This is a genomic window from Nocardioides humi (assembly GCF_006494775.1).
Lineage (GTDB): Bacteria > Actinomycetota > Actinomycetes > Propionibacteriales > Nocardioidaceae > Nocardioides > Nocardioides humi.
The window spans coordinates 1232391-1288928 of the sequence record NZ_CP041146.1 but is presented as its reverse complement, the minus strand read 5'-3'; the positions used below and the strand labels follow the sequence as shown (position 1 = coordinate 1288928).

The window sequence follows — 56538 nt, the reverse complement described above, 5'->3', positions numbered from 1 at the left end:
CTGGCCCGCGACCTGGCCGACCTGGCGTCGTACCGGCCGGTGCGGGGACGGCTGCTCGACATGTTCCCGCAGACGCCCCACGCGGAGGTGCTGGTGCTGCTGGAGCGCGACGCTCAGCGCAGGGAGTACGTCGCCAGCGAGACGCCGACGTAGTGCGTGGCGAACGCGGCGATGGTGAAGCCGTGGAAGATCTCGTGGAACCCGAACACCCGCGGTGACGGGTTGGGCCACTTGAAGCCGTAGACCAGGCCGCCGACGGTGTACAGCGCGCCGCCCACGGCGATCAGCACGAAGATCGCGATCCCGATGCCGAGCCCGAGGGCGGTGGCGCCGTGGAAGAACGCCGGGATGAAGAAGATCGCGGCCCAGCCGAGGGCGATGTAGATCGGCGCCGACAGCCAGCGCGGGGCAGTGGGCCAGAACAGCTTGAACCCGATGCCGAGCAGCGCGCCCGTCCACACGACGGAGAGCATCACGACCCGCGAGGCGCCGTCGAGCAGGATCAGCGCGAACGGTGTGTAGGAGCCGGCGATGAACAGGAAGATGTTGGAGTGGTCGAACCGGTTGAGCACCTGCCAGACCTTCGGTGACCAGGTCCCGCGGTGGTAGAGCGCGGAGATGCCGAAGAGCAGCAGCGCGGAGCCGGCGTACAGTGCCGAGCCCACCTTCGTCGTGGCGGTCGGGGACAGGGCGATGAGGACGACGCCTGCGGCCAGGACGAGTGGGGTCGACACGAGATGGATCCAGCCGCGGAGCTTGGGCTTGATCTCCGCGACCTTCTCGCTGATCTGCTCCCCGAGGTCGTCCAGCCGGGCGCGGACCTTGTCGTTCGCGTGGTGGAGGGCCTGGTTCATGGGGCCGAGGATACCGTCCCGGTGTCAGCCCGCGGTCGGGATCCGGGGTCCCTCGGAGGGCTGCACGATCACGAAGCCGGCTCCCTGGAACGCGACCTGGAAGGCCTCCCCGGAGCCGCGGCCGATCAGGGCGCCCGCGGAGACCGTGGAGCGGATCGAGGTCTGCAGGTGCACCGACCACGCGACCAGCGCGTCGGAGTCGGCGAAGGTCGCCGCCTCCGCGGGGTTGAGGACGACCGGCTCGCCGTGGGTGGTGATCGCCACCCAGCCGGTGCCGCGCAGCGTGGTGTTGAACAGGCCGCCGGCCGCGATGCTGCCGCCCTTGACCCGCTCGATGTTCCAGTCCAGCGCGGCGGAGAACGCCAGCACGTTCTTGCCGTTGACGGAGATCCCGCTGTTGTTGAGGTGGAGCACGTGGACGTGGTGGGCCTCGTCGGCGAGGAACACGTCGCCCTGGCCCTCGACCCGCATCAGCGACAGGCCCTCGCCGGTGAACGCCTTCTTCAGGAACTTCGCCGCGCCGCCCCCCTGGTAGGCGAAGTTCACATTGCCCTGGTACGCCACCATCGCGCCCTGCCGCGCCATGAACGGCTCGGCGATCCGGACCCGCAGCAGCCGGCTGTTCTGCAGGCTCGCGCCCACGCCGTCCTTCTCGCTGAAGCGGCCGTCGATGAGATCGCCGGTGATGCCCGCGAAGGCGTTGGCGGGGACCTGCTGGTCGCCGTACGCCGCCATCGGCTGGGCGGCGGGCTGGGGCTGGGCCTGAGCGGGGGCCTGGGGCGGGTACGCCGGCGCCGGGGTCCACGGCTGGGCCGGCTGCTGCTCGGGAGCCTGCTCCATCGGCTGCTCGGGTGCCGGCTGGCTGGCCGGCTCCGCCGCCCGCGGCGCGACCGCCGTCACGGCGTCGAAGGAGAACGCCGGCTCCGGGTCGGCCTCGCCCGACTGCCCGCCCGACTCCGCCGACTCCGCAGGCCCGGCCGCCTCGGCCTCGGCGGCCTGCTCGGCCTCCTGGCTGCCCACCCACGCGTCGCCGGACGCCCCGCTGTCGGCGGCCCCGGCGCCCGCGTCGGCCGCGGGATAGAGCGGGGAGGTCGACTGGACGCCCTGGTCGGACACGTGGTCGGTCCACTGGGCGCCGTCCCAGTAGCGGAGCTCGTGGCGGCCGGTCGGGTCCGGGTGCCAGGCGGCTGCAGTCATGGTCGTCCTATCTGTCTGGTCTCGGGGGAGAGGCCGGGGGTACGTGCAGGTGCCCATCGTGTCAGTCGGGTGGGTAGGCCGGAACCCCGGCTACGATCACTCTGTGGCGGACTGGAAGCGCGGTGTGCGCAGGGTGCTCTACCCCGCCTACGAGGCACGCATGCTTCGCAGGATGCCCGGCAACCTGCCCAAGCACATCGGCGTGATGCTCGACGGCAACCGGCGCTGGGCGAAGGCGGTCGGCCGTGACACTGCTCACGGGCACCGGGCCGGCGCGGCCAACATCGAGCCGCTGCTCGGCTGGTGCGACGACGTCGGGATCGAGGTCGTCACCCTGTGGCTGCTCTCCACCGACAACCTCAACCGCCCGGCCGGCGAGCTGGAGCCGCTGCTGGAGATCATCGCCGACGCCGTCGACTCCCTCGCCGACCAGCGCCGCTGGCGGCTGCATCCCGTGGGCGCGCTCGACCTGCTGCCCGCCGCGACCGCGAAGCGGCTCAAGGCCGCGGCCGAGGCGACCGCCGACGTCGACGGGATGATCGTCAACGTGGCGGTGGCCTACGGCGGCCGCCGCGAGATCGCCGACGCCGTCCGGTCGCTGCTCACCGAGCACGCCGCCCGCGGCACCTCGCTCGAGGAGCTCGCCCAGCAGATCGACATCGAGCACATCGAGGAGCACCTCTACACCAAGGGTCAGCCCGATCCCGACCTGGTGATCCGGACGTCGGGGGAGCAGCGGCTCGGCGGGTTCCTGCTGTGGCAGAGCGCGAAGTCGGAGTTCTACTTCTGCGAGGCCTACTGGCCGGACTTCCGTCGCGTCGACTTCCTGCGCGCGATCCGCGCCTACGCCCAGCGCGAGCGCCGCTTCGGCGCGTAGATATCCTGGGGCACCGTGAGCCCCACCCGCCTGTTCCGCACCGTCGCGATCGCCGAGGCCGTCACCTGGACCGGGCTGCTGCTCGGGATGTTCCTCAAGTACGTCACCGAGACCACCGAGGCCGGCGTCCGGGTCTTCGGGATGCTGCACGGCGTGGTGTTCGTCGCGTACGTCGTCACGACCGCCGTCGTGTGGGTGGACCGGCGCTGGTCGGCCGGCCGCGGCGTGCTCGCCCTCGCGGCGGCGATCCCGCCGCTGGCGACGCTGCCCCTGGAGTGGTGGGCGGTCCGCCGGGGCTGGCTGGGCGACGCGTGGCGGCTGCCGGCCGGCGCGACCCGGTCGCTCCCCGACCGCGTCGTCGGCTGGCTGCTGGCCAACCCGCTGCGCGGGCTCGGCGTCGGCCTCGTCGCCGTCGCCGCGCTGACCGGTCTCGCGCTCGTCGTCGGGCCCCCGACCTCCTGAGCCTCGATCCGTGGATAGCCACCTACTACGCGGCCCCGGAGCGGCGCGCTGGCGGCGTTGCGGACGCTCGACGGTGCAACCAGACCGCCCTCGCGGCCGCGCCTTGCCATCACACCCCTCCGGTGCCGCTCGCTACGGCGCCTAACCACGGATCGAGGCTGAGATCGACCGCGGGCAGGGCTCGAGGGAACCCGCCGGGGACGGAGCGCGTCGTACGGCCATGACCCCTCTCGCCCGTCGTACCGCCCTCCAGCTCGGCCTCGCCGCTCTCGCCGTCGGCACGGTGAGCGGCTGCGGCGACGACGTGATCGTCGACCCGGAGCCGGCCGGACCCGACGGCGAGATCGAGCTCGTGTCCTCCGACGTCCCGCGCGCCGCCGGCGACGTCACGGTGCTGCCGGACGTGGTGGCGGGACTCCGGACCCTGGCGAGCGGCCTCTACGACGGCGTCGCCGCCCAGCCGGGCAATGTGGTGCTCTCGCCCTACTCCGTCCTGGTCGCCCTCGGCATGACGCTCGTCGGCGCCGCCGGGACCACCGCCGACGAGATGAGGGGCGTGCTCGGCGTGGGCGACCTCGGCGACCGCTGGCACAAGGGCGTCAACGCGCTGACGTCGTACGTCGAGGGGCTGGCCGGCTCCCAGCAGCGGGCCGACGGCTCGGCCGCCACCCTGGTGCTGACCACCGCCAACCAGCTCTTCGGCCAGCGCGAGGTCGGCTGGTCGGCGGACTTCCTCGACCTGCTCGCCAAGGAGTACGGCGCCCCGATCCGGGCGGTCGACTTCGCGGGCGCGACCGAGGACGCGCGCGTCCTGATCAACGACTGGGTCGAGCAGCAGACCAACGACCGGATCGTCGACCTGATCCCCGAGGGCGTGCTCGACACGCTGACCCGGCTCGTGCTGGTCAACGCGATCTACCTCAAGGCGCCCTGGGAGCAGCCGTTCGAGAAGGACCTGACCGCGCCGGGCACCTTCCACCGCGCCGACGGCACGGACGTCGAGGTCGACCTGATGCGCCGCCCCGACCTCGCCGCCCGGCTCGCGCGTGGCGAGGGATGGCGCGCGGTCGTCGTGCCGTACGCCGGACAGCGGCTCGCCATGACGGTCGTGGTCCCCGACGAGGGCGCCTTCGCGCAGGTCGAGTCCGCGGTGGCCGGCGACGGTCTCGCCGGCATCCTGCAGGCGGCGGAGCCGGCCGCGGTCGACCTGAGCCTGCCGAAGTGGAGGTTCCGCACCCAGGCGCCGCTCGGGGACCTGCTCGCCGCGCTGGGCATGCCCACCGCCTTCGACGACCGCCGTGCCGACTTCTCCCCGATGACCGACGAGGACCTCTTGCTCTACATCGCGGCGGTCCTGCACCAGGGCTTCATCGCGGTCGACGAGGAGGGCACCGAGGCAGCGGCGGCGACCGCGGTCGTCATGCGCACCGAGAGCGCCGTGGTCGCCGAGGAGGTCGTGGTCGACCGCCCGTACCTCTTCGTGATCCACGACGTCGAGCACGGCACGCCGCTCTTCGTCGGCCGCGTGAGCGACCCCACCGCCTGACCCTCGCCGGCTGATTTCAGCCAAGTCAGCCCGGCCGTTCCCCGTCCGTTCACCGTCGTCACCCCGATTGGTCGCGGACCGCCGTCACCGTTCGGTGTGGCTGCGCGGCTCCGCGCTGCCGCGAGACGGCCCTGCTCGGGTGGCCACGACCGAGGACGACGTGTGACCAGCCTGCCCCTAGCCGATCCGAGCGCGCCCGAGGCGCGGCCGCGACGGATCTCCCGTCGAGCCGTGGGCGCCGACGCGGTCTTCGTGAACGTGTCCCGGGCGATCGGCGCGTCGGTGCTGGTGATCACCGGCGGCGTCGGCCTCTTCCTCGGCTGGCAGGCGTTCCCGACCCTGCAGCGCTACGGATGGCGGTTCTTCACCGAGTCCGACTGGCTGCCGGAGGCCGACGTCCTCGGCATCGCGGCGGTGCTCGCGGGCACGGTGCAGATCGCGCTCGTGGCCATGGTCATCGCGTTCCCCCTCGCGCTGCTGACCGCGCTCTACATCGCCGAGTACGCGCCCGCGTCGCTGCGCCCGGCCCTGGTGTCCCTCGTCGACCTGATGGCCGCGATCCCGTCCATCGTGTACGGGCTGTGGGGCTTCTTCCTGGTGATGCCGCACGCCGCGTCGTTCGCGACCTTCCTCCAGCGTCACCTCGGCTGGATCCCGATCTTCGAGGTGAAGGACACCGACCCCGACGCCGCGATCTGGGACGCCAGCAGGTACACCGCCAGCGCCTTCTGTGCCGGCATCGCCGTGGCGATGATGGTGCTGCCGATGGCCTGCGCGGTCATGCGCCAGGTGTTCAGCCAGACCCCTCCGGGCGAGAAGGAGGCGGCCCTGGCGCTCGGCGCGACCCGCTGGGGCATGATCCGGACCGTCGTCCTGCCGTTCGGCCGCGGCGGCATCATCGGCGGCACCATGCTCGCGCTCGGGCGCGCGTTGGGCGAGACGATCGCGGTGCTGCTGATCATCTCGCCGGCGTTCGACCTGAAGTTCCGTCCGCTCGAGATCGGCACCAACAGCGTCAGCGCCCTCATCGCCGGCCGGTTCGGCGACGCCAGCGCGAGCCAGCTGTCCGCTCTCCTGGCGGCCGGCTTCGTGCTCTTCGTCATCACGCTCGGCGTGAACACCCTCGCGGCCGTGGTCGTGAACCGGAGCCGCTCGGGCGCCGGGACGGAGGCCTGAGGTGACCAGCGCACCGATCAGGGAGCGCGGCACGACCGTGCTGCCGTCGTACGACGACGACGCGCCGCCCGCGCTGCCCCGCCCGGCCCTGGGCCGGCCCAGCCTCGACGAGCAGTTCGTGCGCTGGGGCGCCTGGGCCTCGGCCCTGGGGCTGGCCTGGCTCGTCACCCAGCGGCTGCTGCCGCTCCCCGGCCTCGCGTGGTTCCTCGTCGTCTGGTTCGTCCTCGGGATCGTCGTGACCGCGGTCCTGTCCGCGCTGACCGTGACGATGGTGGAGGTCCGGGACCGGGTGGCGGCGGCCGTCGTCACCGGAGGCGCCCTCGTCGTCGGAGCGGCCCTGGTGAGCACCCTGGTGTTCATCGTCCTGCGGGGCTGGCGCCCGCTGCTCCACAGCAACTTCTTCCTCGACGACATGGCGGGCGTCGGGCCGAAGGACCCGTTCGACATGGGCGGCATCGCCCACGCCGCCGTCGGCTCGATCATCGAGATCGGCATCGCCCTGGTGATCGTGCTGCCGCTGGGCATCGGCACGGCCATCTTCATGACCGAGGTGGGCGGGCGGTTCGCGGTGCTGGTGCGCACCATCGTCGAGGCGATGACCGCGCTCCCGTCGGTGGTCGCGGGTCTGTTCGTCTACACCACCGTCATCGTGGTCGCCGGCTGGCCGCGGTCGGGCCTGGCCGCCGCGCTCGCGCTCGCGGTGATGATGCTGCCGATCGTGGCCCGGGCCGCGGACGTCGTGCTCCGGGTCGTCCCGGACGGCCTGCGTGAGGCGGGCCTCGCCCTCGGCGCCAGCCGGTGGCGGACGGTGTGGCACGTCGTCCTTCCCACGGCGCGTCCCGGCCTCGCCACGGCCGTCATCCTCGGCGTCGCCCGCGGCGTGGGGGAGACCTCGCCCGTGCTGCTCACCTCGGGCGCGGCCGCGTTCATGGTGGTCGGCCCCACGGACGGCGTCATGAACTCGCTGCCGCTCTACATCTACACGACCGTCCGCAGCGGTGAGCCCCAGGCGATCACCCGGGCGTTCGCCGCCGCCACCGTGCTGCTGGCCCTCGTGCTGTTCCTGTTCGTCGTCGCGCGGCTCGTGGCCCGCCCCAAGAAGGCCCGGAAGATCCGGAGCCGCCCCGTGAAGGAGAGCTCGTGAAGCGCCGAGGACGCACCCTCGCGTCTGCCCTGCTGGCCCTCGTCTGCGGTGTCAGCCTGCCCCTGGCGGCCTATGGGGCCGTTCCCTACGCCCAGATCGAGGGCACCGGGTCGACCTGGTCCGAGCTCATCGTGCAGCAGTGGATCGCCGACGTGAACGCCAACGGCATGAAGGTCGTCTACACCGGCGGCGGGTCGACCAAGGGCCGCAAGGACTTCGCCAACAACAGCGTCGACTTCGCGATCTCCGAGATCCCCTACCAGGGCACCGACGAGCAGGGCCAGGCCGACACCAGCCAGGGCCGCCAGTACGCCTACCTGCCGATCGTCGCGGGCGGCACGGCGTTCACCTACCAGCTCAAGATCGGCAAGCAGCAGGTCAAGAACCTGCGGCTCTCCGGCGAGACGATCGCCAAGATCTTCACCAACCAGATCACGAACTGGAACGACCCGGCGATCGCCAAGGACAACAACGGCCGCAAGCTCCCGTCGCTGCCGATCATCCCGGTCGTCCGCTCCGACGGATCGGGTACGACGGCGCAGTTCACCACCTGGATGGACAAGCAGTACCCCAGCATCTGGCGTGCCTACTTCGGCCGGTCCGGCCTGACGTCGTACTACCCGAAGAAGTCGGGGAGCCGGATGGTCAGCCAGGCGGGCTCCGACCAGGTCATGAACACGATCAAGGGGTTCTCGGGCAACGGGATGATCGGCTACGTCGAGTACTCCTACGCGATCAACGCCGACTACCCCGTGGTGAAGGTGAAGAACACGGCCGGCTACTTCGTCGAGCCGACGCAGTACAACACCGCGGTGGCGCTGACGCAGGCCAAGATCAACATGGACACGACGTCCCAGCTCTACCTGACGCAGAACCTCGACAGCGTCTACACGCACAAGGACCCGCGGGCGTACCCGATCTCGTCGTACTCCTACATGCTGCTGCCCGTCGGCGCGAGCGACCAGCGGATGTCGACGGCGAAGCGCCAGACGCTGGCCGACTTCATGTACTACTCGCTGTGCACGGGGCAGACCAAGGCCGGCGCCTACGGCTACTCGTCGCTGCCGCTCAACCTGGTCCAGGCCGGCTTCGACCAGATCGCCAAGCTGAAGGCCGCGGATCCCGCGGTCGAGCTCACCGACCGCGACGTCAAGAGCTGCAACAACCCGACCTTCGACGGCAAGAACCTCAAGCGGAACCTGCTCGCCGAGAAGGCGCCGAAGCCCCCTGAGTGCGACAAGGAGGGCGCCGGACCGTGCGGCTCCGAGACCGGCACCGGCGAGCCGGCCACCGCGGACACCGCCGCGGGGCCGGGGACGCGCCCGCCGCCGAGGCGCCGGCGGCGGAGGTCGACCCCGTGACCGGGCAGGACGTCCCGGTCGCGGAGAGCGGCGCCGTGCCGGTCTCCGGCGGCACCCAGGACGTCTACGCCTCGCCCGACACCCTGTCGGCCGACCGGGCCGGCGACCGCCGGCCGTTCGGCTGGCTCGTGGTCCTCGAGCTGCTCGCGCTGGTGCTGTTGCCCGGCCTGCTCGCGGCGGGACTGCGGCGCAGGATGGCGGCCCGGGGGGCAGCCCGATGAGGCGCGGCCTGCGCCTCGGCCTCGTCGGCCTCGTCGTCGCGGCGAGCGCGAGCACCGGCCTGACGGCGCCCGCCGTCGCCGACCGGCCGCAGCCGGTGACCCCCGCGCCGCCGTGGCCGGTGACGCGTGGAGCCAGACCAAGTCGATGCAGCGCGAGTTCGTCGCCGCGGACGGTACGACGACCGCGATCTCCGACCCGAGCACCGGCAGCGCCTGGCAGGTCGCCGTCAGCGCCGACCACACCCAGAGCCTGCGCGGCCGCGAGCGGGTCGGCATCGCCTGGAGCGGCGCCCAGCCCAGCGGTGGCCGGGCCAACGACCCCTTCGGGCCGGGCGGCATGAACCAGGAGTACCCCGTCGTCGTCCTGCAGTGCCGCGGCGCCGGCGACGCGGTGCGGCCCGAGACCTGCTGGACCTCCTCGTTCGCCCAGCGCTCGCAGGTCTCGAAGTCGGAGAGCGACGCCACCTGGACCGAGGACCTGCACGCACCCGCGGCGGCGACGGAGAAGGTGACCAGCAGCAGCGGCGACGTACCGGGTGCCGACGTCTGCCCCACGGTGGACCGGAGCGGCCTGTTCTACACCCGGCTGGTCCCGTTCGTGAGCGCCAAGGGGCAGGTCTACCCCGCCTGCGACGCCAAGACCATGCCGCCCGAGGCGGCGGCCGAGGCGGCACTGCCGGCCAACGAGATCGCCGCCTTCACCGACGGCAACGGCAGCGGCTCGGTCCAGTTCGAGGTCCGCACCGACGTCGAGAACGAGTCCCTGGGCTGCAACAAGCAGGTGGCGTGCTCGATCGTGGTCATCCCGATCGTCGGGATCAGCTGCGACCGGGCCTCCACCCAGGTGCCGCAGCAGATGACGGTCGCCGAGAAGTCCTGCCGCCGGACCGGCCAGTTCGCGCCCGGCTCCAACAACATCACGAGCCTCGGCGGCGACCAGGCGGTGTCGCCGGCGCTGTGGTGGTCGGAGTCGAACTGGCGCAACCGCTTCGTGATCCCGGTGACCTTCGGCGACCCGCCGGACACCTGCGACATCCTCGACCCGCGCGCGCCGACGGGCTTCTACGGCTCGGAGCTGCTGGCGCAGGCGGCGCTGCAGTGGGCGCCGGCGTACTGCCTGAACAAGAAGCGGTTCAAGTTCCAGCACAACCAGATGCCCGACAAGGCCGGCTTCTCGCTGATGGCCTCCGGCGGCGGTGCGGCCGCGCTGGTGTCGTCGAAGTACGAGGCCCAGGGCGACCCGATCGGCTACGCGCCGGTGGCCCTGACCGGCTTCGGGATCGGCTACATCATCGATCGGCCCGGGAACGCCGGCGAGTACACCAGCCTGCGGCTCAACGGCCGGCTGCTGGCGAAGCTGATCACCCAGTCCTACACCGGGTCGAGCTTCGGCGCCGCGCACCCGGGGATGGAGCAGAACCCCTGGTCCATCACCCGCGACCCCGAGTTCGTCGCGCTCAACCCCGGCCTGACCGACGACGCGCTGGAGGCCGGTGCCACGCTGCTGTCGCTGTCGAACTCCTCGGACGTCGTGCGCCAGGTCACCGAGTACATCGCCAGCGACAAGGCGGCGATGGAGTTCGTCAAGGGCAAGCGGGATCCGTGGGGCATGCGGGTCAACCCGTCGTACAAGAAGATCGAGCTGCCCCGCGACGAGTGGCCGCTGCTCGACGACTTCATCCCCCAGGGCGGCACCGACTGCAAGGTGAACAACCCGTCGACGTACTTCAACGACCTCGCCGCGCCGGTCTCCACGCTGCGCAAGATCGCCGAGGCCCTGCTCGACGCCTGGCCGAACGTGCAGACCCGCTGCGACACCGACCTCAGCGTGACGCCGCCGATCTACAAGGTCGGCCGGGTCGCGCGCCAGCACTACGGCGAGCGGTTCATGCTCGGCATCGTCAGCCTGGGCGACGCGCAGCGCTACGGCCTGCGCACCGCCGGCCTGGAGACCCGCAAGGGCCGATATGTCACGCCCACCACGGAGTCGCTCACGGCCGCCGTACGGCTGGCGAAGCAGAAGGGCAAGCGCGGGCCGTTCGCGCTGGACATGGCGAAGCTCCGCAAGGCGGGCGGCGCCTACCCGGGGACGATGCTCGTCTACACGGCGGCGCGGCTGCAGAACCTGGACAAGAAGGACGCCGCCAAGGTCGCGCAGTTCATCCGGATCGCCACCAGTGAGGGGCAGCGCGCCGGCAGCGGCAACGGGCAGCTGCCCGGCGGTTTCGTGCCGATCCGCAAGTCCGGTCCGACCAAGGCCCTGCACGCGGCGGCCCAGCGGGTGGCGACCGCCATCGAGAAGCAGCACGTGCCGGCCGCACCGGCGGAGGCGGAGCCGGAGAGCGTGGTGCCCGGTCCGCCCGAGGCCGCCGCGCCCGCCGAGGAGCCCGACGCCGCGGCCGCACCGGTGGCGGCCGAGGAGAAGGCCGAGGTGGTGGCGATGCCGCCCACCCAGGCGGTCTCCTCGGAGTGGGGCGGGCGCCTGCTGCCGATGCTGATCCTGCTCGGCCTCGTCTTCTCGGTGGTCAGCGCCGTGTCCCGGGTCGTGGTGCTGCGGAGTCGCCGGTGACCACGCTCGACGCCCCCCAGGTCGCGCAGGACGAGATGCCTGCGGTGCAGGGGGTCCGCTCCCGGTTGCGGCGGCGCCCGCCGCAGCGCCGCGCGCCACGACCGCCACGGCCGGCCGGACCACCCGGCCGGGTCGAGACGACCGGCTCGGTGGTGAGCACGGCCACCACCATGGTCGCGCTGGTCGCGTCCTGGATGGTCCTCCAGCTGCTCGTCCTCGGGGCGTCGCCCAGGAGCGCAGCCAGTCCCTGCTGTACGACGAGTTCCGCGCCCAGGTCGCCGCCGCCACGGCGACCGTCGGGCCGGTGACCGAGCCCGGAGCGCCGGTCGCGCTGCTCGAGATCCCGCGGCTCGGGCTGCAGCAGGTCGTGATCGAGGGCACCGCCTCCGGCGACCTGCTCGCCGGGCCGGGGCACCTCCGCAACACGGTGCTGCCGGGGCAGGCCGGCACCTCCGTGGTGTTCGGCCGCGCGGCGACGTACGGCGGGCCTTTCGGCGACCTCGACCAGCTCGAGCGGGGCGACCGGATCGAGGTCCAGGTCGGTCAGGGCCGCGTGGTGTTCACGGTCTCCGGCCTCCGGCGCACCGGCGACCCGCTGCCCCAGCCGCTGGAGAGCGGGAGGTCCCGGCTGACGCTGGTCACCGCCGAGGGCCAGGGCCGGCTGCGCGCGATCGCGCCCGGCGAGGTCGTGTACGTCGATGCCGAGGCCGCCTCGGCGTTCCCCGCACCGTCCGGCCTGCCGCCGACGGTCCCCGAATCGGAGAAGCCGATGGGCACCGACGCAGGGGTGCTGCCCCTGCTCGCCCTCGACCTCGCGCTGCTCCTGGCGCTGACCCTCGGGGTCATCGCCGCTCGTCAGAGATGGTCGCTGGTGCACGTGTGGGTGGTTGCGACCCCCCTCGCGCTCGCCCTGGCGTGGGCAACGACCGACGGAGTGATGCGGCTCCTGCCCAACCTGCTCTGATCGCCGCCACCCGGCGGCGTCGTCACAACCGCGGCTGCACCGGCAGCCGTACGCCACTCACAGAAAGTCGACAACGCAATGTCCGTACGCAAGACCCTCACGGCCGCCTTCGCGGCCGCGGTGGCCACGTCGGCGGTGACGCTGATCGCCTCTCCGGCGCACGCCGTCTACAACCCGCACCCCGAGGACAGCAAGGCCACTCCCGTTGCCGCCGACCTGATCGGCGGCGGCTCCGACACCACCATGCTCTCGCTCTTCAACGCCGCCAAGCTGTGGAACGACGGCGCCAAGGCCGACTACGGCCAGACCTTCGACGTCGCGAGCTTCGCCGCCGTCCCCCAGCCGGCCGGCGGCACCATCACGCTCCCGACCAACGGCGCCCAGAACCGCCCGAACGGCTCGAGCGACGGCAAGGACAAGCTCCGGGCCGACGCCAACTACACCGACCTCGACTTCGCGCGGTCCTCCGACGCCCTCAAGGCGGGTGCCGAGGCGGAGTCGCTCGTGGCGATCCCGTTCGCGCTCGACACCGTCGTCATGGCGGTCTCCAACAGCACCGCGTCCCACGCTCCGGCGACGCTCACCCTCGACCAGCTCAAGAGCATCTACACCTGCACGGTCACCAACTGGAGCGCGCTCGGCGGCACCGCCGGCACGATCAAGCCCTACGTGCCGCAGAGCGGGTCGGGCACCGAGAAGTTCTTCAAGTCCAAGGTCATCACCTCGGGCGACTACGGCGCCTGCGTGAAGGACAACGTGAGCGGGACCCCGATCCAGGAGCACACCGACGGGCCGGTGAAGAACGACCCGGACGCCATCGTGCCGATCTCCGAGGGGCGCGCCGGACTGATCCCCGGGAGCACGCTGCGGCTCATCGGCGGTGAGGTGGCGTTCAAGCGCGCCGTCTACAACGTGGTCCGCAACGGCGACGTCAGCCGTACCGACATCCAGAGGTTCTTCGGCTCCGACGGCTTCCTGTGCTCCGACGGCGCGACCCTGGCCATCGCGCAGGGCGGCCTCACCCAGCTGGCCACGCCGGCCGACGGCGGTGCCTGCGGCACCAACGTCGAGAGCACCACGAACTTCGCGACCAACGACCTGGTCGAGACCACCACCACGCTGGCGGGCACCAGCACCGCGACGGGCATCAGCCTCTCCGCCAAGGTCTCGGGCTCCTCGCAGCCGACCGGCTCGGTCTCCTTCTACGAGGGGAGACCCTGCTGAAGGGCGACGTGGCGCTCGTCTCCGGCCAGGCCACCTTCCTGGTGCCGTCGCCGAGCGCGGGCCCGCACACCTACAAGGCGGTCTTCGCGCCCAGCAACACGAAGTACCTGGTCTCCGAGGGCACCGCCACGCTGACCTGGACCGCTCCCTCGACCGGCCCGTCGGCGGCCCTCGTCGCGGCGCAGGCCCAGCTCGACAAGGCCCAGGCCAAGGTGAGCAAGCTGAAGAAGAAGGTCAAGAAGGCCACGGGCGCCAAGAAGGTCAAGGCCAAGAAGAAGCTGAAGAAGGCCAAGAAGGCGGTCAAGACCGCCAAGGCCGCGGTCGCCGCCGCGTCCTGACCGGCATCTCCCAGGCACCTGCACCACCGTTGCCGGGCGGCCCTCGGGCCGCCCGGCAACGGCCGATGAGAAGAGAACCGATGGACTCCAACGCCGACCACACGACCGTCATCCCGGAGGTCCGCGCCGACGTACCCCGGCTCGATCCCGCCGTGCCGGTCGATCCCGCCCCGGGCGTGGGCCTGGCCGAGCTGGAGGCGCACGACATCACCGCGTGGTTCGGCGACCACAAGGTCCTCGACCGAGTCTCGCTGACCATGGACGCCGGCCGGATCACGGCCCTCATCGGCCCCTCGGGCTGCGGCAAGTCGACCTTCCTGCGCATCCTCAACCGGATGCACGAGCTGGTGCCGTCGGCGCAGCTCGCCGGCGAGGTGCGGCTCGACGGTGAGGACATCTACGACCCGGCCAAGCGGCTCATCGACGCCCGCCGGGCGATCGGCATGGTCTTCCAGAAGCCCAACCCGTTCCCCGCGATGTCGATCCAGGAGAACGTGCTCGCCGGCCTCAAGCTCACCGGCACCCGGATGAAGAGGTCCGACAAGGACGACCTCGTCGAGTCCTGCCTCGTCAAGGGCGGGCTCTGGAACGAGGTCAAGGACCGCCTCGACGCCCCCGGCGGCGGCCTGTCGGGAGGCCAGCAGCAGCGCCTGTGCATCGCCCGGTCGCTGGCGATCCGGCCGCGGGTGCTGCTCATGGACGAGCCCTGCTCCGCCCTCGACCCGACGTCCACCCGGGTCATCGAGGAGACCATGCTCGAGCTCGCCCGCGAGGTGACGATCGTGATCGTCACCCACAACATGCAGCAGGCCGCGCGGGTCTCCGACCAGTGCGCCTTCTTCCTCGCCTCCCAGGGCCAGCCCGGCGTCATCGTGGAGCACGGCGACACCGAGGCGATGTTCCAGAGCCCGCAGGACTCCCGGACCTACGACTACGTCAACGGCCGGTTCGGCTGAGCCTTCAGGCTGGGGCGTCGGAGGCACGCCGTAGGCTGGTGCCGCACCCCCGGTCCTTCTCGACCGGGGGCGCTCGTGCTGTCCCTCGACCGGAAGTGAACGCCCGTGAGCCTCGCCGGCCTCGCCGACGCCGTCCTCGCCGACCCGACCCTGTCCGCCGCGCTCGCGGCCGCGGCCGGCGACGCCCAGCCGACCGGTGAGCTGACCGGTCCGGAGGCGTTGCGGCCCTTCCTCGCGGCCGGGCTCGCCCGGAGCGGGCGGCCGGTGCTGGTGGTCACCGCGACCACCCGGGAGGCGGAGCAGCTGGTCGCCGAGCTGGGCGATCTCCTCGACCCGGCCGGGGTGGCCTACTACCCGAGCTGGGAGACCCTGCCCCACGAGCGGCTCAGCCCGCGCAGCGACACGGTCGGCCGGCGGCTGGCCGTGCTGCGCCGGCTCCGCCACCCGGGCGGCGACGCCGCGACCGGGCCGGTCCAGGTCGTCGTCGCGCCGGTGCGCAGCATGCTGCAGCCGCAGGTGAAGGGCCTCGGCGACCTCACCCCGGTCGAGCTCGCCGTGGGGGAGACGGCCGAGATCGAGGACGTCGTCGCGGGGCTCGTCGGTGCGGCGTACTCCCGGGTCGACCTGGTCGAGAAGCGCGGCGAGTTCGCCGTCCGCGGCGGCATCGTCGACGTCTTCCCGCCGATCGAGGAGCACCCCCTGCGGGTGGAGTTCTTCGGCGACGAGGTCGACGAGATCCGCTCCTTCGCGGTCGCCGACCAGCGCACCATCGAGAAGGTCGAGCGGCTCTGGGCGCCGCCGTGCCGGGAGCTGTTGCTCACCGACGAGGTGCGCGCGCGGGCCGCCGCCCTCGGCGAGAAGCACCCCCAGCTGCTGGAGATCACCGACAAGCTCGCCCAGGGCATCGCGGTCGAGGGCATGGAGGCGCTGATCCCCGCGCTGGTCGACGACCTGGAGCTGCTGGTCGACCTGATGCCCGCCGACACCCGCATCCTGGTCCTCGACCCCGAGCGAGCCCGGGCACGGGCGCACGACCTGGTCGCGACCAGCGAGGAGTTCCTGGCCGCGTCCTGGGCCACCGCGGCCAGCGGCGGGCAGGCGCCGATCGACCTGCAGGCGGCGTCGTACCACGCGCTGGCGGACGTCCGCACCCACGCCCGCGAGCGCGGTCAGGCGTGGTGGACGTTCAGCCCCTTCGGCCTCGACGATGAGGTGCCCTCCGACGCGCAGCCCGCGCCGTCGTACCGCGGCGACGTGTCGAAGGCCTTCGCCGACATCGCCCGCTGGCGGTCCGAGGGGTACGCCGTCGCCGTGGTCCACGTCGGTCACGGACCGGCGCAGCGCATGGTCGAGGCGCTGGGGGAGCAGGACGTGCCGGCCCGGCTGGTCGACGAGCTGCCGGCGGGCCACGAGCTCGACCCGGCGGTCGTCACCATCACCTGCGGCAACCTCGGCCACGGCCTGGTCGACCCGGACCGCGGCCTCGCGATCCTCACCGGCGAGGACATCGTCGGCGCCAAGGCCTCGACCCGCGACAAGGGCGCGATGCCGGTGCGCCGCAAGCGCCAGATCGACCCGCTGGAGCTCAAGGCGGGCGACTACGTCGTGCACGAGCAGCACGGCGTCGGCCGGTTCGTGGAGATGAAGCAGCGCGAGGTGCAGGGCGCGGTGCGGGAGTACCTCGTCCTGGAGTACGGCCCATCCAAGCGCGGCGGCCCGCCGGACCGGCTGTTCGTGCCGGCCGACACCCTCGACCAGGTCACCCGGTACGTCGGCGGCGAGCAGCCCAGCCTCGACCGGCTCGGCGGCGGCGACTGGACCAAGCGCAAGAACCGCGCGCGCAAGGCGGTCCGCGAGATCGCGGCCGAGCTGATCAAGCTGTACGCCGCCCGGCAGGCCACCCAGGGCCACGCCTTCGGCCCCGACACCCCCTGGCAGCGCGAGCTCGAGGACGCCTTCCCGTTCCACGAGACCCCCGACCAGCTGACCACCGTCGACGAGGTCAAGGCCGACATGGAGCGCACGGTCCCGATGGACCGGCTGATCTGCGGCGACGTCGGCTACGGCAAGACCGAGATCGCCGTCCGCGCGGCATTCAAGGCGGTCCAGGAGGGCAAGCAGGTCGCCGTGCTCGTGCCGACGACGCTGCTCGTCAACCAGCACCTCGCGACCTTCTCGGAGCGGGTCTCCGGATTCCCCGTCAACATCCGGCCGCTCTCCCGATTCCAGTCTCCCGGCGAAGCGGCCGAGACGCTCGCCGGCCTCGCCGACGGCACCGTCGACATCGTGGTCGGCACCCACCGGCTCTTCAACGCCGACACGAGGTTCAAGGACCTCGGCCTGATCATCGTCGACGAGGAGCAGCGCTTCGGCGTCGAGCACAAGGAGGCGATGAAGCGGCTGCGCACCTCCGTCGACGTGCTCTCCATGAGCGCCACGCCGATCCCGCGCACGCTCGAGATGGCGATCACCGGCATCCGCGAGATGTCGACGATCACCACCCCGCCGGAGGAGCGGCACCCGGTGCTGACCTACGTCGGCGGTTACGAGGACCGCCAGGTGGTCGCCGCGATCCGCCGCGAGCTGCTCCGCGACGGCCAGGTGTTCTACATCCACAACCGGGTGAGCTCGATCGAGAAGGCCGCCGCGAAGATCCGCGAGCTGGTTCCCGAGGCCCGGGTCGCGACCGCGCACGGCCAGATGGGGGAGCACCAGCTCGAGCAGGTGATGGTCGACTTCTGGGAGAAGGAGTTCGACGTCCTCGTCTGCACGACGATCGTCGAGTCCGGCATCGACGTCTCCAACGCCAACACGATGATCATCGAGCGCTCCGACACCCTCGGCCTCTCCCAGCTGCACCAGCTGCGCGGCCGGGTCGGCCGATCCCGGGAACGGGCCTACGCCTACTTCCTCTACCCGACCGAGAAGCCGCTGACCGAGACCGCCCACGAGCGGCTCGCGACGCTGGCCCAGCACTCCGACCTCGGCGGCGGCATGGCGATCGCGATGAAGGACCTCGAGATCCGCGGCGCCGGCAACCTGCTCGGCGGCGAGCAGTCCGGCCACATCGCCGACGTCGGCTTCGACCTCTACGTCCGCCTGGTCGGCGAGGCGGTGCGCGACTTCCGCAGCGACGGGGGCGCCCCGGAGCAGCTCGACGAGGTCCGCATCGAGCTGCCGGTCGAGGCGCACCTGCCCCACGACTACATCCCCAGCGAGCGGCTCCGGCTGGAGATGTACAAGCGCCTCGCCGAGGTCCGCACCGACGCCGACGTCGACGAGATCGCCGCCGAGCTCGACGACCGGTACGGCGAGCCGCCCGAGCAGGTGGCCGCGCTGCTGCTGGTCGCACGCTTCCGCGCGCGAGCGCGCTCGGCGGGGGTTCGCGAGATCACGACCGTCGGCAAGAACGTGCGCTTCCACCCCGTCGTACTCCCGGAATCGCGCACGATCCGACTCAACCGGCTGTACCCGAAGTCGATCGTCAAGCACCAGCTGGAGTCGATCCTGGTGCCGCGCCCCGGCATCCCCGGGCGGACCGGGACGCCCCTGGAGGGGGTCGCCCTGCTTGAATGGGCCCGACTCGTCATCGACTCGGTCATCGACCCCAAGGAGTGAGTGTGCGTCGTCCGATCCTCCCCGCCGCGGCAGCGGCCGCCGTGGTCGCCGTGCTGGCCGCCGGGTGCGGCGTCAGCGACAACACCGTGCTCCCGGGCGCGGCCGCCGAGGTCGAGGGCCAGCGGCTCGAGCTGAGCAAGGTCGACCAGGCGGTCGAGGACTACTGCGCGCTCCGGGCCGCCAACCCGCAGGCCTCGGCCGCGCCCACCGCGCTGATCCGCGCCCAGTTCGTCGTCGGCTGGACCCAGGCGGTCGCCGTCGACGCGCTCGCGGCCGAGCACCACATCCGGCTCCCGTCCGGGACCGTCGACCGCGCGGCCGTCATGGACGCCTGGGGCGAGCTCGGCACCATCGACGACGACAACCTCGACACCTTCGAGTGGCTGACCTGGATCCAGCAGCGGCTCTCCGACCCGGTCGGCGAGCTCGGGCGGGCCCAGGCCGGCGGCGACGAGCAGGCCGCGGTCGCGGCCGGCGTCGCGCTGATCACCGACTGGCTCGACGAGCATGACGTCACCTTCAACCCCGTCTTCGGCGCGTACGACGCCGAGACCGGAGTCTTCGCCGGCGACCCGCTCTCCGTACCCGTGAGCAGCGAGGCGAAGGACGCCCAGGACACCGCCGCGCTCACCCCCGAGCAGGTCGCGAAGCTGCCCGCCGAGCAGCGCTGCGGCCCCGACCCGGCGTCGGCGGCGGTCGCACCCCAGGGCTGAGCCGTGGCCGACCCGGCGGAGGACGCGGTCGCGGAGTTCGTCGCGGTGATGCGGCGGCTGCGCGCCGAATGCCCCTGGAAGCAGGAGCAGACCCACCGGTCGCTGGTGCGCTACCTGGTCGAGGAGACCTACGAGACGGTCGACGCCATCGACGACGCCGAGGCCACCGGCGACTTCGGGAACCTCGCCGAGGAGCTCGGCGACCTGCTGCTGCAGGTCGTCTTCCACGCCGTGATCGCGGAGGAGCGCGGCGACTTCGACCTCGACGACGTCGCGCGCGGGATCACCGCCAAGATGCGCCGCCGCAACCCGCACGTCTTCGGTGACCCCGCCGGCGACCTCTCCGCGGAACTCACGGCCGAGGAGGTCGACGAGCGCTGGCAGCGGATCAAGGCCGCCGAGCGCGGCGGCCGGTCCGGACAGGACGCCCTGCCGTCCGAGCTCCCTTCAGCCCTGCCCGCCCTCCTGTACGCCGACAAGGCGCTCGCGCGGCTCGAGCGGGCCGGCCGCCCGGCCGGCCTCGCGCCCGACTCCGCCGACCTCGGCGAACGCCTGCTCGCCCTGGTCGCCGAGGCCCGCGCCGCCGGGGTCGACCCGGAGCAGGCGCTGCGGGATGCGGTCCGGGGCCGGCTGGGGTGATCTGCTCGGGCTGATCTGCTCGGGCTGGTCTGCTCGGCCTGCGGGTTTGCTCGGTGCGGGGTCTTTGATGACCGATGACGTGGTTGCGGGCCGCTGGGGTCACGGTGGTTGGTTGATCGCCGCTGTCGGGGGCCGGGTCGCTGGTGGTCGTCGGCCTGTGGTTGCGGGGGCACGGGGATCGCAGCGCTGAGAGTGGGTCTGGACACGCCTGCATCCCCGCAACCGTCGGGGTGTGCGGGGTGCGGGCGGGGGAGTCACTCGTCCGGTGGGTGGGTGCCGTGGTGGTCGACCCGGAATCGGAAGCCGCTCGGGCTGGTCCACTCGTACGAGCCGGGCATCACGATGTCGTAGGACCACGCGGAGTGGGTCTTCGCCCGGTGATGGCGTCTGCACAGGGCCACCTCGTTGCACGGACAGGTAGGCCCGCCCTCGCCGTAGGGTCGGGCGTGGTCGAGGTCGCAGCGGGTGGCTGGCCTGGTGCAGTGCGGGAACCGACACGTGTGGTCACGGAGCTGGACGCGTGCGCGGTGGCGGTCGGGGATCTCGTAGGAGTCGATCGGGACGTGGTCGGCCAGATCGATCACCGGTCGCACGATCACGGTCGAGGCGGAGCCGAGCCACTCGCGGATCTGCTCACTCGACACGGGGACCTGCTGGTCTTCCCATCTGCCGACGGGGTTCACGCCGGTCAGGGTGGTGTCGGTGATGTGGACGTTCACGATCGCTTTGCGGCCCGGCGAACCCTCCAGATCGAGCGCGAGGTCCGCCCGGGCCAACTCGCCGAGCGCGACCGAGCGCCGCACATCGAGCGGAGCGTCGTTGCCCAAGTCCCCGAGCAGACGGGCGCGGCGGGCGATCGCCTCATCCAGATCACGCCCGTCAGCGGCGTCGAGGACCCCGGAGAGGTGCACGATCCCGTGGGTGTTGCCGTGGGTGTCGGGGTCCCGACCTCCACATAGCGTTGATCGGCCGCGGTCGCGCGTTCGGCTTCGGCGCGTTCGGGGTCGAACCGGAGGATCGCTTCGGCGATCAACCGGTCCAACTGCGCCCACCCGACTCCGGAGGCGTGGAACAGCTGCCGGTCCACGAACCCAGCCGCCTCAGCACTCAGCGCGTGGGTGAGGTCCGCGATCCGCTCGGCCCGCCACGGGGTGAGCCGACCCGCCATCACGGCGGCATAGACGGTCGGGAGCCGCCAGGCGCATTCGATGACCCGCCCCACATAGGCCCGCCCACCATCGGGCGAACGCCCGAGGACCGCGACCAGCTCCATCAACCCGAACTCCGACACCAACGGCGCCCCGTCCCCCGCGATCGGGACCCCGGTGTCGAGGTACCCGTCGGTGATCGTGGCCGCGCCCTCCGGTGTGGCGACGACGTGGTCGCCGGCCCAGGTGACGATGTCCTGCCATTCCTCGATCAGCAGGGTGTCACGGGCCTGGATCCGCGCACCGACCCGCGACAGCAGTGCTGCCGTCGAACGGGGCCGGGTTCCGAGATCCATGACAGAGATTCTCCCACCGACCCCCGACACCACGAAACGAGCAGACCCCGCCTGTGGACAAGCGAAAGTCCCTTCCGAGGGTGTGGACGAACAACGGCTCCGATCATGTCGAACGAGGATCTTGGGGCCGCGGTTGACCGGCGGTGACGGAGTCACGACTCCTGCGGCAGCGCGTCCACCGGTACGACGACCCGATCCATCTCCTGCCCGCCGTCACACGTCAGCAGCGCCACCGTGGCCAGGCCCCCGCGCTCGCTGAGGACCTCCCAGTGGCCACCGGAGGCGATCCACCGGTCGAGAGCTGCCAGTGGATCAGTCACGGCACCGCACCTTCACGCAGCATCGTCCGGATCCCGGCTCCAGGTGGGCGGTCACGCCGGCGCAGCCGAGACCGTCGGCGACGCCCTGGACGAAGGAGCGGTTGAGGCCGCACACGAGGGCGGTGTGCTTGCGCGCGAGCGCGTCGAACGGGCAGTTGGCGAGCGCGACCGCGGTCGCCTCGACGACCGGCTCGTAGCCCTGGCCGGCCAGCACCGCGGCGAGGCCCTCGAGCCCCGGCCCGCCAGGTACGCCGACGGCGGCCCCGGCCACGGATCGTCCCTCCTCGTGGGCGCAGTCGGCGAGCGCGGTGTCGAGGTCCGCACCGGCGCCGGTCCGGCCGACGGCCGCGGCGAGGATGTCGCCGACCAGGTCGTAGCGGCGGGGCGGGAGAGTCACCGCGAACTCGCGCCGCGCCCGCCGGTAGAGCTTGCTCGGCCGACCGGCGCCCGGTCCGCTGCGCCCGCTGAGCCGGCGGAACTCCACCTCCAGCAGCCCCTCGTCGGCCAGGCGGTCGAGGTGGAAGCTCACGGTGTGCTTGGCCAGGCCGAGGGCGGTCGCCGCCTCGTCGCGCCCGACCGCGGCGGCCCGCCCGGCGACGTACGCGTAGAGGCTGCGCCGGGTCGGGTCGGCGAGCACGCCGATGGCGGCGGCGCCGGTGTCGAGGTCCACCCGCCGATTCTAAAACAGAGATCGCTGGGCGGAAGAGAGGAGCATCAGGTGACCGGCACCGGCCGCGGTGGCGCCGCCGGCCGGACCGCGGTGAGCGCCTCCAGCCGCGGGGAGAGGTAGGCCAATCCGGCGGCGACGACGAGGGCGAGTCCCTGGGCGACCTGCTGCCAGAAGGTGGGCACGCCGACCAGGGTCAGGCCGTTCTGCAGGATGCCGAGGAAGGCCACGCCGAGCACGACGCCGAACAGGGTGCCGGAGCCGCCGGTGAGGGCGACGCCGCCGACCAGCACGGCGGTGAGGACGGCGAGCTCGAACCCGGTGCCCGCCGTACCGGACTGGACCGCGCCGAGCACCGACGCCTTGATGGCACCGGCCAGCGCGGCGCAGGCGCCGGTGGCGAGGAAGAGTGCGAAGGGCACGGTCCGCACCCGCACGCCGGAGAGGTACGCCGCCTCGCGGGAGACGCCGATCGCGTAGATGTGCCGGCCGACCGGGGTCAGCGCCAGCACGGCACCGGCCACCAGGACGACCAGCACGGCGATCACCACCGGCGACGGCAGCCCGGCGACCTTGGCTCCGCCGAGCCAGGCGAAGCCGTCGCCGAAGCTGGTCAGCGGCAGCGGCGCGAGCTGCTGGGCGAGGCCGCGGACGGCGGTCAGCGTGCCGAGGGTGACGATGAACGGCGACAGCCCGACCACGCAGCACAGGAACCCGTTGACGGCCCCGACCGCGAGCCCGGCGAGCAGCGCCAGCAGGACGCAGCCGACCAGGCCGCCGCCGTGCTCGGAGGCCAGCCAGCCGGCGGCGACGGCGCCGAGGGCGTACGTCGAGCCGACCGACAGGTCGAGGTACCCGCTGATCACCAGCAGCGCGGAGGGGACCGCGACGATGGCGAGGGTGGCGCTGTCGGTGGCGATGCCGAGCAGGTTCTGGCTGCCGACGAAGCTGCCGGTGGCGAGCTCGAAGCCGATCGCCATCGCGATGATCACCGGGATCAGCGGGTAGCGCGCGAGCCGGCGCGGGGTGACGGATGCGTTCATGACAGGTGCTCCTGGAGGTCGGACTCGGACTGGTGGACCGCGTGCAGGAGGGCGTCCTCGTCGAGGGCGGCCCCGGCGAGCTCGCCGACGACCCGGCCCTCCTGCATGACCAGCGCCCGGTCGGCGAGCGCGACGATCTCCTCCGGATCGGTGGAGGCGAAGACGACAGCGGTACGACGCTCGCTCGCGATCGTGCGCACCACCCGGTAGATCTCGTGCCGGGCGCGGACGTCGACGCCCTGGGTGGGCTCGTCGAGCAGCAGCACGGTGGTGGGCAGGATGCCGTTGACCCACCGGCCGAGGAGCAGCTTCTGCTGGTTGCCGCCGGAGAAGCTGCGGGCGGGCGCCTCGGGCGTGCTCGGGTGCACGGCCAGCGCCTCGGCGAGGCGCTCGAACGCCTGCTGCTCGGCCCGGCGCCGCCGCAGGCCGAAGGCCGAGAGCACGCCCTGGGCGGGCAGGAGCGCGTTGTCGAGCGCCGAGAGCGAGCTGAACAGGCCCTGGCCGGCCCGGTCGCCCGGCACCAGCGCGAGCCCGGCGGCGAGCGCCGCCCGCGGGGTCGCCCGCGTCACCCGCCGCCCGCCGACGGTGACGACGCCGTCGCGGGGACGCCGCCCGAACAGCATCTCCAGGGTGCGGGTCCGGCCCGACCCGATCAGACCGTAGAGGCCGACGATCTCCCCGGGCCGCACCGACAGGTCGATCGGCCCGATCCCGGGACCGCTCAGCCCGCTGACCTGCAGCTGCGGCGGATCGGCCTCGTGCACCGGCCCGCGCGGCGGCAGGTCGGTGGGCGGCTCGGCGATCGCCTCGATGATGTCCCGCCGGGTCCGCCCCTCCAGCGAGGTCGACACGTGCACCTGCCCGTCGCGCAGCACCGTCATCCGGTCGGCCAGGCGCTCCACCTCGCCGAGCAGGTGGGTGACGTAGCAGATCGCCAGTCCCTGCTCCTGCAGCGCGCGGACGGTCCGCTCCAGGGCGCCGATCTCGTGCGAGGACAGGGCCGCCGTCGGCTCGTCGAGGACCAGCACCACCGGGTCGCGCGAGAGCGCCTTGGCGATCTCGACCAGCTGCCGCTGGCCCATGGGCAGGTCGCCGACCCGGTCGTCCACCCGGCAGGTCGCGCCGAGCCGGTCCAGCAGCGCCCGTGCCGCCGCCCGCTGGGAGCCGCGGTCGACGACGCCGAGCCGCCGGTGCTCCTGGCCGAGGAAGACGTTGTCCACCACCGAGAGCGACTCGACCAGGCTGAGGTGCTGGAAGATGATCGCGATGCCCGCGTCGATCGACTGGCGCGGCGAGAGACCGCTGTAGCTGCGGCCCGCCACCTCGATCGTGCCGCCGTCGGGCGTGAACGCCCCGCCCAGCGCCTTGATCAGCGTGGACTTGCCGGCGCCGTTGTGGCCGAGCAGCGCGTGGACCTCGCCGGACGCGATCGTGAGGTCGACGCCGCGCAGCGCGTGGACGCCGCCGAACGACTTCCGGAGGCCGGTCACCTGCAGGGTCATGGCGCTCAGCCGTACTGGGCGATGATCTCGTCGAGCAGGGCGTCGCCCGGCTTGACGAGCGCGATCGGCACGTCGGCGCTGGCCTCGGCGTCGCTCCTCCCGTCCGCCACCGCCAGTGGTACGTCGATCACCGCGTTGCCGATGTCGCGCAGCTGCAGGGCGGCCGAGGCCCGGTAGAAGGTGCCCTTCCTGATCAGCTCGAGCGAGCCGAGGTCGCCGTCCTGCCCGCCGACGTACGTCTCCGCGTCGTCCTCCGCGCGGCCGGCCTCGACCAGCGCCTTGTAGCCGCCGAACGCCGCGCCGTCGGTGATGCCCAGGACGACGTTGACGTCGGGGTGCTTGGCGAGGATCGCCTTGGTCTTCGTCAGCGCCGTGTCGGGGTCGATCGCCTGCTCGCGGCCGACGACCTCCATGCCGGGCGCGGCCTTCGTGAAGGCGTCGATCATGCCGGCGGTGCGCTCGCGGCCGAGCTGGATGGTGTCGTCGACGAGGAATGCGACCTTGCCCTTGCCGCCGAGGCTCTCCTGCGCCCAGGCGGCGGCGTCCTCGCCGAGCTTGCGGCCGCCCTCCTCGAAGCTGAAGGTGATCGACGCGCTCTGGTTCTGCAGCGTGCCGCCGTAGGTCACCCAGATGATGCCGGCGGACAGCGCCTTGGCGGCCTGCGCCTCGAGCGCCTCGAAGACCATCGGGAAGGACACGATCGCCGGCACCTTCTTGGCGATGAGCGTGTCGAGGTTGGACGCCTGGACGTCGGGCCGGCCGTTGTCGTTGGTCTGCTCGAGCGCGACGCCCTTCTCCTTCGCGCGGGCCTTGGCGAACTTCGCGACGCCCGCGTAGACGGGGAGGAAGGTGAACGGGTAGTCCCAGGCGACGGTGTCGACGTCCGTGCTGGACTTCGCGACCTTGTCGCCGGAGGACTTCGTGCTGGCGGGCGCGCTGCACGCGGACGCGAGGACGGCGGCCCCGATGCCGCCGCCCCAGGCGAGGAGGGTACGGCGGCTCAGGTCACGCGGTGCGGTGGTGGACATGGTGGTGCTCCGATCGGGAGGAGGGGTCACGACCCGGCGGGGACGCCGGCGTGGATGTCGTCGAGGAGCGGCACGACCCGGTCGAGGACCGCGGTCTGGTGCGGCTGGAGGTCGAGGCCGGCCATGCCGCCGAAGATCGGCTCGTAGGGGTCGGACAGCGGGTCGGTCACCCCGGCCAGCGCCTCGATCACGGCGAGCCCGCAGAAGGGCACGTACACCGGGTTGTAGCCGCCCTCGTGGCTCATCGCGAGCCGCCCGTCGCAGTGGGTGGCGGCGAGGTCGAGCAGCCGCTCGGTCATCGCCCGGTAGCTGCTGCTGGTCAGCGCCTGGCGCGACAGCGGGTCGGTCGCGTTGGCGTCGAAGCCGCTGGCGACCAGGATCAGGTCCGGCCGGAACCGGTCGATCGCCGGTGCGACCACCCGGTCGAAGGCGGAGAGGTAGCCGCCGGTGCCGGTCCCCGGCGGGAGCGGCACGTTGACGGCGTACCCGAGGCCGGCGCCCGCGCCGCGCTCGGTGACGTGGCCGGAGTCGGGCGGGAACACCCGGTCCTGGTGAAGCGAGATGGTCAGCGTGTCCGGGTCCTCCCAGAACGTCTTCTGGGTGCCGTTGCCGTGGTGGACGTCCCAGTCGAGGACGGCGATCCGCTCGACGCCGTGGGTACGACGCACCGCCCGGGCAGCGATCGCCAGGTTGCCGAACATGCAGAAGCCCATCCCGGTGTCCGGCTCGGCGTGGTGGCCCGGCGGGCGGATCAGTGCGTAGGCGTTGTCGACCCGGCCCTCCACGACCGCGGCGGTCGCCTCGATCATGCCGCCGGCGGCGAGCCTGCCGATCTCGATGCCGCCCGGCCCGAACGGGCTCAGCCCGTCGCCGGAGTCGCCGCCCTTGGGCTGCTCGCTGCCGGCCTCGATCCGGGCCAGGTGCTCCTCGGTGTGGACCAGGAGGATCTCCTCGTCGGTCGCCTTGCGCGGCTCCAGCCGGGTGAGCCGGTCGATGACGCCCGAGACGACGACGAGCTCGTGGATCCGGCGCTTGGTCTCGGCGTTCTCGAAGTGCTGGAACGGCTGGATGCCCGCGCGGTGGTCGGCGGGGAAGAGCCCGGCGTTGGTCCCGGTGTCGTGCCAGCCGAAGAGCTCGTGGTAGAGGTAGCCGGTCGCCATCGCGTCTCCCAGGGGTACGGCGCCGGCGGGCCCGGCGCGGTCCCGCAATCGTGGGACCGCGGTGTGACCTGGGTCATTGGCAGAATTGCCAGTCTTGGCGGATCCCTTGGTGGATCCCCGGGGTCAGGCCACGGGCTGTTGCAGCACCCGCGCGAGGGAGCGGACCGAGTCCGGGTCCGCGGACGGCAGCAGTACGCCGGCGGCGGTGGCCTTCGCGGCGGCACCCGCCCGCGACCGGCTGTCCAGCCGGGCCAGGATCGCCTCGACGTGCGCGGCGACGGTGCGCTGGGTCAGGCACAGCTCGTCGGCGATCTCGCGGTTGCCGGCGCCGGTGGCGACCGCGGTGAGCACCTCGAGCTGGCGCAGGGTGAGGCCGAGCGTCGAGGCCGCGGGCCGGGTCGCGACCGTGCAGGGCTGCCGGGTCGCGGCGCGGCCCGACGGGCAGTGCACCCGGACCTCGACCAGCTGCCCCGCCTGCTGGTGCAGGAAGGTGGCGAACCGGGTGCCGGTGCCGAGGATGGCGCGGACGATGCCGAGCAGGTCGGCGTCGACGACGAGGTGCAGGGGAGCCCGCCCGACCACCGGGGTGGGCCGGCCGGCGGCGTCGAGCCGGACGACGGCGTACTCCGGCGGCAGGGTGACGTCCGGCGTGGAGCAGGTGGCGACGGTGGTCAGCCGGGCGAAGGCCCGCCCGAGCGGCGGCAGCGCGCCGACCAGCTCGGGGGCGAAGTCGCGGGTGCTGCGGGCCGAGAGGTGGAGCAGGCCGACCAGGTGGGCGCCGGAGTCGCGCAGCGCGATCGAGATGCCGTCGTCGTACCCGGCGGGGTGGAGGACGTCGAGGTAGTGCTCGGAGCTGCGGAAGTCGTACGGGTCGTCCTCGTCGATCCGCAGGCCGCTGCTCGCGGCGAGCACCCGGCGGCCGTGGGGCGACGGCGCCAGGTCGGCGCACAGGTGGCTGGAGACCTCGGGGGAGTAGCCCACGCTGGCGACGGTCTGGAAGGCCGGCTCCTGCGGGTCGTCGGCGTGGGTGAGCGCGGTGTCGAGCTGGCAGGCGGCGGCGCCGCAGTCGTCGGCGAGGCGCTCCAGCAGGCCGGGCGCGGCCGTCGTGGCCTCGTCGGGGGTGGCCAGGGAGGCCAGGTCGCCGAGGAGGTCGATCAGGCGATCCGAGACGGGTGCGGCCATGCTGCCCCCACGGTGACGAGCGGACGTTCGGGTCCTCACGGTAGAGACCGGGCGGGGCGCTGGCAAGGGTCTCGGCCGGGTGGTCCGAAAACGCGGCACGGGCTTGCGGATGTCGCGCAGGTCACCTTACGTTCGGGTCCGAACAAGATCGTTTGGATCAAAACAATCTCTGGTGAAGGGTCGAAAGGACGAACTCGATGACCACCGTCTCTCGCCGCTCCGTCGTCGCCGGCGCCACGGCCGCCGGCGTCGCGCTGGGCGCGCTCACCGCCGCGGCCTCCGAGGCCGCGGCGGCGCCGGTCGCGCCCGACGTAGCGTGGCCTGCTGTGAAGCGACCCTCCGACCTGCGCCGCATCGTGTGGTGGTCCGCGGCCGAGCTGTCGGCCGCCATCCGGCAGCGCAAGGTGACCTGCGTCGAGGTGATGACCGCCTATCTCGACCACATCGACGCCGTGAACCCCGCCGTCAACGCGATCGTCGCGCTCCGCCCGCGTGCGGAGCTGCTCGCCGAGGCGGCGGAGAAGGACCGCCTGCTCCGCCGGGGCCGGTACCAGGGCTGGATGCACGGCTTCCCGCAGGCCGTGAAGGACCTCGCCAACGTCGAGGGGATGCCGACGTCGGCCGGGTTCTTCGGGCAGCTCGACGTCCCGGCGGCTCCACCGGCCACCGCCGACGCGCTCTTCGTCGAGCGGGTCCGCGCCGCGGGCGCCGTCTTCATCGGCAAGACCAACACCCCCGAGTTCGGCCTCGGATCGCACACCTACAACAAGGTGTTCGGCACGACCTACAACGCCTACGACCAGACCCGGAGCGCGGGGGCAGCAGCGGCGGCGCCGCGGTCGCCGTCGCCCTGCGGATGCTGCCGGTCGCCGACGGCAGCGACTTCTTCGGCTCGCTGCGCAACCCGCCGGGGTGGAACAACGTGCTCGGGCTGCGGCCGTCGTACGGGCGGGTGCCCGGTGCGGGCAACGAGCAGTTCGTCCAGCAGGGCGGCACCGAGGGCCCGATCGCCCGCGACGCCCGTGACCTCGCGCTCCTGCTGAGCACCATGTCCGGGTACGACGTACGCGCGCCCCTGGCGATCGAGCAGGATCCCGCGCCGCTCGGCAAGGTGCGGCGCACGACCCTGCGCGGCCTGCGGATCGCCTGGATGGCGGACCTCGGCGGCTACCTCCCGATGGAGCAGGAGGTCCTCGAGGTCACCGGCGCGGCGGTCGACCGGATGCGCGCCCTCGGCGCGCGGGTCGACAAGGTCGACGCGCTGCCGGCCTTCGGCTCCTTCCGCGGCAACGAGGACCTGTGGCCCCTCTGGCTCGTCTTCCGGCACTGGATCAGCGGCGGCCTGAACAAGCCCGTCTACGACAACCCCGCCTGGCGCCCGTACCTGAAGCCCGAGGCCGTCTACGAGATCGAGGGGCTGCTGACCGGCGCCGACGGCAATCCCGCGCTCACCGGGCTCGACGTGTGGGACGCCTCGGTCAAGCGGACCGCGATGTACAACGGGTTCCGGACGCTCTTCGAGACCTACGACCACGTCCTGCTGCCGACGGCGCAGACGATGCCCTTCGCCGCCGATCTCGAGTGGCCCGCCGAGATCGAGGGCGTCGCGATGTCGTCGTACCACCGCTGGATGGAGGTGACCGCGATCGGCACCCTGCTCGGGGCGCCGACGCTGGCCATGCCCGCCGGATTCGGCCGGTCCGGCCTGCCGATCGGCCTCCAGGTCATCGGTCGCAACCACGACGACGCGGGGGTGATCCGGTTCGCCGCCGCCTGGGAGCGGGCGACCCGCCTCGTGGAGGACCACGCGCCCGGGCTGATCGCGCGATGAGCCGCCGCCCGCTGATCGCCGTCCCGGCGCGGTTCTCCGCGTCGGCCTCGGCGCTGCGCTACGGCGCCGACGTGGCGGCACGCGCCCTGCTCGACGCGGTCTACGCCGCCGGCGGCGAGCCGCTCGTCGTGCACCCGGTCGCACCGGGGACCGGCGCGGACGACGCCGAGGTCGCCGCCCGGCTCTGGTACGCCGACGGCGTGCTGCTGCCCGGAGGCGGCGACCTCGCCGCCCGGTGGGCGGGCCAGGAGACGCACGCGACGGAGTACGACGTCGACGAGGAGCAGGACGCCTTCGACCTCGCGGTCGCCCGGCACGCCCTCGGCTCCGGCCTGCCGCTGCTGGCGATCTGCCGGGGCAACCAGGTGGTCAACGTCGCCCTCGGCGGCGACCTGGTCCAGGACCTGGGGGATCGCACGCACCGCCACGTCGTCCAGGAGATCGCGGTGCGGCCGGACTCGGTCCTCGCTGGCGTGGTCGGGACGGCGCCGAGCATCTCCTGCTACCACCACCAGGGTCTCGGCCGGCTCGGCCGCGGCCTGCGCGCGGTGGCGCACGCGGCGGACGGCGTCATCGAGGCCGTGGAGCTCGCCGGTGCCCAGGGCTGGTACCTCGGCGTGCAGTGGCACCCCGAGGACACCGCGGCGACCGACCCGGCCCAGGCCGGGCTGTTCCGCGCCCTGGTCGAGGCGGCGCGGGAGCGCGCCTACGCCTCGTCCTGACCCTCGACGGCGTTGACGACGTCGCGCAGCGTCTTGGTGAAGGTGCTGACCTTGCGCTCGGAGAGCTGGCCGATGATCTCCGACTCGACCGCGTTGAACTCGGGGTAGAGCTTCTCCATCAGCGTGACGCCCTCGGTGGTGAGCCGCAGCCGGACCAGGCGCCGGTCCTGCTCGTCGCCCTCCCGCGCGATCAGGCCGCGGGCCTCGAGGGTCTTCACCACGCCGGTCAGGGTGGCCTTGGAGATGTCGGCGGACTCGGCGACGTGCCGGGTCTCCATGCCGTCCCAGATCCACACGACCCACAGGACCACGAAGCCGGTCCAGGTCATGTCGTGCTGGCGCAGCACCCGGTTGGTCAGCTCGCTGCGCACGGCGTTGGCGGCGCGGAAGAGGTTGGACAGGGCGTTGGCGGCGGCGAAGTCCAGCGGCAGTGCGCCCACGTGGTCCTTCATCGCGCGCTCGGTCTCCTCGAGCGTGTGGCGGTCCGGCATGCGGCCAGCGTAGCCAGCAGGCCCCGCCCTGCCGTGGAGGAGGGCGGGCGGCGGCGCGCAGTCACTGGTGATCGTTCGGTAACAAACATTTTTCGGAAAACCTCCCCTCGAGGGATGGTGCCCTGGGTCACATATGGCTATCGTACGGATCCGAACGATCCGGCGGAAGGTGCCGGTGACCGCCGGCTCCGGCCGCGCGTGACAGCGAAGGAGTCCCGATGTCGGACACCGTCAACACCACTCTCCGCAAGAACGCCCTCGGGGTGGGCGCCATCGTGTTCCTCGTCCTCGCGGCGGTCGCGCCGCTGACGGGCATGGTGGTCGTCGCCTCGCTGGCGATCGCCCTCGGCAACGGCGGCGGCACGCCGTTCGCGTTCCTCGCGGTCGCCACCGTGCTCCTGCTCTTCGCCATCGGCTACGGCAAGATGTCGAGCGAGCTGGTCAACGCCGGAGGCTTCTACGCCTTCGTCGTCAAGGGCCTCGGGAGGCCGGCCGGTCTCGCCGCCGGCTTCATCGCGATGCTCGGCTACAACTTCTTCGTCGTCGGCACGATCGGCACCAGCGGCTTCTTCATGAGCATCGTGATCGCCGACAAGACCGGGCTCGACATGCCCTGGCTGTTCTGGGGCCTGGCCTCGATCGCCGTCTGCTACCTGATGGCGCTGCGCGGCGTGGACTTCAGCTCCAAGATCCTCGGCGTCTCGCTGATCCTGGAGACCTCGATCCTCATCGTCTTCGACATCGCCGTGCTCTTCAAGGACGGCTACTCGCTCTCGGCGTTCTCCTTCGACTCGATCACCTCCGGCTCCCTGTCGATCGGCCTGCTGCTCGCCGCGACCGGGTTCCTCGGCTTCGAGGCCACCTCCCTGTTCAGCGAGGAGGCGAAGAACCCTCTCACGACCGTCCCCCGCGCGACGTACGTCGCCATCACCCTGATCGGCGTCATCCTCGGCGTCACGACGTGGGCCGTCGTCAGCGCGACCGGCGTCGCCCGGGCGCAGGACACCGCCCTCGCCCACCTGGAGACCGGCGACCTCGTGTTCAGCCTCGCCGACAACTACATCGGCGGCTTCCTGAGCGACCTCATGCCCTGGCTGCTGCTGGTCAGCCTGTTCGCCGCGATGCTCGCCTTCCACAACTCCGCCAGCCGCTACGTCTTCTCGCTGGGCCGGGCGCGGATCCTGCCGTCGATCCTGTCGAAGACGGGGCCGAGCGGCGCGCCGTACGTCGCCAGCACGGTCCAGGCCGGCTTCGCCGTCACCGTGGCCATCGTCTTCGCGCTCGCCGGCGCGGACCCGATCCTCACCGTCGTCCCGAGCATGCTCGGCTTCGGCACCCTGGCCATCCTCGTGCTGCAGGCGCTGGCGGCGCTGTCGATCGTGGTCCACTTCCGGCGCAAGAACGACCCGCGCCTCGGCACCACGCTGATCGCGCCCGGCCTGGGCTTCCTCGGCCTCTGCTTCGCCGTCGCGCTCGCCTTCAAGCACTTCGACATCGTCGCCGGCTCCGACGCGAGGGCCGTGAACCTGCTGCCGTGGCTGCTGGTCGTCGGGCTCGTCGGCGGCATCGGCTACGCGCTCTACCTGCGCTCCAACCGGCCGGTCGTGTACGACGCCCTGTCGACCGACCTGGAGCGCTTCGACGAAGCACTCCACAACACCGCGGCCGTCGGCCGATGATGGATCACCGAGAGACGAACGGAGACTGACCGTGGAGCACATCGACGAGAACGCCCTGCGCGTGGCCGCGGAGCAGCTCGGCGCGGACGGGATCGACGTCGTCCGGCTCGGCTACAGCGACCTGATCGGCACCGAGCGCGGCCGCGACGTCCTCGCCGACCGGTTCGACCGCACCGTCGGGGACGGGGTCGCCTTCTGCCGCTCGGTCTACGCGACCTCCCCGATGGGCGACGTCGTCGACATCGCCGGCGGCCTCTCGGCCGGGCTGCCCGACATCGTGGCCGTCCCGGACCTGAGCACGGTCCGCGCGGTGCCCTGGGAGCCCGGTGTCGCGCACGTCATCGCCGACGTCTACAACCCCGACGGCACGCCGTCGGAGGAGAGCCCGCGACAGGTGCTCCGGCGGGTGGTCGACCGGTTCACCGAGCTCGGCATGCGCCCGATCGTCGGCCCCGAGCTGGAGTTCTACGTCCTGGAGCCCGACGAGTCCGCCCCCAACGGCTGGCGCCGGTATGGCGAGGCGACCGGCAACGTGTACGTCGCGGGCCTCAAGGGCGACCCGGAGAACACCCTGCTCGCGTCGCTGCGCGAGCTGGCGGCGTACGGCCTCGACGTGGTCGCCGCGAACCACGAGTTCTCCAGCGGCCAGTTCGAGATCAACCTGTGGCACTCCGAGGCGCTCGACGCCGCCGACCGGGCGTTCCGGTTCAAGCACGCCGTCCAGGAGCTGTCCCGGCGCCGCGGCAAGATGGCGACCTTCATGGCCAAGCCGTTCAACGACGAGGGGGGCTCCGGCTTCCACGTGCACTTCAGCACCCTCGACGCCGACGGCAAGCCGCTCTTCGACGACCCGCAGGGCACCGACGGGCTCTCCGACATCGCCCGCTCCGCCATCGCCGGCGTGCTCGCCCACGCCCCCGCGCTGGCCGCGATCAGCAACCCGACGATCAACTCCTACAAGCGGTTCGGGCCCGACACGCTCGCGCCGTGGCTGGTCGACTGGGGCCTGGACAACCGCAGCGCGATGGTCCGGATCCCGCCCGAGCGCGGCCGCGCCTCGCGCCTGGAGCTGCGCCTCGGCGACGCCTCGGCGAACCCGTACCTCGCCATCGCCGGGCTCCTCGCCGCGGCGTACCTCGGCATCCGCGACGGCCTCACGCCGCCGCACAAGCTCGAGGGCTACGGCTACGACCCGACGAAGGCCGACCGGCTGCCCGCCGACCTCGGCACGGCGATCGACGCCCTGGAGGAGGACAAGGACCTCGCCGACCTCCTCGGCCCGTCCTTCGTCGAGACCTTCGTCGCCTACAAGCGCAACGAGCTCGAGCGGTTCGGCCAGTTCGTGACCGACTGGGAGTTCCGGGAGTACGCCTACCACCTGTGAGGTGGCCGGCGAGGAGGGAAGAGGATCTCGTGGCGACACAGCCCATCGTCCGTGAGTTCGAGGCGGACCTGACGGTCGTCTCCGCCGTCGAGGCGGCGACCGACGTGGCGGTCCTGACGCTGGCCGCCGAGGACGGCACGGCGCTGCCGCCGTGGACGCCCGGCGCCCACATCGACCTGGTGCTGGGGGAGGACCTGGTCCGCCAGTACTCCCTGTGCGGCAGTCCCGGCGACCCCGACCGGTGGCGGATCGGGGTGCTCCGCACGCCCGACAGCCGCGGCGGCTCGAAGGCGGTGCACGCCGAGCTGGGGGAGGGCGCGCGGGTGCGGGTCCGCGGCCCCCGCAACCACTTCCCGATGGTCGCCTCGCCGCGCTACCTGTTCATCGCCGGCGGCATCGGCATCACCCCGATGCTGCCGATGATCGCCGAGGCCGCCGCCTCGGGCGCCGACTGGAGGCTCGTGTACGGCGGCCGCTCGCGGACGTCGATGGCGTTCCTCGACGAGCTGGCGGCGTACGGCGACCGGGTGAGCCTGCTGCCGCAGGACGAGGCGGGTCTGCCTGACCTGGCCGCGCTGTTGGGTTCGCCTGCTGCCGGCACCCTGGTCTATGCCTGCGGGCCGACCGGGCTGCTCGACGCGGTCGAGGAGCGGTGCGCCGTCTGGCCGGCGGGGAGCCTGCACCTGGAGCGGTTCGCGGCGAAGGCGGCCCCGGAGACCGCGGGCGGCGACACCGGGTTCGAGCTGGTGCTCCAGCGCTCGGGGCTGACCCTGTCGGTGCCGGCCGACCAGTCCGTGTTCGAGGTCTGCAAGGCCGCCGGCGTCAGCGTCGTCGGCTCCTGCCTCGAGGGCGTGTGCGGCACCTGCGAGACCGAGGTGATCGACGGCGACGTCGACCACCGCGACTCGATCCTCAACGACGAGGAGAAGGAGTCCAACGAGTTCATGATGATCTGTGTCTCCCGGTGCCGCTCCGACCGGCTGACCCTGGACTTGTGAGGAGCGTGGTCATGAGGGACCGCAGCACCGCCGGCTACCCGCGCAACGCGTGGTACGCCCTCGCCGCCTCCGCCGAGGTCGGCGCGACCCCCTTCGGCACGCGTGCCCTGGACCGCCCGGTCGTGCTGTTCCGGGTCGGCGACGGCGCGGTCGTCGCCCTCGGGGACCGCGACGCCCACCGGCCCTTCCCGCTCAGCCTGGGCCGGGTCGAGGGGGACACCATCGTGTCCGGGTACTCCGGCTTCGCCTACGACCGCACCGGTGCCTGCGTGCACGTCCCCTCGCAGGAGCAGGTGCCCTATGGCGCCCGGGTGCCGTCGTACCCGGTCCGGGAGGAGGGCGGCCTGGTCTGGGTCTGGCTCGGCGAACCGTCGCTGGCCGACCGCCGTCCGCCCGTGCCGGTGCCGTGGCTGACGGACGGGTCGTGGGAGACCTTCGGCGGGCAGTGGGAGACCGCCGCCGGCGTCGGGCTGCTCCACGACAACTTCGCCGACATCACCCATGTCGCCGTCGTCGACCCCGTCATCTCGCCGCCCGCCCTGGCCGGCGTCGCGCCCGCGCTCGAGGTCGAGCTCACCGAGACGACCGTGCACTTCCACCGCGACTGGCCGGCCGCGCCCATGCCCGAGTGGCAGGCCAAGATCTCCGGCTCCTCCGCGGTGGCGTCGTACCCCCAGCGCGAGGAGGGCGCCTTCCTCGCCCCCGGCCTGTGGGCCGACCGCTGGGACGTGCTGCTGCCCGAGGCGGAGGGCGGTCCGCAGACCTTCCGCTTCACCCACGCCGTCACGCCCGTCGACGAGCGGCACACCCGCCACATCTGGCGGGTCAGCCGCAACTTCGCTCCGGGGGCTCCGGCGACCGACGTACTGCGGCCGATCTTCGAGTCGTACTACCTCAAGGTCCGCGAGATCCTCGAGACCATGCAGGACGTCATCGACCGCGACGGGTACGGCGAGGACGTCAACGTCGCCGCCGACCTGGCCGCCCTGCAGGTGCGCAAGATCCTGCGGCGACTGGTGGCCGACGAGGGCTGACTGCGGATGGAGTACGGCGCGCACCTGCCGCTGCTCGGGTCGCCGGGGGATGTCGGCGACCTGGCGTCGTACGCACGGACGGCGGGCGCGCTGGGCTTCCGGGCGCTCGCCGTGAACGACCACCTGCAGTTCCGGCGTCCGTGGCTCGACGGCATCGTGGCGCTGTCCAGCGTGATCGAGGCGAGCGGCGACCTGACCCTGGCCACCACCGTCGCGCTTCCCGTGGTCCGGGGGCCTGCGGTGCTCGCGAAGGCCGCGGCGGCGCTCGACGTGCTGTCCGGCGGCCGGCTCCTGCTGGGCGTCGGTCCCGGGTCCTCGCCGGCCGACTACGCCCTGGCCGGGCTGGACTTCGACGAGCGCTGGCCGCGGTTCGAGGCCGCGGTCCGCGCGCTCCGGGCCCATCTCGGCCGGTCGGCGGACGACGGGACGCCGGTGCTCGAGCCGCGGCCGGTGCGCCCCGGCGGCCCGCCGGTCTGGATCGGCAGCTGGGGCTCGCCGGCCGGGCTGCGACGGGTCGCACGCCTGGGCGACGGCTGGCTGGCGTCGGCGTACAGCACCACGCCTGCGCAGGTCGCCGCCGGCCGCGCCGCGCACGGCGTACCGTGCGCGGTGGCGACGATGTGGACGTTCGTCACCGAGGACGCCGGCGAGCGCGCCGCGTGGCTGAGCCGGCTGGCGGCCCTGCTCCACCGCCCGGAGGACGACCTGGCGGGACGGGTCCTGGTCGGCCCGCCCGAGTGGTGCGCGGCCCTGCTGCGTGCGTACGCCGACGCCGGCGCGGAGCTGCTGTTCCTCTGGCCCGTGGCCGACCACGAGCAGCAGCTCGAGCGGGTCATGCGCGACGTGGTGCCCCTCGTGGGTCGCGGCGCGCCCGGGTGACGTCGAGCAGGACCTCGGTCATCGCGACGACCGGCGGCGGCACCGGCTCGCCGGGCGGGCGGGCGACGGCGATGCGTCGTACCGGAGCGCCGGTGTCCAGGCCGCGCACCACCACCCCGGGCGAGGGGAAGGACGCGGCGAGTCCGGGCACCACGCCGATGCCGAGCCCCGCGGCCACGAACGCCTGCACCGCCCGGTGGTCGTCGGTCGTGAGCAGCGTGCGCGGCTCGAACCCGGACGCCCGGCACGCGTGCAGCAGGATCCGGAACCACGCGCTGCCCGGCCGCCCACCGACCCAGACCTCGCCGGTGAGGTCGGCCAGTGACAGCGGCCGCCGGCGTCGCGCCAGCCGGTGCCCCTCGGGGAGCAGCACCCGGTAGGGGTCGTCGAACAGCGGCACCGTCGTCAGCCGGGCGAGGGAGTCGTCGGGGAGCGACGGGTTCTCGTACACGACCGCCAGGTCCAGCTCCCCGGCCGTGAGCCGCGGGACCAGGCCCTGCATGTGGTCGTCCACGACGGTCAGCACGAGCTCGGGCGCCGTCGCGCGCAGGGTCCGCACGGCCTCCGGCACGAAGGTCGTCAGCGCGGTCGGGAAGCTGCCCAGCCGCAGCCGCCCCGCGCGCCGGCCCGTGATCGCGGCCAGGGCCTGCTCCGCGCCGTCGAGCTGCGCCAGGATCACCCGGCCGTGCCGGACCAGGACCGACCCGGCCTCGGTGAGCTCCATCGGACGGGTGCCGCGGTCGACCAGCGCGGTCCCGGCCTCGCGCTCGAGGGCCGCGACGTGCTGGCTGACCGCCGACTGCGTCATGCCCAGCGAGCGCGCGGCAGCCGAGAACGAGCCCTGGGCCGCGACCTCGCACAGCACGCGGACGCCCCGCACCAGACCTATCAGCATCACTGATACCTCGTTAGGAATCACCGTTGATCCTAATGATCCGCGCTCCTACCGTCACGGCACCTGTCCGACCGACCGAGGGGGAAGCACCATGAGCATCACACCGACCACCGAGATCGACGCCGACAAGCTGATGGCGTTCGTCCTCCGCGCCGTCGACGAGGTCGGCGCGACCCTCAACTGCGCACTGGTGCGGATGGGGGACCGGCTCGGCTACTACCGCGACCTCGCCGAGCACGGACCGAGCACGCCCGAGGAGCTCGCCTCCCGCACCGACACCGTGCTGCCCTACGCCCGGGAGTGGCTGAGCGCGCAGGCCGCCGGGCGGTTCGTCGAGTACGACGCAGCCACGGGTCGGTTCGCCCTGCCCCCCGAGCACGCGGTCGCGCTCACCGACGCGAGCAGCCCGGCGTACCTCCCCGGCTTCTTCCAGATCGCCCTCGGCACGGCCCGCGACTCCCACCGCGTCATCGAGGCGGCGCGGACCGCCGCCGGGCTCGGCTGGCACGAGCACAACGCGGACGTGCACACGGGATGCGAGCGGTTCTTCCGCCCCGGGTACGCCGCGAACCTCGTCTCCTCCTGGCTCCCGGCGCTCGACGGCGTCGTCGACAAGCTCGAGACCGGCGCGTCCGCCGCCGACGTCGGGTGCGGCCACGGCGCCTCCACGGTGCTGATGGCGACGGCCTTCCCGCGGTCCGCCTTCACCGGCTCGGACTACCACGCGGACTCGATCGCCACCGCCCGCGAGCGGGCCGAGGAGGCCGGCGTCGGCGACCGCGCCGCCTTCGAGGTCGCGGCGGCCACCGAGTTCACCGGCGAGGGCTACGACCTGGTCACCATGTTCGACTGCCTGCACGACATGGGCGACCCGCTCGGCGCGGCCCGCCACGTCCGCAGCGTCATCGCCCCCGACGGCACCTGGATGGTCGTCGAGCCCGCCGCCGGCGACCACCTCGAGGACAACCTGAACCCGATCGGCCGCGCCTACTACGGCTTCTCCACCCTGCTGTGCACCCCCGCCTCGCTCTCCCAGCCGGTCGGCGCCGCCCTCGGCACCCAGGCCGGCCCCGCCCGGATCCGGGACGTCGTCACCGCCGCCGGGTTCACCAGGTTCCGGATCGCGGCGCAGACGCCGTTCAACAACGTCTACGAGGTGCGGCCCTGAGGAGCGGCGACCTCCGCCTGCCTACGCTGGCCGGCATGGAGGCCGATGAGCGCTCGGTCGCGGCGCGGTGGTTCGGCGTCCGGGCGGAGTACGAGGAGCACGCGGGCGGCCAGACGGCCTGGGACGTCGTGAAGCACGTCCTGCTCGGCGTCGTCACGCTCGGTCTCACCTTCGTCGACTACGACCCCCGCCGGCGCTGCAACGTCCTCGTCGTCCGTCACGACGACGGCACGGCGGTCGCCGGCTACGATCACTCGACCGTCGGTGACGCGACGCTCCACGTGAGCAGCCTGCTGGAGCGCCTCGACACCCTGCATGTCTTCGACTTCTGTCGGGAGCTCGGGATCCCCGTGGACGCCGTCGTCGGCGAGGGTCGGGGTCAGGACGGCCCGTCCGCCGCTACGTGGCGAGGGTACGACGTCGGGATGCTTCCCGTGCTCTGAGCGATCTCCTCGAGCTCGGTGACCCGCAGCCACCACCCGTCGGCGTCCACCTCGACCGCCTGCGTACGGCTCCCGATCCGCACCCGCACGACCGAGCCGGGGGCCGCGCGGCCGACCGCCCACACGCCGCCGGACCACGTGCCCCGGATCGCCGAGTCGTCGGGTCCCGGATGGTCGGAGTCGTCGACGTCGGCCAGCGGTCTCCAGGCCGCGCCCTCGCGCCGGAAGAGCGTCAGGCAGTACTCCCGCCCGTCGCCGTTGAGGTCGTCGAACCGGGCCGCGTGATCGCCGTCGCGCACGACGGTGCGGACCACGCCGTACTTCGGGACCTCCGAGACCCACAGCTCCTCGTCGCTCACCGGCGCTCCGCTCCCCACCGCACGTCCCCGTGCGCCAGGACGACGACCGTGTCCTCGCCCTCCCAGCACGCGAGCCACGGGGGTGCGCCGCTCCGCCTTCCGAAGCGCGGCGTGACCGCCGCGAGGGCGGCGAGCGCGGTCAGGTCGCCGCCCTCGGCGAACTCACCCGACGCGACCTTCCTCGGCTCCATGAGCCGGAGCATGGCACGCGCCTGCGGACCCGCGCCGCCGAATGTCGACGCCGCGCCTGCCGCAGACCCCGCACCTCATGCCTGCAGACCCCGCACTTCGCGCGTGCAGACCCCGCACCTCGCGGAGGGTCAGCGGGTGGTGACCTTGACGGGGAGCGTCTTGATCCCGTTCACGAAGTTGCTCCGGACCCGGCGTACGTCGCCGGCGAGCTCGATGGAGCGCAGGCGGGGGATCAGCTCCTCGAACATGAGCCGGATCTCCATCCGGGCGAGGTTGTTGCCGAGGCACAGGTGGGGGCTGCCCTTGCCGAAGGTGACGTGGTCGATGTCGGTGCGGGTGACGTCGAAGTCGTAGGGGCGCTCGAAGACGGCGTCGTCGCGGTTGCCGGAGGCGAACCACATGACGACCTTGTCGTCCTTCCTGATCTCCTTGCCGCCGAGCTCGGTGTCGCGGGTGGCGGTGCGGCGGAAGTGGTAGACGGGGGAGGCCCAGCGCAGGAACTCCTCGACGGCGTTGGGGATCAGCTCCGGCCGCTCCTGCAGGATCGCCAGCTGCTCGGGGTGCTCGAGGAGGGCGAGCATCGAGTGGCTGATGGTGTGCCGGGTGGTCTCGTTGCCGGCGACGACGAGGAGCAGGAAGTAGTTGTCGTAGTCGGTGGCCGACATGGCCTGCCCGTCCTCGGGGATCTTGTTGACCAGCATGCTGACCAGGTCGCTGCCCGACCCGCCGCGCCGCTCGCCGGCGAGCTTGCGGCCGTACTCGAACACCTCGGCGGAGACGGGGGAGCGGAACGGCAGGTGCTTGTACTTCTCGCTCTCGGCGTCGGTGATCAGCACCTTGGCGTACTCCGGGTCGGAGAAGCCGATGATCTCGTTGCCCCAGTCGATCAGCTGCCCGGTCTTCTCCTGGGGCACGTCGAGCAGGCGGGCCAGCACCTGGATCGGGAAGTCGGCGCTGATCTCCTTCACGAAGTCGAACTCCGGGTGGGCGAGCGCCGCGTCGACCGTGGTCTTGGTGAGGTCGCGCAGGAAGTCCTCGTAGTTGCGCATCAGGTTGGGCCGGCTGAACTCGCGCGCGATCAGCTTGCGCAGGGCGCGGTGCCGGGTGCCGTCGGTCTCGAGGATGGAGCGGCGGATGTCCTGCAGGTCGTCGTCGACCTCCTCGAGGTTCACGAACTTCGAGGAGGTGAAGGTGTCGGGGTCCTTGTCGACCTCGCAGATGTCGGCGTGCCGGGTGACGGCCCAGAAGCCGCGGCCGCCGTCGTGCTCCGGCTGGAAGTGGACCGGGTCCTCGGTGCGGAGGGTGTCGAACATGCCCCAGGCATGGTTGCCCACGAAGCGGTCGAGGTCGGCGAGGTCGACGTCGGCCAGCGGGACGTACGGCGGCTTCTCCACGGCGGTTCTCCATCCGTTCAGGTAGATCGTTTGTATCCGAACAATATCCCGTGAGAAGTTTGCCCGCAAGGGTGGTCTTTCGTCCCGGGGATGGCTATCGTACGGATCCGAACGACCTGCACATCCTCGACCGGAGCTGAGGCCCGATGACCAACATGGAGGGGTTCTTCTACCCCCGCACCGCGACCGGCCAGTCCTCCCTGATCCCGTCGCCACCGTGGTACTACTCCGGCGACCTGCTGACCGTCGAGTACCGCACCGACCCGGCCCGCGTCGCCGAGCTGCTGCCCGCGCCGCTCGAGCTCGCGCCGGAGGACCCGGGTGCGGTCGCGCTGATCTGGGCCGACTGGCAGTCCTGCTCGGGCACCCGCGAGGAGCTGCTCGACCCGGTCCGCTCGCAGTACAAGGAGGCGTTCGTCGTCGTCCGCTGCTCCTTCGAGGGCGTGACCTACTCCCGCTGCGTCTACATCTGGGTCGACAAGGACTTCGCGATCGCCCGCGGCATGCACCAGGGCTACCCGAAGAAGCTCGGCTCCATGTGGCAGACCCGCCCGCACCCCTTCTCCCATGCAGCGCCGCAGGTCGCCCCCGGCGGCGTCTTCGGAGCCACCCTCGCCGCCGGCGACCGCCGCCTCGCCCAGGCCGTGCTGACGCTGCGCGAGGAGTCGCCGACCAACGGCTTCGTCAACGGCCACCCGATGGCCCACCACCGCGTCTACCCGGGCATCGAGAAGGGCAGCCCCGACGCGTACGCCGAGCTCATCGCCTCCGGCTCCAGCTCGTTCGAGGCCGGCCCGGCGTACACCGGCGACGTCGAGCTCGAGCTGTTCGCGTCCCCGACCGAGGAGCTGCACCGGCTCGAGGTGCAGGAGGTCATCGGCGGCTACTACCGCCAGGTCGGCGTCGTCTGGGACGGCGGTACGTCGCTGGCGACACTCACCAGCCGGGCGGACAAGCAGGAGGCCGCCCGATGAGCGAGCACATCGCTGTCGTCGCCGGCGTCGAGGTCGACACCCGGCACTGGATCGGCGGCCAGCGGGTCGCCTCGGCCACGACCTTCACCGACGTCTCGCCGATCGACGAGCAGCCGGTCGCCGAGATCCACGCCGGTACGGCGACCGAGGTCGACGCCGCGGTCGCCGCAGCCCGCGCGGCCTTCCCCGCGTGGGCGGCGCTGTCGGTCAAGGAGCGCAGCGAAATCCTGCGCGCCGTCGCCGACGGGATCGAGGCCCGGGTCGAGGACCTCGCCCAGGTCGAGACCCGCGACAACGGCTCGCTGCTGCGCTCGCACCGCCGGGGCGTGATGCCACGCGTGGCCATGAACTTCCGCGCCTTCGCCGACTTCGCCGAGCACCAGCTCGGGCACCCCGACATGGAGGTGCCGGGACGCGGCCACCGCGAGCGGATCACCTACGACCCCGCCGGCGTCGTCGCGATCATCACCCCGTGGAACGCACCGCTGATGCTCGCCAGCTGGCGGATCGGCCCCGCGCTCGCTGCCGGCAACACGGTCGTCCTCAAGCCGCCGGAGTGGGCACCGCTGACCGCGAGCCTGCTGGCCGACATCATGCACGAGGCCGGCGTACCCGCCGGGGTCTTCAATGTCGTCCAGGGCACCGGCCTCGACGCGGGGGCACCGCTGACCGCGCACCCCGACATCAACCGGCTCGCGTTCACCGGCTCGGTCCCGACCGCCGGGGTGATCTCGAAGGCCGCGGCCGCCAACATCGTCCCGCTGTCCTACGAGCTCGGCGGCAAGTCGCCGCTGCTCGTCTTCGAGGACGCCGACCTCGACCTCGCCGTCGACCTCGCGGTCGAGCAGTTCGACAACGCCGGCCAGGTCTGCCTCAAGGCGGCCCGGATGATCGTGCACTCCTCGATCGCCGACGAGTTCACCGAGCGCGTCGTCGCCCAGGCGCGGACCCTGGTCCAGGGCGACCCGCGCGACGAGGCCACCGACGTGTCCGCGCTCGTCTCGCGCCGGCATTTCGAGCAGATCGCCGGGTACGTCGAGCGCGCCCTCGCCGACGGTGCCCGCCCGCTGCTCGGCGGCGGCCCCGACACCGAGCTGGGCGGCCTCTACTTCCGCCCGACCATCCTGGTCGACGCCGCGCCGGACGCGGAGATCATGACCGAGGAGGTCTTCGGCCCGGTCGTCACGATCGAGACCTTCGAGACCGAGGAGGAGGCGGTGGCGAAGGCCAACGACACCCGGTTCGGCCTGGCCGCGACGCTCGCCACCGGCGACCCGGACCGCGCCGAGCGGGTCTCGCAGCAGTTGCGCGCCGGCACCGTCTGGGTCAACTGCTTCTTCGTCCGCGACCTCAACGCGCCGTTCGGCGGCAGCGGCCGCTCCGGCATCGGCCGGGAGGGCGGCATCTGGTCGTTCGACTTCTACACCGACATCAAGAACAGCGTGTTCGCGCCCACCGGCTGGGCCGAGCAGGCAGGACAGGGAGGTGAGACCGATGGGTGAGATCGTCGGCGCGGGCCTGATCGCGCACGTCCCCACCATCGTGCTGCCGGAGGAGATCCGGCGCGAGCTCAACGACGGCCAGGACACGACCCTGGTCTCCGGGCTGCAGCAGCTGCGGCGCGAGGTGTTCGACGTCCTCGACTACGACACCGTCGTGGTGCTCGACTCGCACTGGGCCACCACGGTCGAGTGGGTGGTCACCGCGCAGGACCGCCGCAGCGGCCTGTTCACGTCCGAAGAGCTGCCGCGCGGCATGTCCCGGCGGCCGTACGACTTCCCGGGCGACCCCGAGCTGGCGCACCTGATCGCCGGCAAGGGTGCGGAGAACAGCACCTGGATCACCGCGATCGACGACCACAGCCTGCCGATCTTCTACGCCACCACCAATGTGTGGGAGTACCTCGGCCAGGGCCTGCCCGACAAGAGGTGGATCTCGATCGGCGTGTGCCAGACCGCCGACGGCGAGGACGCGCTGCGCCTCGGCCGTGCCCTCGGCACGGCCATCGCCGAGTCCGACCGCAAGGTGCTGCTGATCGCCTCCGGTGCGATGTCCCACACCTTCTGGCCGCTGCGGAAGCTGCGCGACCACGAGGCCGCCGGCGTCGAGCACATCTTCTCCCCGGAGGCCGCGGCCGCCGACGCCGAGCGGATCGACTGGTTCAAGCGCGGCGACCACGCCCGGGTGCTCGAGACGATGGACGAGTTCCACCGGTTCAAGCCGGAGGCCCGCTTCCAGCACTACCTGATGATGATCGGCGCCCTCGGCGAGGGCGACTGCACCGCCCCCGGCCGCCAGTACGGCGAGTACGAGAACTCCGTCGGCACCGGCCAGGTGCACCTGTGGTTCGACCGCCCCGAGGACGGGTTCCCCGCCGCCCACGCCACCCCGACCGATCCCGACTACGTCCGCCAGATGAGCGGCCCCGGCGCCGACGTACCGGCTGCCGGGTGAGAGGAACCCGAATGACCACCGAGTACCGCCGGATCCTGCTCGACGGCAACGCGGTCGACGTACGCCGCGACGGGGACACCCTCGTCGCCGGCGACGGCCGCACGGTCGCGATCGCCGACGCCACTCACCTGCCGCCGGTCGCGCCGAGCAAGATCGTCTGCGTCCACCTCAACTACTCCTCGCGGGTCGAGGAGATGATGACGACGCTGCCGCCGGCGCCGACGTACTTCCACAAGCCGGTCTCCGCGCTCAACGCGCACGAGTCCGCGGTGGTCCGGCCGCAGGGCTGCAAGTGGCTCAACTACGAGGGCGAGATCGCGATCGTGATCGGCCGCACCGCTCGCAACATCTCGCCGCAGGAGGCCGGCGACTACATCCGCGGCTACTCGATCGGCAACGACTACGGCCTGCACGACTTCCGCGACACCGACTCCGGCTCGATGCTGCGCGTCAAGGGCGCCGACACCCTCTGCCCGATCGGCCCCGGCATCGTCGAGGGCTGGGACTTCCGCGACAAGCGGATCCGCACCCTCGTCAACGGTGAGGTCCGCCAGGACGGCAACACCCGCGAGATGAAGTGGGACATGCACTACCTCGTCGCCGACATCGCGCGCACCATCACGCTGCAGCCCGGCGACGTGCTCATGTCCGGTACGCCGGCCATCTCGCGCACCGTGTACCCCGGCGACGTCGTGGAGGTCGAGGTGGAGGGCCTCGGCACGCTGCGCAACCACATCGTCGAGGGGCCGACGCCGATCCGCAGCGACGTCGGCGCGCAGCCGACCGAGAGCGAGGAGGTCCTCTCGACCGCCCAGGGCGGCGACTGGGAGTTCCGCGGCATCCGCAAGCCCGACCTCTCGAACACGCACTGACGGGAGGACGCTGTGCCCACGCCCCGCATGCTGATGATCCTCAGCGAGAACTGGACCCTCACCGACGGCCGCAACCTCGGCGACCTGGTCACCTGGGCCCGGATCGCCGAGGACGCCGGCTTCGACTCGGTGATGATCTCCGAGCACGTCGTCCTCGGCCCCGACGCCAGCGACCAGGGCGTCATGGGCAACCCGCGCGACTATGCGATGCCCGGCAACCAGGACCCGCTGATGCCCTGGCCCAACTCGCTGATGCTGTTCTCCGCGATGGCCAGCGTCACCTCCCGGGTCCGCCTGGTCGCGGCCGCGGTGCTCGCGCCGCTGCGCCACCCGCTCATGCTCGCCCGCGAGCTCGGCACCCTCGACCTGCTCTCGGAGGGCCGCCTGGTCGTCCAGCCCAACGTGAGCTGGAGCAAGGACGAGTACGCCGCGCTCGGCGTACCCTTCCGCGAGCGCGGCCGGATCCTCGACGAGCAGCTCGAGGTGATGGACCTGGTCTTCCAGCAGTCGCCCGCCACCCACCACGGCCACTACTTCGACTTCGAGGACATCTACCTCGAGCCGAAGGCGTTCCGCCCCGAGGGCCTGAGGATGTGGTTCGGCGGGCAGAAGGCGCACGGGGCGGTCGTCGAGCGGCTGGTGCGGTACGGGCACGGCTTCCACCCGCTCGGCCGTCCGAGCGCGGAGGACCTACGGGTGATCCGGGACGCGATGGCCGCCGCCGGCCGCGACATCGCCGACCTGGAGATGGTCGGCGGCGTGAGCGTCCGCTTCCCCGACGACCGCACCCGCGCCGACATCGCCGAGTCGATGGACTCGATCCCCGCCCAGCTCGAGCAGGGCTTCACCACGTTCTGCGTGAAGCCGTCGATGTTCATCGACGCCGCCGCCGAGATGGAGTCGTTCTGCCGGGAGGTCGTCAAGCGGGCGGAGGCGATGGGCTGATGGCCGCGCCCACCCAGCGGCTGCTGCTCATCGGGCACGACTACCTGGCCGCCGGCGGGATCGAGGAGCGCTTCGCCGAGCGCGGCTACGACGTCGAGCGCGTCCAGGTGATCCCGCCGGAGCGTTTCGGCGATCCCGGCGTGGACGTCGACTTCCCGGACCCGCGCGACTACGACGCCGTCCTCGTGCTCGGTGCCCGGTGGAGCGTCTACAGCGACCAGGTCGCGTCGTGGGTGAAGCCGGAGCTCGAGCTGCTGCAGACCGCGGACGAGGCCGGCGTACCCGTCTTCGGGATCTGCTTCGGCGGCCAGATGCTGGCCCAGGCGCACGGCGGCGAGGTCGTCGCGTCGCCGGCGCCCGAGATCGGTCCGCACGTCGTGTCGGGAGTGCCGGCGGTGGCCGGGATCTGGACGCAGTGGCACCACGACAGGTTCGTGCCGCCGGCGGACGCGACGGTCGTCGGCGCCAACGCCGCGGCGCCGCAGGCGTTCGTGCTCCGCCGCAACCTCGCCGTGCAGTTCCATCCCGAGGTGGATGCGAACAGCGTCCGCGGGTGGGTCGAGGACGGCGGCGCCCAGGACGCCCGGGACCACGGGCTCGATCCCGACGTGCTGCTGGAGCACGTCGGCTCCCTCGACGCGGACATCCGGGTCCGGGCGGCCGCGCTCGTCGACTACTTCCTCGACGACGTGGCGACGAGCTGATGGCCGGCGCCACGGGGAAGGTCGTCCTCGTCACCGGCGGCGGCACCGGCATCGGCGCCGCGGTCGCCCGGCAGCTCGCCGCGGCCGGCGACCGGGTCGTCATCTGCGGTCGCCGGGAGGCGCCGCTGCGCACCGTCGCCGAGGAGACCGGCGCACACGTGGTGGTCGCCGACGTCAGCGAGCCGTCCGGGGTCGCCCGGGTCGTGGACGAGACGGTCCAGGCCTTCGGCCGCCTCGACGGGCTGGTCCTCAACCACGGCATCATCCACGTCGGCCGGGTCGACGAGGTCACCCCGAGCAGTGGGACGAGACGCTGCGGGTCAACCTCACCTCGCCCTTCCTGCTCGTCCGGGCCGCGCTCCCACACCTGCTCGCCGCGCGCGGCGCCGTCGTCGCCGTGTCGTCGGTCGCCGCCCTGCGCGCCAGCGACGGCATGGCCGCCTACTCCGCCAGCAAGGCCGGTCTCCTGCTGCTCACCCAGTCGCTCGCCGTCGACCACGGCCGCGACGGCCTGCGCGCCAACGCGATCTGCCCCGGTTGGACCGCCACCGAGATGGGCGACATGGAGATGGCCGAGCTCGGCGCCGAGCGCGGGCTCTCCACCGCCGACGCCTACCGCCTCGCCACCGCCGTCGTCCCGCAGCGGCGCGCGGCCCGGCCCGACGAGATCGCCACGACGGTCGGCTGGCTGCTGTCCGACGCGGCGTCGTACGTCAACGGGGTGGTGCTCCCCGTCGACGGCGGCTCCTGCATCGTCGACCCCGGCACCCTCGCCCTCGATCCCCGCGTGTCCGTCGACCTCTCCGAGGAGTTCCGATGACCGAGTACGCCGTCCGCAACCCCGCGACCGGGGACCTGGTCGAGACCTTCCCCACCGCCACCGACGCCGAGGTCGCGGCCGCGGTCGACGCCGCCGCGGCGGCCTACGCCTCGTGGGGGCGGACCTCGACCGTCGCCGAGCGGGCCGCCCTGCTGTCCCGGGTCGCCGAGCTGCACCGCGAGCGCGCCGCCGAGCTGGCCGAGGCGATCCACGTCGAGATGGGCAAGGCGCCGGCCGCGGCCGAGGGCGAGGTGCTCTTCTCCGCGGCCATCTACGACTTCTACGCCGAGCGCGCCGCCGCGTTCCTGGCCGACGAGGAGATCGAGCTGCTGGGCGGCTCCGGCCGCGCCGTCGTACGCCGCGGCCCGGTCGGCCCGCTGCTCGGGATCATGCCGTGGAACTACCCCGTCTACCAGGTGGCCCGGTTCGCCGCGCCGAACCTCGCCACGGGCAACACGATCGTGCTCAAGCACGCGCCGCAGTGCCCGCGCTCGGCCGCACTGCAGGCCGCGATCCTCGCCGACGCCGGCCTCCCGCCGGGCGCCTATGTCAACGTCTACGCGACGAACGAGCAGATCGCGGACGTGATCGCCGACCCGCGGATCCAGGGGGTCTCGCTGACCGGCTCGGAGCGTGCCGGCGCGGCCGTCGCGGAGATCGCCGGCCGCAACCTGAAGAAGTGCGTGCTCGAGCTCGGCGGCTCCGACCCGTTCGTGCTGCTCGCCACCGACGACCTCGATGCCACCGTGGACGCGGCCGCCGAGGCCCGCCTGTCCAACACCGGCCAGGCCTGCAACGCCGGCAAGAGGTTCGTGGTCGTCGATGAGCTGTACGACGACTTCGTCTCCCGCTTCACCGAGCGGGTGCTCGCCGCGGGCGATCTCGCGCCGCTGTCGTCGGTCGCCGCCGCCGAGGGCCTGGCCCGGCAGGTCGACGAGGCCGTCGCCGCCGGCGCCTCGCTGGCGAGCACGGGGGAGCGGGAGGGCGCCTTCTTCCCGGCCGGCGTGCTCACCGGCGTCACGGCCGACAGCCCGGCGTACCGCCAGGAGCTGTTCGGCCCCGTCGCCATGGTCTTCCGCGCCGCCGACGAGGACGACGCCGTCCGGATCGCCAACGACACCCCCTACGGCCTCGGCTCCTACGTCTTCACCACCGACCCGGCCCAGGCCGAGCGGGTCGCCGACGCCCTGGAGACCGGCATGGTCTTCGTCAACGGCGTCGGCCTCGAGGCGGTCGAGCTGCCCTTCGGCGGCGTGAAGCGCTCCGGCTTCGGTCGCGAGCTCGGCCGGCTCGGCATGGACGAGTTCGTCAACAAGAAGCTGATCCGCGTCGCCCGCTGAGGATCGCCTCGGCGGTCGTGCACCCGGAGCGGACCGCGCCCTCCATGTAGCCGTTCCACTCCACGGCGTACTCCGCGCCCGCCCAGTGGATCCGGCCGACGGGCTCGCGCAGCGCGGGACCGTAGCTGGTCCAGGTGCCGGGTGCGAAGTGGGCGCCGTAGCAGCCGCGGGTGAACTCCTCGGCGCTCCAGTCCTTCTCGACGTACGACGTCGGGTGGGCCGCCGCGGCGCCGAAGTAGCGGGCGAAGCAGTCGAGCACGCCGCGCCGCCGCTCGGCCTCGGGCAGCCGCTGCCAGCGCCGCGCCTCGCCGCCCTCGACGAAGCCGAGGAGGATGCCGACCCCGGCGTCGGGCGGGGAGACGTCGAAGGTGACCTTGACCGGGCCGCGGTCGGAGATCGCCTGCCCGTTGAGGCCCTGCTCGCGCCAGAACGGCGTGGGGTAGGCGGCGAAGCACTTGGCCACCGTCCCGGCCGGGACGCGCTGGGTGAGCTGGTCGCGCCACGGCGGGAGCAGCGGGTCGTAGTCCAGCCGGCCGGCCAGGGTCGGCGGGACGGCCACCACGACGTGCCGGGCGGTGAGCGCCTCGCCGCCGCGGGTCAGGACCGTGACGCCCCGGTCGTCCTGGGCGATCCGCGCGACCGGCGAGGCGAGGCGCACATCGAGGCCCTCGGCGAGGCGTTGGGCGACCAGTACGGAGCCGCCGACGACCCGGTCCTTCTGGGCGCCGCGGTCGGTGGAGGCCAGGGTCTCGAGGTCGCCGTTGCTGGCCGTGTAGAAGAGCGTGTGCAGCAGGGAGAGGTCCGAGGGGTCGGCGGAGTAGAGCGCCTCGGCCAGCACTCGGAAGTACGAGCGGCCGGCGGGGGTGCGGAGGTTGCGGCGTACCCAGGACTCGTAGGTCTGGCCGTCGAGGACCTCCGCCCGGGGGTGCGCCCACGGCCGGGCCGGGTCGACGCTGCGGGCGAGCCTGCCGTACCGGGCCAGGCCCTGGGCGAGGTCCGCGAGCGCGATCGGGTTGAGCCGCGGGGTCGCGCCCTTCGTCGGCGACAGCCGGGACTGCCGGCCGCCGAGCTCGAGGAGCAGGCTGCCGGCGTCGTTCCAGGTCGGGAAGGTCTCCAGGCCGAGCTCGGCGACGAGCTCGTACATCCGGGTGTGGCCCTCGCCGAGCCAGGTGCCGCCGAGCTCGACCGGAGCGCCTTCGAGTGTGCCGCCCTCGGTCCGGCCGCCCACCCGCTCGCGCGCCTCCAGCACGGTGACGCTTCGCCCGGCCGCCACCAGCGTGCGGGCCGCGCTCAGGCCGGCGAGACCGGCACCCACCACGACGACGTCGACCTCGCTCATGTCCGCCTCCACGTCTGTCTCCTTGTCCGTCTCCATCGAGAAAGTCGGTCGTATGACTGAGATCACCGACAGTAGGTCGCGACGGACGGGATGCGCAACCCCCGTCGGCGGAATTCGTACAGTCGACCGAGTGCGGTCGCGGAGGCGCTCGAGCCGGGATCAGGCGGCTGGTGCGATGGCGGCCAGCGCGACCACCATGTCCGCGACCGCGTCGAGGTCGCCCCGTGCGCGGGTGGGGCTCGGGTTGCAGACGTGCTGCAGGATCAGGCCGTCGATGCTGGCGACGATCACCCGAGCCAGTCGGGCGAACGGGACCGCGCAGGTCTCGCCGGCGTGCGTCGCGGCCTGCTGGCACCACGCGGCCACGACCTCGGCGTACCGCTCGTACTGCCAGCGCGCGAGCTCCTCCTGGCCGGGCGTGCGCAGGGCGTACATGGTCAGCTCGTACTGCATCACCTGCAGGTTCGTGCGACCGCTGACGAGCTCCTTCCAGAAGGCGGCGAGTCCTCGGCGGATGGCGTGCTCGAGTCCGCGGTCGGTCTCCGTCGCCTTCTCGAGCACGTCGGCGATCTCGTCGACGACGTCCTCGATCACGGCGCGGAGCAGCTCCTTCTTGGACGGGAAGACGTACTGCATCGTGCCGAGCGGCACGCCCGCCTCCGCGGCCACCGCGCGCAGCGAGGTCCGCGCCACACCCTCCCGGGCGAGGGCGCTCCGGGCCGCGGCCACCAGCTGCCGGCGCCGGACGGAGGCTTCGACGTACGCCATGGGGCTCCCTCTCGGTCGACTGATCGGGATCCTGCCACAGCCCGTCGTCGTGCCGACCGGGAGCCGGTCAGCTGACCGAACGACCGACGCTCCCGCCGTTCAGCGGGCGCCGACCAGGCGCAGCGCCAGGTCGGCGTAGTAGTCGCCGATCTGGGTGGGGGACCACTCGCCGTCCTCGCGGTACCAGCGGGCGATGTCGACGCCCATCGAGGCGAGCGCGGTCGCGGCCAGGGCCGGGTCGGGGATGTCGAAGGCGCCGGAGGCGACGCCGTCGCGCACGAGGTCGCGCAGCTCGCGGTCGATGCCGGTGCGCAGCTCGTCGATCTCGGCGCGGTGCTCGTCGCTGAGGGCGGCCAGCTCGTAGTTGAGGATCCGCGCGACCGTGTGGTGGTGGGCGTGGAACTCCGCGAAGGCCCGGCCCACGGCGGCCGCCTGCTCGACCGGGTCGGACGAGGACGCGCGCGCCGTGCGGACGACGTCCAGCGCCTCCTGGTGGCCCGCGCGGGAGATGAGGAAGAGCAGCTCCTCCTTCGAGCGGTGGTGCACGTAGACCGCGGCCGGGCTCATCCCCGCGGCGCCGGCGATGTCGCGCGTCGTCGTGCCGTGGAAGCCCTTCTCGGAGAACGCCGTGACGGCCGCCTCGAGCAGCCGGGCACGGGTCGCCTCGGCGCGGGACGGGCCGGTCATCGGCGTACCTCCTCGGCTGGTTCTTGACGGAGCGGGGCGCTCGCGTGCACAGTAGAGGCTAGCGCGCTAAGCAAGCGCTTAGTAACTCACCGATCGGAGCGAGGCAGGCACGTGAGCACGAGGTTCGAGGGCAAGACGGCGATCGTCACCGGAGCGAGCCGGGGGATCGGCCTCGCGATCGCCGAGCGGCTGGTCGCCGAGGGCGCCCGGGTGGTCGTCACGGGCCGCGGCAAGGAGGCGCTCGACGAGGCCGTGGCCGCGCTCGGCGGCCCGGAGCGCGCACTCGGCGTCGCGGGCAAGACGGACGACCCGGAGCACCAGGCCGACGCGGTGCGGCAGGCGATCGAGGCCTTCGGCAGCATCGACCTGCTCGTCAACAACACCGGCATCAACCCGTCGTACGGCCCGATGATCGACCTCGACCTCGGCGTCGCCCGCAAGATCGTCGACGTCAACGTCCTCGCGGCCCTCGCCTGGACCCAGCGGGTCCACGGCGCATGGATGGGGGAGCACGGCGGCGCCGTCGTCAACGTCTCCTCGGTCACGGGGGTGCGGCCGGCGCCCGGCATCGGCATGTACGGCGCCAGCAAGGCCATGCTCATCTCGATGACCGAGCTCCTGGCCCTCGAGCTCGGTCCCGGCATCCGCGTCAACGCGGTCGCGCCGGCGGTCGTGAAGACGAAGTTCGCCACCGCCCTCTACGAGGGCCGCGAGGACGAGGTCGCCGCGGCGTACCCGCTCAAGCGGCTCGGCCAGCCCGACGACATCGGCAGCGTCGTGGCCTTCCTGCTCTCCGACGACGCCGCGTGGCTGACCGGGCAGGCGGTCGTCGTCGACGGCGGCCTGACTCTCACCGGGAGCACCGAGTGAACCCGCCGGGACTCGACCTCGACGCGCTCGGTGCCTGGCTGGCCTCGGCGGTCCCCGACGCGGGGTCGTCGCTGTCGGCGTCGCTGGTCGCGGGCGGGAAGTCGAACCTCACGTTCGTCGTCTCCGACGGCTCTTCCGAGTGGATCGTGCGGCGACCGCCACTGGGTCACGTGCTCGCCACCGCCCACGACATGGGTCGGGAGTACCGGGTGATGTCGGCGCTGCAGGGGACAGGCGTGCCGGTGCCGCGGACCTATGCGTTCTGCTCCGACCCTGAGGTGATCGGGGCGGAGTTCTACGTCATGGAGCGGTGCGCGGGTACGCCGTACCGGCGGGCCGCCGAGCTGGCCCCGCTCGGTCCGGTGCGGACCCGGGGGATCTCGGAGCGCCTGGTCGACGTCCTCGCCGCGCTGCACGCGGTCTCGCCGGAGGAGGCGGGGCTGGGTGACTTCGGCCGGCCCGATGGGTTCCTCGGCCGCCAGGTCGGGCGGTGGCGCAAGCAGCTGGAGGCGTCCCACACCCGCGACCTGCCGGCCGCCGAGGAGCTGCACCGCCGGCTGGCCGCATCGGTCCCGGCCGACTCGGCGACGGGGATCGTCCACGGCGACTACCGCCTCGACAACCTGCTGGTCGACGAGCAGGACCGGGCGACCGCCGTACTGGACTGGGAGATGGCGACCCTCGGCGACCCGCTCACCGACCTCGCCCTGATGCTCACCTACCACCGTCTCGCCGAGACCATCGGCGAGGCCGTCGCCGACGCGTCGCTGACGCCCGGCTTCCTCGACGAGGACGAGATCGTCGCGCGGTACGCCGCCGCGAGCGACCGCGACCTGTCCGGCTTCGGCTGGTACCTCGGCCTGGCGGCGTACAAGCTCGCCGCGATCCTGGAGGGCATCCACTACCGCTTCCTCGCCGGTCAGACCGTCGGCGAGGGCTTCGACGACATCGGCGTGGCGATCCACCCCCTGCTCGACGCCGGCCTTACTGCCATGGAGGAGAACTGATGGACTTCGGATTCGACGCTCGGACCGAGGAGCTGCGGGCCACGATGCTCGCGTTCATGGACGAGGTCGTGTACCCCGCCGAGCCGGTCTTCCACGACCAGCTGGCGGCGTTGCCGGACCGCTGGGCGTGGGACTCCACCCCGGTCATGGGGGAGCTGCGGGCCGCCGCGCGCGAGCGGGGGCTGTGGAACCTCTTCCTGCCGGGGGAGCACGCCGGTGTGGAGGGCGCGGGCCTGACGAACGTGCAGTACGCCGCGCTCGCGGAGATCTCGGGCCGCTCGATCCATCTGGCGCCGCCGGCGATGAACTGCGCGGCTCCGGACACCGGGAACATGGAGGTGCTGCACCTGTTCGGCACCGCGGAGCAGAAGGAGCAGTGGCTGGAGCCGTTGCTGAACGGGTCGATCCGGTCGGCGTTCGCGATGACCGAGCCCGACGTCGCGTCCTCGGATGCCACCAATATCGAGCTGTCCATCGTGCGCGACGGCGACGAGTACGTCCTCAACGGCCGCAAGTGGTGGATCACGGGTGCGATGAACCCGAACTGCGGGATCTTCATCGTGATGGGCAAGACCGACCCGGGTGCGGACCGGCATCGGCAGCAGTCGATGGTCCTGGTCCCGCGCGACACCCCGGGCCTGGAGGTGCTGCGGGGGATGGAGGTCTACGGGTACGACGACCACGAGCACGGCGGGCACGCGGAGCTGCGGTTCACCGACGTCCGGGTGCCGGTGTCGAACCTGATCGGCGAGGAGGGCGGCGGCTTCGGGATCGCCCAGGCCCGCCTCGGCCCCGGGCGGATCCATCACTGCATGCGCTCGATCGGGATCGCGGAGCGGGCGATCGAGATGATGTGCTCCCGTGCGGAGTCGCGGGTCGCGTTCGGGCGTCCGATCGCGGACCAGGGCACGGTGCGGACGTGGATCGCGGAGTCGCGGGTCAAGCTGGAGCAGCTGCGGCTGCTGGTCCTCAAGACCGCGTGGCTGATGGACACCGTCGGCAACAAGGGCGCGCACACCGAGATCCAGGCGATCAAGATCGCCACTCCTGAGACCGTGCAGTGGATCCTGGACAAGGCGATCCAGGTGCATGGCGCGGGTGGTCTGTCGCAGGACTTCCCGTTGGCCAACATGTACGCCGGCATCCGCACGCTGCGCTTCGCCGACGGCCCCGACGAGGTCCACAAGAACGCGCTGGCCAAGGCCGAGCTGCGGCGGCAGGCAGCGGGGCGCGAGGCGCGCTGACCCCCACCGGCGCAGACTGGGGGCATGACGACCTCCACCGCTGCGTCCCCGAGCCCGGCCCGCGAGTGGCTCGCCCTGCTGCCGTTCGCGGCCGCGGTCGCGGTCGTCGCGGTGCTGGGCGGCCTCGCCGCCAGCTCGTCCGGCGAGACCTACCGATCCCTCGACCTGCCGGTCTTCGCCCCACCCGCATGGGTCTTCGGGCCGGTCTGGACGGTGCTCTACGTGCTGATCGCCGTCGCCGGCTGGCTCGCGTGGCGTGCCGGCGCGGGCGCGCTCGGCGTCGGCGCATGGGTGGTCCAGCTGCTCCTCAACCTTGCCTGGACCCCCCTGTTCTTCGCAGCCGACCGCTACGGCTGGGCCCTCGTCGACATCGTCGCGCTGCTGGCCGCCATCGTCGTGGTCATCGTGCTGTTCGCCCGCGTCGCGCGCGCCGCGGCCTGGCTGTTGGCGCCGTACCTGCTGTGGGTCGGGTTCGCGACCGCGCTGAACGCCGGCATCCTCGCCCTCAACTGAGTGGCCAGACCAACAGGACTTCGGGGGTTCAGGCAGGCTACTCCGCCGTACCGATGAGGCGCCCGTACGCGGAGGCGGACACGTCCGCCCGGGGTGTCCGCGGCGACCATGACGACGTCGTGGGAGGCCTTGTCGGTCAGGACGGCGTCGATGTCGCGGTGGCTGACGTCGGCCGACGCCTCGAGCTCTCGCCCGATGCGTGCCCAGTGGTCGATCTGCTGGGCGGCGCTGCGCGAGTGGAGCGCGCCCGAGGACTTGGCGGCTGCG

At 72.5% G+C, this 56538-nt stretch carries 55 protein-coding genes and 3 pseudogenes (2 of these 58 running past the window's edge); 38 read left to right on the top strand and 20 right to left on the bottom strand.

Annotation, left to right across the window (positions count from 1 at the left end; translation table 11 throughout):
* A protein-coding gene (gene rlmC / locus FIV44_RS06315) for a 23S rRNA (uracil(747)-C(5))-methyltransferase RlmC (protein ID WP_141003708.1) crosses the window boundary here: on the top strand, positions 1-153 show its final stretch. 1044 nt of this gene lie to the left of the window's left edge; only the last 153 of its 1197 coding nucleotides appear in the window; the start codon falls outside the window, past its left edge; its stop codon occupies positions 151-153.
* Here the strand turns inward: rlmC and trhA are convergent.
* Both trhA and FIV44_RS06305 read right to left on the bottom strand, forming a co-directional pair.
* Positions 114-854: a PAQR family membrane homeostasis protein TrhA gene (gene trhA / locus FIV44_RS06310; protein WP_141003707.1), complete on the bottom strand. Its 741-nt coding sequence runs from the start codon at positions 852-854 to the stop codon at positions 114-116. The genes rlmC and trhA overlap by 40 nt on opposite strands.
* 24 nt (positions 855-878) lie before the next feature.
* Positions 879-2051, bottom strand: coding sequence for an AIM24 family protein (locus tag FIV44_RS06305; protein WP_141003706.1), 1173 nt, complete (start codon positions 2049-2051; stop codon positions 879-881).
* Between the two features lie 103 nt (positions 2052-2154).
* Between FIV44_RS06305 and FIV44_RS06300 the strand changes: the two genes are divergently transcribed.
* The 16 genes from FIV44_RS06300 (at position 2155) to FIV44_RS06225 (ending at position 19859) form a co-directional block, all read left to right on the top strand.
* Positions 2155-2928: an isoprenyl transferase gene (locus FIV44_RS06300; RefSeq protein WP_219996316.1), complete on the top strand. Its 774-nt coding sequence runs from the start codon at positions 2155-2157 to the stop codon at positions 2926-2928.
* 15 nt (positions 2929-2943) lie between these two features.
* On the top strand, positions 2944-3390 hold the full coding sequence (locus FIV44_RS06295; RefSeq protein ID WP_141003704.1) for a DUF3817 domain-containing protein: 447 nt from the start codon (positions 2944-2946) through the stop codon (positions 3388-3390).
* 220 nt (positions 3391-3610) lie between these two features.
* Positions 3611-4936: a serpin family protein gene (locus tag FIV44_RS06290; RefSeq protein ID WP_141003703.1), complete on the top strand. Its 1326-nt coding sequence runs from the start codon at positions 3611-3613 to the stop codon at positions 4934-4936.
* Positions 4937-5167: 231 nt separating this feature from the next.
* Positions 5168-6112, top strand: a complete 945-nt coding sequence (pstC, locus tag FIV44_RS06285; RefSeq protein WP_246086843.1) for a phosphate ABC transporter permease subunit PstC — start codon at positions 5168-5170, stop codon at positions 6110-6112.
* A gap of 1 nt (position 6113) precedes the next feature.
* Entirely contained in the window at positions 6114-7256 is a 1143-nt protein-coding gene (pstA, locus tag FIV44_RS06280; protein WP_141003701.1) for a phosphate ABC transporter permease PstA, read from the top strand.
* Complete coding sequence (locus tag FIV44_RS06275) at positions 7253-8617, top strand: phosphate ABC transporter substrate-binding protein PstS (protein ID WP_141003700.1); 1365 nt, start codon at positions 7253-7255, stop codon at positions 8615-8617. The genes pstA and FIV44_RS06275 overlap by 4 nt, the downstream gene beginning before the upstream one ends.
* Positions 8614-8838, top strand: coding sequence for a hypothetical protein (locus FIV44_RS30295; RefSeq protein ID WP_181411021.1), 225 nt, complete (start codon positions 8614-8616; stop codon positions 8836-8838). Before FIV44_RS06275 ends, FIV44_RS30295 begins: the two co-directional genes overlap by 4 nt.
* A 145-nt stretch (positions 8839-8983) precedes the next feature.
* Complete coding sequence (locus FIV44_RS06265; RefSeq protein WP_141003699.1) at positions 8984-11407, top strand: hypothetical protein; 2424 nt, start codon at positions 8984-8986, stop codon at positions 11405-11407.
* On the top strand, positions 11404-11715 hold the full coding sequence (locus FIV44_RS06260; RefSeq protein WP_141003698.1) for a hypothetical protein: 312 nt from the start codon (positions 11404-11406) through the stop codon (positions 11713-11715). Before FIV44_RS06265 ends, FIV44_RS06260 begins: the two co-directional genes overlap by 4 nt.
* The gene (locus FIV44_RS06255) at positions 11712-12371 is read left to right on the top strand and encodes a sortase (RefSeq protein ID WP_181411020.1); all 660 of its coding nucleotides are present in this window, start codon (positions 11712-11714) and stop codon (positions 12369-12371) included. Before FIV44_RS06260 ends, FIV44_RS06255 begins: the two co-directional genes overlap by 4 nt.
* A gap of 78 nt (positions 12372-12449) precedes the next feature.
* Positions 12450-13595, top strand: coding sequence for a PstS family phosphate ABC transporter substrate-binding protein (locus FIV44_RS06250; protein ID WP_141003696.1), 1146 nt, complete (start codon positions 12450-12452; stop codon positions 13593-13595).
* A gap of 8 nt (positions 13596-13603) precedes the next feature.
* Positions 13604-13933 carry a hypothetical protein gene (locus tag FIV44_RS06245; RefSeq protein ID WP_141003695.1) on the top strand — a complete coding sequence of 110 codons (330 nt, stop codon included), beginning with the start codon at positions 13604-13606 and terminating at the stop codon, positions 13931-13933.
* Between the two features lie 80 nt (positions 13934-14013).
* A complete protein-coding gene (locus FIV44_RS06240; RefSeq protein WP_141003694.1) occupies positions 14014-14889 on the top strand; it encodes a phosphate ABC transporter ATP-binding protein in 876 nt (291 codons plus the stop codon).
* 105 nt (positions 14890-14994) lie between these two features.
* Positions 14995-18507: a transcription-repair coupling factor gene (gene mfd, locus FIV44_RS06235; protein ID WP_141003693.1), complete on the top strand. Its 3513-nt coding sequence runs from the start codon at positions 14995-14997 to the stop codon at positions 18505-18507.
* A 2-nt stretch (positions 18508-18509) separates the two neighbouring features.
* Positions 18510-19220, top strand: a complete 711-nt coding sequence (locus FIV44_RS06230; protein ID WP_141003692.1) for a hypothetical protein — start codon at positions 18510-18512, stop codon at positions 19218-19220.
* 3 nt (positions 19221-19223) lie between these two features.
* Complete coding sequence (locus tag FIV44_RS06225; RefSeq protein ID WP_246086842.1) at positions 19224-19859, top strand: nucleoside triphosphate pyrophosphohydrolase; 636 nt, start codon at positions 19224-19226, stop codon at positions 19857-19859.
* Between the two features lie 254 nt (positions 19860-20113).
* Here FIV44_RS06225 and FIV44_RS06220 read toward each other — a convergent pair whose 3' ends face one another.
* The 9 genes from FIV44_RS06220 to FIV44_RS06185 form a co-directional block, all read right to left on the bottom strand.
* A complete protein-coding gene (locus tag FIV44_RS06220) occupies positions 20114-20578 on the bottom strand; it encodes an HNH endonuclease signature motif containing protein (protein WP_141003691.1) in 465 nt (154 codons plus the stop codon).
* Positions 20575-21363: a hypothetical protein gene (locus FIV44_RS06215; RefSeq protein ID WP_141003690.1), complete on the bottom strand. Its 789-nt coding sequence runs from the start codon at positions 21361-21363 to the stop codon at positions 20575-20577. The genes FIV44_RS06220 and FIV44_RS06215 overlap by 4 nt, the downstream gene beginning before the upstream one ends.
* A 152-nt stretch (positions 21364-21515) precedes the next feature.
* Entirely contained in the window at positions 21516-21683 is a 168-nt protein-coding gene (locus FIV44_RS30290; RefSeq protein ID WP_181411019.1) for a hypothetical protein, read from the bottom strand.
* Complete coding sequence (locus FIV44_RS06210) at positions 21676-22353, bottom strand: helix-turn-helix transcriptional regulator (protein WP_141003689.1); 678 nt, start codon at positions 22351-22353, stop codon at positions 21676-21678. Before FIV44_RS06210 ends, FIV44_RS30290 begins: the two co-directional genes overlap by 8 nt.
* Before the next feature lie 44 nt (positions 22354-22397).
* Complete coding sequence (locus FIV44_RS06205; RefSeq protein ID WP_141003688.1) at positions 22398-23393, bottom strand: ABC transporter permease; 996 nt, start codon at positions 23391-23393, stop codon at positions 22398-22400.
* On the bottom strand, positions 23390-24895 hold the full coding sequence (locus FIV44_RS06200; protein ID WP_219996315.1) for a sugar ABC transporter ATP-binding protein: 1506 nt from the start codon (positions 24893-24895) through the stop codon (positions 23390-23392). The genes FIV44_RS06205 and FIV44_RS06200 overlap by 4 nt, the downstream gene beginning before the upstream one ends.
* A gap of 5 nt (positions 24896-24900) precedes the next feature.
* Positions 24901-25923 (bottom strand): sugar ABC transporter substrate-binding protein, encoded by a 1023-nt coding sequence (locus FIV44_RS06195; RefSeq protein WP_141003687.1) that lies wholly within the window; start codon positions 25921-25923, stop codon positions 24901-24903.
* Between the two features lie 26 nt (positions 25924-25949).
* Complete coding sequence (locus FIV44_RS06190; protein ID WP_141003686.1) at positions 25950-27083, bottom strand: class II histone deacetylase; 1134 nt, start codon at positions 27081-27083, stop codon at positions 25950-25952.
* Positions 27084-27206: 123 nt separating this feature from the next.
* On the bottom strand, positions 27207-28265 hold the full coding sequence (locus tag FIV44_RS06185; RefSeq protein ID WP_141003685.1) for a helix-turn-helix transcriptional regulator: 1059 nt from the start codon (positions 28263-28265) through the stop codon (positions 27207-27209).
* Positions 28266-28462: 197 nt separating this feature from the next.
* Here FIV44_RS06185 and FIV44_RS33910 point away from each other — a divergent pair.
* Together FIV44_RS33910 and FIV44_RS06175 are read left to right on the top strand one after the other, a co-directional pair.
* A pseudogene (locus FIV44_RS33910) lies at positions 28463-30096 on the top strand (amidase).
* Positions 30093-30818, top strand: coding sequence for a gamma-glutamyl-gamma-aminobutyrate hydrolase family protein (locus FIV44_RS06175; protein ID WP_141003684.1), 726 nt, complete (start codon positions 30093-30095; stop codon positions 30816-30818). The pseudogene FIV44_RS33910 and the gene FIV44_RS06175 overlap by 4 nt, the downstream one beginning before the upstream one ends.
* Here the strand turns inward: FIV44_RS06175 and FIV44_RS06170 are convergent.
* Positions 30803-31309, bottom strand: a complete 507-nt coding sequence (locus FIV44_RS06170; protein WP_141003683.1) for a MarR family winged helix-turn-helix transcriptional regulator — start codon at positions 31307-31309, stop codon at positions 30803-30805. The genes FIV44_RS06175 and FIV44_RS06170 overlap by 16 nt on opposite strands.
* A 218-nt stretch (positions 31310-31527) precedes the next feature.
* Here FIV44_RS06170 and FIV44_RS06165 point away from each other — a divergent pair, with 218 nt between their 5' ends.
* From FIV44_RS06165 to FIV44_RS06145, 5 genes are read left to right on the top strand one after another with little or no spacing between them, the layout of a single operon-like run.
* Complete coding sequence (locus FIV44_RS06165; protein WP_141003682.1) at positions 31528-32988, top strand: APC family permease; 1461 nt, start codon at positions 31528-31530, stop codon at positions 32986-32988.
* 31 nt (positions 32989-33019) lie between these two features.
* A complete protein-coding gene (locus FIV44_RS06160) occupies positions 33020-34372 on the top strand; it encodes a glutamine synthetase family protein (RefSeq protein WP_141003681.1) in 1353 nt (450 codons plus the stop codon).
* Between the two features lie 29 nt (positions 34373-34401).
* A complete protein-coding gene (locus FIV44_RS06155; RefSeq protein WP_219996313.1) occupies positions 34402-35370 on the top strand; it encodes a PDR/VanB family oxidoreductase in 969 nt (322 codons plus the stop codon).
* Positions 35371-35381: 11 nt separating this feature from the next.
* Positions 35382-36404: an aromatic ring-hydroxylating oxygenase subunit alpha gene (locus FIV44_RS06150; protein WP_141003680.1), complete on the top strand. Its 1023-nt coding sequence runs from the start codon at positions 35382-35384 to the stop codon at positions 36402-36404.
* 6 nt (positions 36405-36410) lie between these two features.
* On the top strand, positions 36411-37283 hold the full coding sequence (locus tag FIV44_RS06145) for an LLM class flavin-dependent oxidoreductase (protein ID WP_141003679.1): 873 nt from the start codon (positions 36411-36413) through the stop codon (positions 37281-37283).
* Here FIV44_RS06145 and FIV44_RS06140 read toward each other — a convergent pair.
* Complete coding sequence (locus FIV44_RS06140; protein ID WP_141003678.1) at positions 37237-38178, bottom strand: LysR family transcriptional regulator; 942 nt, start codon at positions 38176-38178, stop codon at positions 37237-37239. The two genes, FIV44_RS06145 and FIV44_RS06140, sit on opposite strands and share 47 nt — an antisense overlap.
* Before the next feature lie 91 nt (positions 38179-38269).
* On the opposite strand from FIV44_RS06140, the gene FIV44_RS06135 reads away from it, so the two are divergent.
* Together FIV44_RS06135 and FIV44_RS06130 are read left to right on the top strand one after the other, a co-directional pair.
* Positions 38270-39346, top strand: coding sequence for a class I SAM-dependent methyltransferase (locus tag FIV44_RS06135; RefSeq protein ID WP_141003677.1), 1077 nt, complete (start codon positions 38270-38272; stop codon positions 39344-39346).
* Positions 39347-39381: 35 nt separating this feature from the next.
* On the top strand, positions 39382-39789 hold the full coding sequence (locus tag FIV44_RS06130; RefSeq protein WP_141003676.1) for a hypothetical protein: 408 nt from the start codon (positions 39382-39384) through the stop codon (positions 39787-39789).
* Here FIV44_RS06130 and FIV44_RS06125 read toward each other — a convergent pair.
* The 3 genes from FIV44_RS06125 to FIV44_RS06115 all read right to left on the bottom strand — a co-directional run bounded on the left by FIV44_RS06125 (position 39726) and on the right by FIV44_RS06115 (position 41734).
* Positions 39726-40148 carry a hypothetical protein gene (locus tag FIV44_RS06125; protein ID WP_141003675.1) on the bottom strand — a complete coding sequence of 141 codons (423 nt, stop codon included), beginning with the start codon at positions 40146-40148 and terminating at the stop codon, positions 39726-39728. The genes FIV44_RS06130 and FIV44_RS06125 overlap by 64 nt on opposite strands.
* Positions 40145-40339, bottom strand: coding sequence for a hypothetical protein (locus tag FIV44_RS06120; protein WP_141003674.1), 195 nt, complete (start codon positions 40337-40339; stop codon positions 40145-40147). The genes FIV44_RS06125 and FIV44_RS06120 overlap by 4 nt, the downstream gene beginning before the upstream one ends.
* A 129-nt stretch (positions 40340-40468) precedes the next feature.
* On the bottom strand, positions 40469-41734 hold the full coding sequence (locus FIV44_RS06115) for a cytochrome P450 (protein WP_246086840.1): 1266 nt from the start codon (positions 41732-41734) through the stop codon (positions 40469-40471).
* A gap of 146 nt (positions 41735-41880) precedes the next feature.
* Here FIV44_RS06115 and FIV44_RS06110 point away from each other — a divergent pair, with 146 nt between their 5' ends.
* From FIV44_RS06110 to FIV44_RS06075, 8 genes and pseudogenes are all read left to right on the top strand, one after another.
* Positions 41881-42708 carry an acetoacetate decarboxylase family protein gene (locus FIV44_RS06110; RefSeq protein ID WP_141003673.1) on the top strand — a complete coding sequence of 276 codons (828 nt, stop codon included), beginning with the start codon at positions 41881-41883 and terminating at the stop codon, positions 42706-42708.
* Positions 42705-44210 (top strand): aldehyde dehydrogenase family protein, encoded by a 1506-nt coding sequence (locus tag FIV44_RS06105; protein ID WP_141003672.1) that lies wholly within the window; start codon positions 42705-42707, stop codon positions 44208-44210. Before FIV44_RS06110 ends, FIV44_RS06105 begins: the two co-directional genes overlap by 4 nt.
* A complete protein-coding gene (locus tag FIV44_RS06100; RefSeq protein WP_141003671.1) occupies positions 44203-45162 on the top strand; it encodes a DODA-type extradiol aromatic ring-opening family dioxygenase in 960 nt (319 codons plus the stop codon). Before FIV44_RS06105 ends, FIV44_RS06100 begins: the two co-directional genes overlap by 8 nt.
* Before the next feature lie 11 nt (positions 45163-45173).
* Entirely contained in the window at positions 45174-46034 is an 861-nt protein-coding gene (locus FIV44_RS06095; protein ID WP_141003670.1) for a fumarylacetoacetate hydrolase family protein, read from the top strand.
* A gap of 12 nt (positions 46035-46046) precedes the next feature.
* Positions 46047-46979: a TIGR03619 family F420-dependent LLM class oxidoreductase gene (locus tag FIV44_RS06090; RefSeq protein WP_246086839.1), complete on the top strand. Its 933-nt coding sequence runs from the start codon at positions 46047-46049 to the stop codon at positions 46977-46979.
* Positions 46979-47683, top strand: coding sequence for a type 1 glutamine amidotransferase (locus FIV44_RS06085; RefSeq protein ID WP_141003669.1), 705 nt, complete (start codon positions 46979-46981; stop codon positions 47681-47683). The genes FIV44_RS06090 and FIV44_RS06085 overlap by 1 nt, the downstream gene beginning before the upstream one ends.
* Positions 47683-48503 (top strand): annotated as a pseudogene (locus FIV44_RS33510) (SDR family NAD(P)-dependent oxidoreductase). Before FIV44_RS06085 ends, FIV44_RS33510 begins: the two are co-directional and overlap by 1 nt.
* A complete protein-coding gene (locus tag FIV44_RS06075; protein ID WP_141003668.1) occupies positions 48500-49843 on the top strand; it encodes an NAD-dependent succinate-semialdehyde dehydrogenase in 1344 nt (447 codons plus the stop codon). The pseudogene FIV44_RS33510 and the gene FIV44_RS06075 overlap by 4 nt, the downstream one beginning before the upstream one ends.
* Here FIV44_RS06075 and FIV44_RS06070 read toward each other — a convergent pair.
* The 3 genes from FIV44_RS06070 to FIV44_RS06060 all read right to left on the bottom strand — a co-directional run bounded on the left by FIV44_RS06070 (position 49812) and on the right by FIV44_RS06060 (position 52637).
* Positions 49812-51182 (bottom strand): flavin monoamine oxidase family protein, encoded by a 1371-nt coding sequence (locus tag FIV44_RS06070; protein ID WP_141003667.1) that lies wholly within the window; start codon positions 51180-51182, stop codon positions 49812-49814. The genes FIV44_RS06075 and FIV44_RS06070 overlap by 32 nt on opposite strands.
* 159 nt (positions 51183-51341) lie before the next feature.
* On the bottom strand, positions 51342-51950 hold the full coding sequence (locus tag FIV44_RS06065; RefSeq protein WP_141003666.1) for a TetR/AcrR family transcriptional regulator: 609 nt from the start codon (positions 51948-51950) through the stop codon (positions 51342-51344).
* 99 nt (positions 51951-52049) lie between these two features.
* Positions 52050-52637: a TetR/AcrR family transcriptional regulator gene (locus FIV44_RS06060; protein ID WP_141003665.1), complete on the bottom strand. Its 588-nt coding sequence runs from the start codon at positions 52635-52637 to the stop codon at positions 52050-52052.
* A gap of 111 nt (positions 52638-52748) precedes the next feature.
* Between FIV44_RS06060 and FIV44_RS06055 the strand changes: the two genes are divergently transcribed.
* From FIV44_RS06055 to FIV44_RS06040, 4 genes are read left to right on the top strand one after another with little or no spacing between them, the layout of a single operon-like run.
* Positions 52749-53507 carry an SDR family oxidoreductase gene (locus FIV44_RS06055; protein ID WP_141003664.1) on the top strand — a complete coding sequence of 253 codons (759 nt, stop codon included), beginning with the start codon at positions 52749-52751 and terminating at the stop codon, positions 53505-53507.
* Positions 53504-54514 carry a phosphotransferase family protein gene (locus FIV44_RS06050; RefSeq protein ID WP_141003663.1) on the top strand — a complete coding sequence of 337 codons (1011 nt, stop codon included), beginning with the start codon at positions 53504-53506 and terminating at the stop codon, positions 54512-54514. The genes FIV44_RS06055 and FIV44_RS06050 overlap by 4 nt, the downstream gene beginning before the upstream one ends.
* A complete protein-coding gene (locus FIV44_RS06045; protein WP_141003662.1) occupies positions 54514-55758 on the top strand; it encodes an acyl-CoA dehydrogenase family protein in 1245 nt (414 codons plus the stop codon). The genes FIV44_RS06050 and FIV44_RS06045 overlap by 1 nt, the downstream gene beginning before the upstream one ends.
* A gap of 24 nt (positions 55759-55782) precedes the next feature.
* On the top strand, positions 55783-56271 hold the full coding sequence (locus tag FIV44_RS06040; RefSeq protein ID WP_141003661.1) for a TspO/MBR family protein: 489 nt from the start codon (positions 55783-55785) through the stop codon (positions 56269-56271).
* Between the two features lie 158 nt (positions 56272-56429).
* On the opposite strand, the pseudogene FIV44_RS33905 reads toward FIV44_RS06040, so the two are convergent.
* Positions 56430-56538 (bottom strand): annotated as a pseudogene (locus FIV44_RS33905) (TA system antitoxin ParD family protein) (its annotated part continues 29 nt past the right edge of the window); the annotation flags it as partial.

Bases quoted from the DNA above. Each gene is read 5' to 3' on its own strand.
- FIV44_RS06150 (WP_141003680.1), top strand. From the start codon at position 35,382: ATGAGGGACCGCAGCACCGCCGGCTACCCGCGCAACGCGTGGTACGCC.
- FIV44_RS06045 (WP_141003662.1), top strand. From the start codon at position 54,514: ATGGACTTCGGATTCGACGCTCGGACCGAGGAGCTGCGGGCCACGATG.
- FIV44_RS06040 (WP_141003661.1), top strand. From the start codon at position 55,783: ATGACGACCTCCACCGCTGCGTCCCCGAGCCCGGCCCGCGAGTGGCTC.
- FIV44_RS06085 (WP_141003669.1), top strand. From the start codon at position 46,979: ATGGCCGCGCCCACCCAGCGGCTGCTGCTCATCGGGCACGACTACCTG.
- FIV44_RS06205 (WP_141003688.1), bottom strand. From the start codon at position 23,393: ATGAACGCATCCGTCACCCCGCGCCGGCTCGCGCGCTACCCGCTGATC.
- FIV44_RS06105 (WP_141003672.1), top strand. From the start codon at position 42,705: ATGAGCGAGCACATCGCTGTCGTCGCCGGCGTCGAGGTCGACACCCGG.
- FIV44_RS06070 (WP_141003667.1), bottom strand. From the start codon at position 51,182: ATGAGCGAGGTCGACGTCGTCGTGGTGGGTGCCGGTCTCGCCGGCCTG.
- FIV44_RS06265 (WP_141003699.1), top strand. From the start codon at position 8,984: ATGCAGCGCGAGTTCGTCGCCGCGGACGGTACGACGACCGCGATCTCC.
- FIV44_RS06100 (WP_141003671.1), top strand. From the start codon at position 44,203: ATGGGTGAGATCGTCGGCGCGGGCCTGATCGCGCACGTCCCCACCATC.
- FIV44_RS06175 (WP_141003684.1), top strand. From the start codon at position 30,093: ATGAGCCGCCGCCCGCTGATCGCCGTCCCGGCGCGGTTCTCCGCGTCG.
- trhA (WP_141003707.1), bottom strand. From the start codon at position 854: ATGAACCAGGCCCTCCACCACGCGAACGACAAGGTCCGCGCCCGGCTG.
- FIV44_RS06140 (WP_141003678.1), bottom strand. From the start codon at position 38,178: ATGCTGATAGGTCTGGTGCGGGGCGTCCGCGTGCTGTGCGAGGTCGCG.
- FIV44_RS06195 (WP_141003687.1), bottom strand. From the start codon at position 25,923: ATGTCCACCACCGCACCGCGTGACCTGAGCCGCCGTACCCTCCTCGCC.
- FIV44_RS06290 (WP_141003703.1), top strand. From the start codon at position 3,611: ATGACCCCTCTCGCCCGTCGTACCGCCCTCCAGCTCGGCCTCGCCGCT.
- FIV44_RS06110 (WP_141003673.1), top strand. From the start codon at position 41,881: ATGACCAACATGGAGGGGTTCTTCTACCCCCGCACCGCGACCGGCCAG.
- FIV44_RS06305 (WP_141003706.1), bottom strand. From the start codon at position 2,051: ATGACTGCAGCCGCCTGGCACCCGGACCCGACCGGCCGCCACGAGCTC.
- FIV44_RS06120 (WP_141003674.1), bottom strand. From the start codon at position 40,339: ATGGAGCCGAGGAAGGTCGCGTCGGGTGAGTTCGCCGAGGGCGGCGAC.
- FIV44_RS06145 (WP_141003679.1), top strand. From the start codon at position 36,411: ATGGAGTACGGCGCGCACCTGCCGCTGCTCGGGTCGCCGGGGGATGTC.
- FIV44_RS06215 (WP_141003690.1), bottom strand. From the start codon at position 21,363: ATGGATCTCGGAACCCGGCCCCGTTCGACGGCAGCACTGCTGTCGCGG.
- FIV44_RS06095 (WP_141003670.1), top strand. From the start codon at position 45,174: ATGACCACCGAGTACCGCCGGATCCTGCTCGACGGCAACGCGGTCGAC.
- FIV44_RS06200 (WP_219996315.1), bottom strand. From the start codon at position 24,895: ATGACCCTGCAGGTGACCGGCCTCCGGAAGTCGTTCGGCGGCGTCCAC.
- FIV44_RS06065 (WP_141003666.1), bottom strand. From the start codon at position 51,950: ATGGCGTACGTCGAAGCCTCCGTCCGGCGCCGGCAGCTGGTGGCCGCG.
- FIV44_RS06060 (WP_141003665.1), bottom strand. From the start codon at position 52,637: ATGACCGGCCCGTCCCGCGCCGAGGCGACCCGTGCCCGGCTGCTCGAG.
- FIV44_RS06135 (WP_141003677.1), top strand. From the start codon at position 38,270: ATGAGCATCACACCGACCACCGAGATCGACGCCGACAAGCTGATGGCG.
- FIV44_RS06185 (WP_141003685.1), bottom strand. From the start codon at position 28,265: ATGGCCGCACCCGTCTCGGATCGCCTGATCGACCTCCTCGGCGACCTG.
- FIV44_RS06075 (WP_141003668.1), top strand. From the start codon at position 48,500: ATGACCGAGTACGCCGTCCGCAACCCCGCGACCGGGGACCTGGTCGAG.
- FIV44_RS06165 (WP_141003682.1), top strand. From the start codon at position 31,528: ATGTCGGACACCGTCAACACCACTCTCCGCAAGAACGCCCTCGGGGTG.
- FIV44_RS06250 (WP_141003696.1), top strand. From the start codon at position 12,450: ATGTCCGTACGCAAGACCCTCACGGCCGCCTTCGCGGCCGCGGTGGCC.
- FIV44_RS06240 (WP_141003694.1), top strand. From the start codon at position 14,014: ATGGACTCCAACGCCGACCACACGACCGTCATCCCGGAGGTCCGCGCC.
- FIV44_RS06130 (WP_141003676.1), top strand. From the start codon at position 39,382: ATGGAGGCCGATGAGCGCTCGGTCGCGGCGCGGTGGTTCGGCGTCCGG.
- FIV44_RS06170 (WP_141003683.1), bottom strand. From the start codon at position 31,309: ATGCCGGACCGCCACACGCTCGAGGAGACCGAGCGCGCGATGAAGGAC.
- FIV44_RS06190 (WP_141003686.1), bottom strand. From the start codon at position 27,083: ATGGCGACCGGCTACCTCTACCACGAGCTCTTCGGCTGGCACGACACC.